General features: G+C 34.5%; 41 protein-coding genes and 4 tRNA genes (1 of these 45 running past the window's edge). 16 read left to right on the forward strand and 29 right to left on the reverse strand.

All coding sequences use genetic code 11. The features are described from left to right. Together ACHRV5_RS15250 and ACHRV5_RS15255 are read left to right on the forward strand one after the other, a co-directional pair. A protein-coding gene (locus ACHRV5_RS15250) for a TetR family transcriptional regulator C-terminal domain-containing protein (RefSeq protein ID WP_395427331.1) crosses the window boundary here: on the forward strand, window positions 1-516 show its 3' portion. 144 nt of this gene lie to the left of the window's left edge; 516 of the gene's 660 nt are visible here — the last part of the coding sequence; its start codon lies beyond the left edge, outside the window; it ends in the stop codon at window positions 514-516. Next, window positions 516-1820: an ABC1 kinase family protein gene (locus ACHRV5_RS15255; RefSeq protein WP_395427332.1), complete on the forward strand. Its 1305-nt coding sequence runs from the start codon at window positions 516-518 to the stop codon at window positions 1818-1820. Before ACHRV5_RS15250 ends, ACHRV5_RS15255 begins: the two co-directional genes overlap by 1 nt. 463 nt (window positions 1821-2283) lie before the next feature. Here the strand turns inward: ACHRV5_RS15255 and ACHRV5_RS15260 are convergent, their stop codons facing one another. From ACHRV5_RS15260 to ACHRV5_RS15315, 12 genes are all read right to left on the reverse strand, one after another. Beyond that, window positions 2284-3576 carry a cryptochrome/photolyase family protein gene (locus tag ACHRV5_RS15260; protein WP_395427333.1) on the reverse strand — a complete coding sequence of 431 codons (1293 nt, stop codon included), beginning with the start codon at window positions 3574-3576 and terminating at the stop codon, window positions 2284-2286. Next, window positions 3573-4040, reverse strand: coding sequence for an SRPBCC family protein (locus tag ACHRV5_RS15265; protein WP_230003037.1), 468 nt, complete (start codon window positions 4038-4040; stop codon window positions 3573-3575). Before ACHRV5_RS15265 ends, ACHRV5_RS15260 begins: the two co-directional genes overlap by 4 nt. A gap of 146 nt (window positions 4041-4186) precedes the next feature. Beyond that, the gene (locus ACHRV5_RS15270) at window positions 4187-4627 is read right to left on the reverse strand and encodes a sterol desaturase family protein (RefSeq protein WP_230003036.1); all 441 of its coding nucleotides are present in this window, start codon (window positions 4625-4627) and stop codon (window positions 4187-4189) included. 64 nt (window positions 4628-4691) lie between these two features. Beyond that, the gene (locus ACHRV5_RS15275; protein WP_395427334.1) at window positions 4692-5531 is read right to left on the reverse strand and encodes a phytoene/squalene synthase family protein; all 840 of its coding nucleotides are present in this window, start codon (window positions 5529-5531) and stop codon (window positions 4692-4694) included. Window positions 5532-5534: 3 nt separating this feature from the next. Further along, window positions 5535-7001, reverse strand: a complete 1467-nt coding sequence (locus ACHRV5_RS15280; RefSeq protein WP_395427335.1) for a phytoene desaturase family protein — start codon at window positions 6999-7001, stop codon at window positions 5535-5537. A gap of 36 nt (window positions 7002-7037) precedes the next feature. Continuing rightward, the gene (locus ACHRV5_RS15285) at window positions 7038-7937 is read right to left on the reverse strand and encodes a MerR family transcriptional regulator (protein WP_047773849.1); all 900 of its coding nucleotides are present in this window, start codon (window positions 7935-7937) and stop codon (window positions 7038-7040) included. Between the two features lie 72 nt (window positions 7938-8009). Next, window positions 8010-8972 (reverse strand): ion channel, encoded by a 963-nt coding sequence (locus tag ACHRV5_RS15290; RefSeq protein WP_230003033.1) that lies wholly within the window; start codon window positions 8970-8972, stop codon window positions 8010-8012. Between the two features lie 131 nt (window positions 8973-9103). Then, window positions 9104-9604, reverse strand: a complete 501-nt coding sequence (locus tag ACHRV5_RS15295; protein ID WP_240478063.1) for a tetratricopeptide repeat protein — start codon at window positions 9602-9604, stop codon at window positions 9104-9106. 692 nt (window positions 9605-10296) lie between these two features. Beyond that, a tRNA-Lys gene (locus ACHRV5_RS15300) sits at window positions 10297-10369 on the reverse strand. A 799-nt stretch (window positions 10370-11168) separates the two neighbouring features. After that, window positions 11169-11251, reverse strand: a tRNA-Leu gene (locus ACHRV5_RS15305). A gap of 38 nt (window positions 11252-11289) precedes the next feature. Next, a tRNA-Lys gene (locus ACHRV5_RS15310) sits at window positions 11290-11362 on the reverse strand. A gap of 40 nt (window positions 11363-11402) precedes the next feature. Next, window positions 11403-11475, reverse strand: a tRNA-Lys gene (locus ACHRV5_RS15315). A 126-nt stretch (window positions 11476-11601) separates the two neighbouring features. Between ACHRV5_RS15315 and ACHRV5_RS15320 the strand changes: the two genes are divergently transcribed. Beyond that, complete coding sequence (locus tag ACHRV5_RS15320; RefSeq protein WP_395427336.1) at window positions 11602-12120, forward strand: shikimate kinase; 519 nt, start codon at window positions 11602-11604, stop codon at window positions 12118-12120. Here the strand turns inward: ACHRV5_RS15320 and ACHRV5_RS15325 are convergent. Next, window positions 12112-12612 (reverse strand): phosphoribosyltransferase family protein, encoded by a 501-nt coding sequence (locus ACHRV5_RS15325; RefSeq protein ID WP_395427337.1) that lies wholly within the window; start codon window positions 12610-12612, stop codon window positions 12112-12114. The two genes, ACHRV5_RS15320 and ACHRV5_RS15325, sit on opposite strands and share 9 nt — an antisense overlap. A 244-nt stretch (window positions 12613-12856) precedes the next feature. Then, window positions 12857-13246, reverse strand: a complete 390-nt coding sequence (locus ACHRV5_RS15330; protein ID WP_395427338.1) for an RNA-binding S4 domain-containing protein — start codon at window positions 13244-13246, stop codon at window positions 12857-12859. Window positions 13247-13325: 79 nt separating this feature from the next. Between ACHRV5_RS15330 and ACHRV5_RS15335 the strand changes: the two genes are divergently transcribed. Next, window positions 13326-14441, forward strand: a complete 1116-nt coding sequence (locus ACHRV5_RS15335; RefSeq protein ID WP_047773837.1) for an FKBP-type peptidyl-prolyl cis-trans isomerase — start codon at window positions 13326-13328, stop codon at window positions 14439-14441. Between the two features lie 72 nt (window positions 14442-14513). Here ACHRV5_RS15335 and ACHRV5_RS15340 read toward each other — a convergent pair whose 3' ends face one another. The 4 genes from ACHRV5_RS15340 to ACHRV5_RS15355 all read right to left on the reverse strand — a co-directional run bounded on the left by ACHRV5_RS15340 (window position 14514) and on the right by ACHRV5_RS15355 (window position 18222). After that, window positions 14514-15467 carry a transketolase family protein gene (locus ACHRV5_RS15340; protein WP_047773835.1) on the reverse strand — a complete coding sequence of 318 codons (954 nt, stop codon included), beginning with the start codon at window positions 15465-15467 and terminating at the stop codon, window positions 14514-14516. A gap of 92 nt (window positions 15468-15559) precedes the next feature. Continuing rightward, entirely contained in the window at window positions 15560-16408 is an 849-nt protein-coding gene (locus ACHRV5_RS15345) for a transketolase (RefSeq protein WP_395427339.1), read from the reverse strand. 227 nt (window positions 16409-16635) lie between these two features. After that, window positions 16636-17319 (reverse strand): SGNH/GDSL hydrolase family protein, encoded by a 684-nt coding sequence (locus ACHRV5_RS15350; RefSeq protein WP_395427340.1) that lies wholly within the window; start codon window positions 17317-17319, stop codon window positions 16636-16638. A 39-nt stretch (window positions 17320-17358) separates the two neighbouring features. Continuing rightward, entirely contained in the window at window positions 17359-18222 is an 864-nt protein-coding gene (locus ACHRV5_RS15355) for a polysaccharide deacetylase family protein (protein WP_395427341.1), read from the reverse strand. Window positions 18223-18542: 320 nt separating this feature from the next. On the opposite strand from ACHRV5_RS15355, the gene tgt reads away from it, so the two are divergent. The 12 genes from tgt to ACHRV5_RS15415 all read left to right on the forward strand — a co-directional run bounded on the left by tgt (window position 18543) and on the right by ACHRV5_RS15415 (window position 31313). Further along, window positions 18543-19673, forward strand: coding sequence for a tRNA guanosine(34) transglycosylase Tgt (gene tgt, locus ACHRV5_RS15360; protein WP_047773828.1), 1131 nt, complete (start codon window positions 18543-18545; stop codon window positions 19671-19673). Between the two features lie 111 nt (window positions 19674-19784). After that, window positions 19785-20873 carry an LptF/LptG family permease gene (locus ACHRV5_RS15365; RefSeq protein ID WP_047773826.1) on the forward strand — a complete coding sequence of 363 codons (1089 nt, stop codon included), beginning with the start codon at window positions 19785-19787 and terminating at the stop codon, window positions 20871-20873. Beyond that, window positions 20860-21747: a DMT family transporter gene (locus tag ACHRV5_RS15370; protein ID WP_047773824.1), complete on the forward strand. Its 888-nt coding sequence runs from the start codon at window positions 20860-20862 to the stop codon at window positions 21745-21747. Before ACHRV5_RS15365 ends, ACHRV5_RS15370 begins: the two co-directional genes overlap by 14 nt. 112 nt (window positions 21748-21859) lie before the next feature. Beyond that, window positions 21860-22813, forward strand: a complete 954-nt coding sequence (locus ACHRV5_RS15375) for an acetyl-CoA carboxylase carboxyltransferase subunit alpha (protein ID WP_047773822.1) — start codon at window positions 21860-21862, stop codon at window positions 22811-22813. Between the two features lie 140 nt (window positions 22814-22953). Continuing rightward, on the forward strand, window positions 22954-24498 hold the full coding sequence (dnaB, locus tag ACHRV5_RS15380) for a replicative DNA helicase (RefSeq protein WP_047773821.1): 1545 nt from the start codon (window positions 22954-22956) through the stop codon (window positions 24496-24498). A 197-nt stretch (window positions 24499-24695) separates the two neighbouring features. Beyond that, window positions 24696-25049 (forward strand): hypothetical protein, encoded by a 354-nt coding sequence (locus ACHRV5_RS15385; protein WP_047773819.1) that lies wholly within the window; start codon window positions 24696-24698, stop codon window positions 25047-25049. Between the two features lie 164 nt (window positions 25050-25213). Beyond that, the gene (locus ACHRV5_RS15390) at window positions 25214-25711 is read left to right on the forward strand and encodes a hypothetical protein (RefSeq protein WP_047774439.1); all 498 of its coding nucleotides are present in this window, start codon (window positions 25214-25216) and stop codon (window positions 25709-25711) included. 656 nt (window positions 25712-26367) lie between these two features. Beyond that, window positions 26368-27135 carry a hypothetical protein gene (locus tag ACHRV5_RS15395; protein ID WP_395427342.1) on the forward strand — a complete coding sequence of 256 codons (768 nt, stop codon included), beginning with the start codon at window positions 26368-26370 and terminating at the stop codon, window positions 27133-27135. An 80-nt stretch (window positions 27136-27215) separates the two neighbouring features. Further along, window positions 27216-27980 (forward strand): hypothetical protein, encoded by a 765-nt coding sequence (locus ACHRV5_RS15400; protein ID WP_395427343.1) that lies wholly within the window; start codon window positions 27216-27218, stop codon window positions 27978-27980. A 151-nt stretch (window positions 27981-28131) separates the two neighbouring features. Next, window positions 28132-28941, forward strand: coding sequence for a sensor histidine kinase (locus tag ACHRV5_RS15405; protein ID WP_230003022.1), 810 nt, complete (start codon window positions 28132-28134; stop codon window positions 28939-28941). Between the two features lie 115 nt (window positions 28942-29056). Next, entirely contained in the window at window positions 29057-29722 is a 666-nt protein-coding gene (locus ACHRV5_RS15410) for a response regulator transcription factor (protein WP_047773813.1), read from the forward strand. A gap of 331 nt (window positions 29723-30053) precedes the next feature. Further along, the gene (locus ACHRV5_RS15415) at window positions 30054-31313 is read left to right on the forward strand and encodes a hypothetical protein (protein ID WP_047773811.1); all 1260 of its coding nucleotides are present in this window, start codon (window positions 30054-30056) and stop codon (window positions 31311-31313) included. Window positions 31314-31315: 2 nt separating this feature from the next. Here ACHRV5_RS15415 and ACHRV5_RS15420 read toward each other — a convergent pair whose 3' ends face one another. The 11 genes from ACHRV5_RS15420 to thrS all read right to left on the reverse strand — a co-directional run bounded on the left by ACHRV5_RS15420 (window position 31316) and on the right by thrS (window position 42284). Beyond that, the gene (locus tag ACHRV5_RS15420; RefSeq protein ID WP_395427344.1) at window positions 31316-32119 is read right to left on the reverse strand and encodes an endonuclease/exonuclease/phosphatase family protein; all 804 of its coding nucleotides are present in this window, start codon (window positions 32117-32119) and stop codon (window positions 31316-31318) included. A 418-nt stretch (window positions 32120-32537) separates the two neighbouring features. Beyond that, window positions 32538-33206: a DUF5932 domain-containing protein gene (locus ACHRV5_RS15425; protein WP_230003019.1), complete on the reverse strand. Its 669-nt coding sequence runs from the start codon at window positions 33204-33206 to the stop codon at window positions 32538-32540. A gap of 11 nt (window positions 33207-33217) precedes the next feature. Continuing rightward, a complete protein-coding gene (locus ACHRV5_RS15430) occupies window positions 33218-34978 on the reverse strand; it encodes a hypothetical protein (protein WP_395427345.1) in 1761 nt (586 codons plus the stop codon). A gap of 7 nt (window positions 34979-34985) precedes the next feature. After that, window positions 34986-36713 carry an ATP-binding protein gene (locus tag ACHRV5_RS15435; protein ID WP_395427346.1) on the reverse strand — a complete coding sequence of 576 codons (1728 nt, stop codon included), beginning with the start codon at window positions 36711-36713 and terminating at the stop codon, window positions 34986-34988. A 167-nt stretch (window positions 36714-36880) separates the two neighbouring features. After that, the gene (locus tag ACHRV5_RS15440) at window positions 36881-37315 is read right to left on the reverse strand and encodes a carboxymuconolactone decarboxylase family protein (RefSeq protein ID WP_047773803.1); all 435 of its coding nucleotides are present in this window, start codon (window positions 37313-37315) and stop codon (window positions 36881-36883) included. A 79-nt stretch (window positions 37316-37394) separates the two neighbouring features. Continuing rightward, window positions 37395-37967, reverse strand: coding sequence for a Crp/Fnr family transcriptional regulator (locus ACHRV5_RS15445; RefSeq protein WP_395427347.1), 573 nt, complete (start codon window positions 37965-37967; stop codon window positions 37395-37397). Window positions 37968-38081: 114 nt separating this feature from the next. Beyond that, on the reverse strand, window positions 38082-38897 hold the full coding sequence (locus tag ACHRV5_RS15450; RefSeq protein ID WP_395427348.1) for a hypothetical protein: 816 nt from the start codon (window positions 38895-38897) through the stop codon (window positions 38082-38084). Window positions 38898-39021: 124 nt separating this feature from the next. Further along, a complete protein-coding gene (gene rplT, locus ACHRV5_RS15455; RefSeq protein WP_047773802.1) occupies window positions 39022-39366 on the reverse strand; it encodes a 50S ribosomal protein L20 in 345 nt (114 codons plus the stop codon). Between the two features lie 100 nt (window positions 39367-39466). Further along, window positions 39467-39664, reverse strand: coding sequence for a 50S ribosomal protein L35 (gene rpmI, locus ACHRV5_RS15460; RefSeq protein ID WP_007810722.1), 198 nt, complete (start codon window positions 39662-39664; stop codon window positions 39467-39469). Between the two features lie 99 nt (window positions 39665-39763). Then, window positions 39764-40315: a translation initiation factor IF-3 gene (gene infC, locus ACHRV5_RS15465; RefSeq protein WP_082210583.1), complete on the reverse strand. Its 552-nt coding sequence runs from the start codon at window positions 40313-40315 to the stop codon at window positions 39764-39766. Window positions 40316-40337: 22 nt separating this feature from the next. Further along, complete coding sequence (gene thrS / locus ACHRV5_RS15470; RefSeq protein WP_395427349.1) at window positions 40338-42284, reverse strand: threonine--tRNA ligase; 1947 nt, start codon at window positions 42282-42284, stop codon at window positions 40338-40340. Window positions 42285-43250: the final 966 nt, after the last annotated feature.

Here is a 43250-nt window from a genome sequence, read left to right on the forward strand (position 1 = left end):
TTCGGAACACTTGAGAGTTTGGAAAAAGAAATATTTAGATTGTTTTTTGTGAACACCATAGACTTGTTAAATAAAAACACAGACTATTTGGAGTATGACATGAAAAATAAAATGCTGAGTTTTTACTTTACTTTTTTCGAAATTCTGACGGCAAACAGAAGTTATGTTTTGCAAACCTTAAAAGCAGATCTTAATCCGATCAAAAATTTGGTGCAGCTGACTTCGCTTCGGGAAGCTTTTAAAGAATACGTTGCTGAAATTTTGACGGATGATTATAGATTAGAACAAGAGAGATTTCAGAAATTTCAAGAGAAAACAATTCAGGAATCGGCTTGGTTGCAATTGATGTTAACGCTGAAATTCTGGATGAGTGATGCTTCTGCAGGTTTTGAGAAAACAGATATTTTTATCGAAAAATCAGTTAATGCGTCATTTGAGTTAATGAATGTAGCGCCAATGAATCACCTTTTGGATTTTGGAAAATTTTTATTCAAAGAAAAAATTTACAGCAGATAATGAAAACAATCGATTATATCCCAACCTCAAAAATAGAAAGAGCCGGTAAATTGGTTCAGACCGGTGCAAAAATAGGAGTTAACTACATTAAGCACTATGCCGAAAAAATGGTGAATTCCGATCTGACTCGTGACAAACTAAACGAAAATAATGCCGAAGATATTTACGATGGACTTAAAAGTCTAAAAGGTAGTGCGCTGAAAGTAGCGCAAATGCTGAGTATGGACAAGAATTTCCTGCCTCAGGCCTATGTGGAGAAATTCTCGTTGTCTCAGTTTTCTGTACCGCCGCTTTCTGCGCCCTTGGTGCTGAAAACATTTAAAACGAATTTTGGAAAAACACCTTATGAAATCTTTGATGAGTTTAATGCCAATTCTGTAAATGCTGCAAGTATTGGTCAGGTGCATTTGGCGTTGAAAAACAATAAAAAACTCGCTGTTAAAATTCAATATCCGGGAGTGGCCAATAGTATCTCTTCTGATTTGGCTTTGGTAAAACCCATTGCAATCAGAATGTTTAATTTGCAAGGGAAAGACTCTGACAAGTATTTTAAAGAAGTAGAAGATAAACTGATCGAAGAAACGAATTATTTACTGGAATTAAAACAAAGCCAGGAAGTAGTAGAAGCCTGCAGTAAAATCGAAAACATACTTTTTCCAAACTATTATCCTGAATTTTCGTCAGAGAAAATCATCACGATGGATTGGATGACCGGAATACACCTTTCTGAATTTACCGCCAAAAATACGGACCAAGTAGTTGGTGACGCAATTGGACAGGCACTTTGGGATTTTTATATGTATCAAATTCATGTTTTAAGAAAGGTACATGCAGATCCGCATCCCGGGAACTTTTTGGTAGACGATCAAAATCATTTGATTGCACTTGATTTTGGATGTATGAAACAAATTCCCGAAGAGTTTTATGTGCCTTATTTTGAATTGATCAATAAAAATGTCATTACAGACGAGACGCTTTTTAATCAGAAATTATTCGAATTAGAAATTCTTCGTCCGGATGATTCTCCTTCAGAAATTGAATATTTTACGGAGATGTTTCATGATTTGCTATCTCTTTTTACCAGACCTTTTCAAAATGAAACGTTCGATTTCGCCGATGAAACTTTTTTCGATAGCATCGCCAAACTGGGAGAGCGTTTCACAAACGATACGAATCTCAAAAAAATGAACGGAAACAGAGGTTCTAAGCACTTTATTTACATGAATCGAACTTTCTTCGGGCTGTATAATTTAATGTTTGATCTGAAGGCGAAAATTACGGTGGAGAATTATTTGAAGTATTAGGAGGTTTTTTTTGTTTCAAGTTTCAAGTTTCAAGTTTCAGGTTTTTGCTTCATGGAGATTGAGCAGATTTCTTTTTATGTTACACGCGCAACCTTGCCATTTCAAGGCATGAATAATAACAACAGAAACTCCATACAGTTTGTCATACTGAGGAACGAAGGATCTACGTTTGGCTGAATCCATACCGTTGAACTTCACTTTACGGATTATCTCATGAAGATACTTCGTTCCTCAGTATGACAATATTGCGGAAAATTGAAACGGAGCAGCTTGTGTGATTTCTCCTTCGTCGAAAGGACAAAAAACAAGAATAAATCTGCTCAATCTGCCAAATCTGCGTGAAGCAAAAACCTGAAACCTGAAACTTGAAACTTGAAACAAAAAAAACTCCCCAATCCCCCAAATCTACAAGAAATTACCCCTCCACAAAAATTGGAATTTGGAATTTAAAAAATTTGGAATTTCACTTAACAATCCCAGCCTTATAAGTAGCAATAGCGCGATCTCTTGCAAAACCATGATCGATCATAGGTTCATTATAACCCAAATCAAATTCGGGAATCCATTTGCGGATGTAGATTCCTTTGTCATCAAATTTCTTTAGTTGAATTTCGGGATTGAAGACTCTGAAATAGGGTGCTGCATCACAACCTGTTCCTGCGGCCCATTGCCAGTTGCCTACATTTGATGCCAGTTCAAAATCTAATAGTTTTTCGGCAAAATAGGCCTCTCCCCATTGCCAGTTGATGAGTAAATGTTTGCATAGAAAACTTGCCACCACCATACGTACCCGATTGTGCATGTATCCGGTTTCGTTAAGTTGACGCATTCCCGCATCGACCATAGGGTATCCGGTTGTGCCCGTACACCAACGTTTAAAGTCTTCTTCGTTATTGCGCCATTGAATGCCATCATAAGCCGATTTGAAATTATGATTGACAACATTAGGAAAACTAAAGAGGATTTGAATAAAAAATTCACGCCAAATCAATTCGCTCAAAAAAGTCTGATTTGTTTTGTTGGCCCAGTTCACTAATTTCCGAATACTAACCGTTCCAAAACGCAAATGAGGAGAAAGATACGAGGTGCTGTCCAGAGCCGGAAAGTCTCTGGTTTCTTTATAGCTTTTAATTTGGGTTAAGTTATGCGGAAGTACTTTTATCGTGCTTTTTTCAAAGCCTATTTGTGATAATTCCGGGAATTGAAATTGGTTTTTAGCAAAATTAGCAAACAAAGGTTTTGTGTCACATTCCGTCACAGTTCCGTTCAAGTGGTATTTCTCCAGCCATTTGTTTTTGTATGGAGTGTAAATCGTGTAAGGAAGTCCGTCTGACTTGGTGATTTCTTTCTCTTCAAAAATCACGTGATCTTTATATGATGAAAAAGCGACATTATTTTGTTGTAATAAATTGCAAATCTCTAAATCCCGTTGTATCGCATAAGGTTCGTAATCCTTATTGAATGCTACATTTTGGATATCATATTCCGTTAAAAGTGATTGCCAGACTTCAGTAGTTTTTCCTTTTTTAATTAAAAGGGAAGATCCTGTTAATTGAAGCTCTTCGTTTATTTTTTGAAGTGAATCGTATATAAAACTTACCCTTGCATCACTTTTTGGAAGGCTTTCCAGGATATCTTCGTCAAAAATAAATAATGGAACTACCGGGAACGAAGAATGTAATGCATGGAATAAACCCATATTATCATCTAATCGTAAATCACGTCGGAACCAGAAAATAGTCACTTTTTGTTTCATTGTACTTTTGTGTTAAAGTGCTCTTCGATTTTGCTATAGCGATAATTAAAAATGGCTTTTAGTTTGTTTGCTACAACCAGTTTATTCATGATACGTCCTAAATAGCCAAATGGCAAGGCATAATGCACAATATCGGTCATTTTTACACCCGTTTCCGTGGTTTCAAAAAAGTGTTTGTGATGCCACAATTTGTAAGGACCAGAAAGTTGTATGTCTACAAAATAGTGATTTTCTACTGAAACAGTAATTTCGGTTGCCCATGAGATTTTAATTCCCAGAAGCGGTTTCAGGGTATAAGTAATGATTTGACCGGGATACATGCGTTTGTTGTCGAAATCTAAAATTTCAAAACGCATAGTGTCTGGAGTAATAGTTTGAAGATTTTTTGGGCTGGAAAAGAAATCCCAACATTCTTCTATACTTGCATTTATATGTTGCGTGGTTTCTATTTTGTATAATTTCATAATGTGTAGTATTACTATAATTCTGAGTATTCGTAACGTCTGCGTCAGGAGTTCAAACAAAAACTATCTATGCAGGATGTTTTAAGTGGTAAAAGAAGTAAATGATAGAAACAAACACACTTATTCTGAGACTGGTATCAAAACAATTACATTTTATAATATTTAAAAGGAACGAACAACATTCCAAAACACTCTCCGTCTTCTTTGCCTAAATGTTTGTGGTGCATTTTATGTGCCTTTCGTAGTCCGATGAGGTATTTGTTTTTGGTGTTTTTAAACCATTTAAAACGCTGATGAATGAGTACGTCGTGTATTAAAAAATAACAAACACCATAAAGAGTAATACCGCAAGCGATAAAAAACAAATAATTAAACCCGCCTTCAACACCAAAATAAAAGAGAACAATACTTGGGGTAGCGAAAATGACAAAGAAGATGTCATTACGTTCAAAAGTATGTTCGTATTTGGGTTGGTGATGATCTGCGTGAAAGTACCACATTAAGCCGTGCATAATGTATTTGTGCGTAAGCCACGTTACACATTCCATAAATAGAAAAACACTTAGAAAAATTAAAAAAGAAATCATTTTATGTTTTTGTATAGTTGTCAGTAAAAAGGCTGAAAAATAACCCTGAAAAATAAAAATAAGATCAGACCAGTTTCAATTTATAAGTTACAAAAGACTGCGCCAAAAGCCCGGCTTTTGCATAATTTGAAACCCGGATTCTCGAATTTCCAATTTCGTAATAAGGCGTATTTTTGAGTTTCTGTAATAGTTTTTTATAATAAATAAAGGCGGTGTACACTCCGAATTTAGCTTCAATTGGTAGTTTTACGATGCCTTGATAGGCGATTTTGAAATCTTCTTCAATTTCGTTGATAATGGCATTTTTTGCATTTTCATCAAAAGAATTTAAATTGATCCCGGGGAAATAATTGCGGTTTAAAATCAGATTGTCCTCTTTTAGATCGCGTAGAAAATTTACTTTTTGAAAAGCAGAGCCCAATCGCATGGCCTCCCCTTTGAGTTGTTCGTATTTCTGATCTTTCCCGGCCACAAAAACTTTGAGACACATTAATCCAACAGCATCGGCAGAACCATAAATGTAATCTTCATATTCTGTTTGTGTGTTGTAAGTCGATTTTACGAGATCAAGTTTCATGCTTTTTAAAAAGGCCTGAATCAGATCGTCTGTAATATTGTATTGTTTTACCGTATGCTGGAATGCATTTAAAATAGGATTTAAGCTAATGCCCATTTCCATTGCCTTGTAGTATTCTTTTTCAAAATCATTTATTAGATATTCTTTATTGTAATCCTGAAAAGAATCGACAATTTCATCTGCAAAACGAACAAAACCATAGATGCTGTAAATGGCTTCTCTAATGCTTGGCGCCAACATGCGTACGGCGAGGGAGAAAGATGTGCTGTAGTTTTTGGTAACCAATTTGCTGCAGCTGTAAGAGACAGTGTCAAATAGTGATTTCATTTTTTACGATCTAATAGATTTATGAATTAACTCAGCTACTAATTTTCCTGATATTAAGGCGGGCGGTACACCTGGACCCGGAACAGTTAATTGCCCCGTGAAAAATAAATTTTTGACTTTTTTGCTTTTCAGCTTGGGTCTTAAAAAGGCGGTTTGCAATAGGGTATTCGCCATTCCGTAAGCATTTCCTTTGTAGGCATTGTAATCTGCTACAAAATCATTTTTGCAAAATGACTTCTTAAATATAATATTATTTTTGATTTTTTGCTGCGTGATCTGTTCAAATCGAGTGATTATTTTTTCAAAGTATTCTTCTCGAAGTGCTTCAGTATCTTTAATTCCGGGAGCTAATGGAATCAGGAAAAATGCACTTTCCATTCCCTTTGGTGCTGCAGTTTCATCTGTTTTTGATGGAAAATTAGCATAGAATAAGGGAGCTTCAGGCCATTGTGGCTGATCGTAAATATCAATTGCATGCTGATTAAAATCGACATCAAAAAACAGATTGTGATGTGTTGTATTTTCTATTTTTTTGTCGAAGCCCACAAAGAAGAGCAGGGAAGAGGGAGCAAAAGTTCGACTTTCCCAATAGGCTTCAGAATAAGAACGATGAGGTTTGTCAAGCAAAGTCTCGGTATGATGATAATCGGCACCGCTTAAAACAATATCGGCTTGAATATGTTTTCCGTCGATGAGTACTCCGGTTGTGATTTTATTGGTTACAACTATTTTTTCAATAACAGAATTGGTTTTAATAGTAACTCCAAGTTCAAGAGCCAATTTCTCAATTCCACGTACAACATCAAACATACCGGTTTTCGGATGCCAGGTTCCTAAGCCAAAATCGGCATAGTTCATGAAATTATAAAAGGATGGCGTTTTAGTTGGTTTTGCTCCAAGAAATAAAACCGGGAATTCTAGAATTTGAATCAAACGTTCGTTTTTAAAATTCTTTCTGACATCACGACTGACGGTGCTGAAGAACTGATTTAGTTTTAAAGCGGTCTGAGGGGTGATTAATTCCAAAGGCGAAACTCCGGGGCGGTAAACCAAATCTTTAATGGCAATGTCGTAATTGCTTTTTGCTTCTTTGATGAAAGTGGCTAATTTTTTACTGCTTCCGGTTTCGATGGTTTCAAAAGTAGTCTGTATGGCTTCAAGGTTGTCGCAAATACTTATAAAATCTTCCACTCCAAAATAAACCCTGTAGGCCGGATTGAGTTTAATAAGCTCGTAATAGTCGGAAGATTTTTTGTTGAAATCGTTAAAGAAACGTTCAAAAACATCGGGCATCCAATACCAACTTGGTCCCATATCAAAAGTAAAACCGTCTTTTTTAAACTGTCTGGCTCTACCACCAATCGTTTCATTTTTTTCATAAATGGTAACACTGTTCCCTTGCTGGGCAAGGTAACAAGAGGCTGCTAATGCAGAGAAGCCAGACCCTATTATGATGATGGTTTTCTTCATTTGTTTAACAAATGTACAAAAACTTTAAACAAAACTTTATATTCTTTCTATTGTTTCGTCCATAGAATCGAAAATACGGATTCTGTCCGGTAAATTTCTCTGGTCAATGTGTTCGACCATTTTGCCCATAAGCCAGATTTCGTTGTTTTTTAGAAGTAATTTTTGCCCCATTGATTTTACGTATTGATTGATAACACTACGATCCGGCTGAACAGTCATGAAGGATATAAAAGTGATATTGTCAAAATGTTTTGTGAGATCCTGCAGGTTTTCGACCGGCATGCTTTCTCCTAAATAGATGGTTTTGTAGCCTTTAGACAGAATTTCATATTGAAGATAAAGCAATCCGATTTGGTGAATTTCGTTTAAGGGTAAGGAAAGAACGAAAATACGATCGGTTTTGGTTGGCTTTTGTATTTGAAGGCTTTCGGTGTAAATGAGTATTTTCTGCTTGATTAAATGACTCATGAAATGCTCATTTGCAGGAGTTATGGTTTCCGATTGCCATAATAAGCCTAATTCTTTTAATAAGGGAAGAAAATGTTCTTTGAAGACTTCTTTGAATGTTTTTTCAGAAATCAACCAGTCAAAAGTATTGAAGAATATTTCCTGATCGAAATTCATCATGGCCATTTTAAATGAGGTAATGGCGAAGTTCTGCGAGTTCTTTTTTGAAATGATTTCACGAACCAGTTGTGGGATCTTTTCGTCAGGGTAAGTAGCGATTTTAGAAATCTTATAACCGTACTCGTGTAATAATGTTATGTTTAAAAGTTTCTGGAGATTTTGCAGATTATAAAGTCTGATATTGGTGTCCGTTCTCATAGGTTCAAGAATGTTATATCTTTTTTCCCAGATACGAATGGTATGTGCTTTTATTCCGGATAAGTTCTCAAGGTCTTTTATGCTGAAAACAGTTTTTATGTTGTTTACCATTTTTGGTGATTAAGTAAACAAAAATAAAATAAAATCCGAGATACCGTCTTAAAACAATCCTAAAATGATAGTTTAGGCAAGGTTTACGGGATCAAAACGGTTTAATTTGTCTAAATGCAGAATGGTTTTAGAGCCGTCATCACTTCTGTCGTACATAGTTTCGAATTTGGCGCCGTAAACAACTTCATCAAAAGTATACGAGGTGCTTGCTGCTACGGTATTGCTGAACATATCATCAAAAGTGGTAATGAAGACCAGGATTTCACCATGTATTTTCTTAAAATCGTCTTCAGTGAAATTATATAACGGACTGTCTTCGGTTATAGGGTGTACGAGTGTCCAGCTTAACGAAAGTGCGTTTATATGACTTAGTTCTAATGCTAAGGAATAAAACTTGTTGGTCATTTTGCCATCTTCTTCAATGCTCATTCCTAAAGTTACTTTTGCTGTTGCGTCTGTGAAATTGGTGTTTTTAAAAGGAACGAGACGGATCATTAAAGCTTTGTTTTGTCCGTAAGGTGAAATTAGTGCATTATGTGAAAATTTTAAAAAAGCGGTCGGTTTGCTGAATCTTCCAAAGAATAAACCCGTTGCAATCGCAAAACTCAATAGTCCAATTAAAGCTTCTGCTGCAGATAAGGCACTCGTTAGAAAGCCGGTTGGACTAATATGTCCGTAGCCTACCGTGGTAAAGGTTTGCGCACTAAAAAAATAAGCTTGCCCAAATTGGTCCAAAAGACCACCTGATGTTGTAATTCCGTCCAGGTGTTCTATGCCGATTGCGTAATAAAGAACGGCGAAAACAAAATTGATTGCGATATAAAAACTAAACAAAATAGACAGGAATCTCCAGTTTGGCATGTCGATCATGGTATGGTACCAGCTGATGCGACGCAATAAATGCATGCCTCTTTTTTCTATATTGGCAGTTCCATTTTTGTTTACGAATCTTCCGCCATAACTGTTTGCATTGGTTCCAAAACCGGAGTTTTGATCTGTTTTAGCTTTGTTGTTTATTTTTTTAAGAAGTACCATTGCTGTTTTGTTTGAGGACAAATGTAAGGATAACTTTTAGATGAAATTAAGAGCCCTGTAAAATGAAAAAGCAATCTGCGGTACTTGATGACCACAGATTGCTTAGTGTATTGTTAGAGTGCTGTTAGATACTATTTACAAAAAGTAGCTTTGTTTTTTATAGCGCTTTGGCTGCCTAGCTCAATCGCTTTTGAGAAATCTTTGCAGCAGTTCTTTTTATCTCCAATTTTATTATAAGCCAAACCTCTTAGGTTGTAAGCAATATAATCTTTAGGGTTTAAACCAAGAGAAGCTGTACAGTCCTCTATAGTGCCTTGATAATTTTGTAATTTGTAATTTACATTGGCTCTGCCTGTAAAGGCATCTGCATTCATGCTGTCTAAATCAATTGTTTTACTGAAATCGGCTGAAGCTCCTTTTAAGTCATTCAACTTTAGTTTCGCAACACCTCTGTTTTGGTAAGCTTCAACAAATTTGGAGTTCATACTAATTGCTTTGGTGTAATCTGCAATGGCACCTTTTGTGTTTCCGGTTTCTGCTTTCTTTAGGGCTTTGTCAAAATAACCGGTTGCAGATTGTGCAAAACTCGAAAACGTAATCATCATAAATGATAGAAAAAATAAATGTTTCATAAACTAATTTGGGATTAGTAGGTTAATTAATTAGGAACGAATTTAGGAAAGATTTATTTCTAACAGAAGTGCTTTTGTAAAATTATGGTTAGCAAATGAAAATTTTTTGTGCGTGTAGTTTGTGTGATCTGTTTTACAGTCTGTTCTGTTTCTTTGCCGTTTGTTTTAGAGTGGTGTTTTTTATGTTTTGATTTCTAAAATGGTATTTGCGAGTATAAAGAGTTAGACTTATGGGCAAGCTTGGGCAGTATTTGTTGTGAAAGTTTACTATATAGTATTGATGTAGCCGTAAAAGTGTATTTAAATCATATAAGTGATATAAGTTCATTTTAGACTACTTGCCGAAAAAAGATCAAATCCAAAAGTTGTGGGGAAGTAAAAATCTCGCAAAGACGCAAAATCGCAAAGTTTTAATGAAAAAGCAGAAAAAAAACTTGGCGGCTTGGCGTCTTTGCGAGATCATCAAAGCGAGAAGTTGGGAAATTAGAGACTTGAAAAGCTGTGGTAAAAAAGTATAAGATCTGCTATTTCTAACAAAAGGAAATTTCTAAAAATTATTCCACAACTTTTGAACTTGATTCTTGTCGTCGCAAAGTTGTTCTTATATGGTTTGGGATTTTAATAGTAAGAGTGTCTCTCCAAAATGCCAGAAATAAAAAAAGGTCAAGTAAAATAAATTACTTGACCTTTTGTGACCCGACTGGGGCTCGAACCCAGGACCCCATCATTAAAAGTGATGTGCTCTACCAACTGAGCTATCGAGTCATTCATTTGCTTTCTGAACGCGGGTGCAAATATAAGGACTTTTTATTGAAGTTTCCAAGTGTTTGCTGGTACTTAATTTGATATTATTTTATATCTTTTTTTATTTTTCTGAAAACGTGTGGTTTGGGGGTTTATTTTTTTTGCTTTTTTATTTTAAGATAGGTCCAGATGTAGTTCAATTCTTATTGTTTGATGGGGTTTAGGGGAATTAGCTTTGTAAGCTCGGGAGTTTATGAGCGAAGATTTCAATCTTAGAGTTTAAAAATGAAATTCCAGAGATCAGTTCAGAACTTATTTTCTGAAATCATTTAGCTTTAAAATGAAGACATGCTTTAAAAGGAATAAAAAGATTAAACCATATAAGTGATATAAGTTCATATCATTTTAATCGCTGAGACTTTAATGAGCTTATATTACTTATATGGTTTAAAAACGATAAGCGTGGAGTTGTATTTGGGGAGTAAGGAATCATATTACATAAGAGATGTAAAATTATCTTTGGTTTTTCCTTTGCATCCCTTACAGTTAAAAACGGTAGTGAAGCCAAAGCTGACAGGTTTCAAAAACCTGTCAGCTTTAAATTCGCAAAAGCGAAGGGAAATAATTTTGGAGTATAATGTTGTTTTCTGTCGAAAAGGAATTACGAGCGTCTGGCCTTTTTTTAAACTTTGTGACTTCGCGGCTTTGCGAGATTTTTCATCTCGACACAACTTTTACATCTTATTCGTTTTTTAATAGTACAAAAAAAAGCTAAACACCAACAATATTCTGGTGTTTAGCTTTTTCTAATTTAATAAAGTGACCACGGTGGGATTTGAACCCACACGCCCTTACGAGCACCACCCCCTCAAGATGGCAAGTCTACCGTTTCTCCACGTGGCCAAAAAAAAAGGTCAAGTAATTGAATTACTCGACCTTTGTGACCCGACTGGGGCTCGAACCCAGGACCCCATCATTAAAAGTGATGTGCTCTACCAACTGAGCTATCGAGTCATTGCTTTCAAGGAATTTAATTTGTTAATCACAAAATTTGTGACCCGACTGGGGCTCGAACCCAGGACCCCATCATTAAAAGTGATGTGCTCTACCAACTGAGCTATCGAGTCATTTAATTCCTTGAATGCGGGTGCAAATATAAGGAGTTATTTTCGAAGTTTCCAAGCATTTTTATTATAAATTTGTCTTTTTTTAAGAAAAATTCTCAACGTCTTAGTTTATAAGGTTTTATTAGTATGAAAAAAATTGTGTTATTAGGTTATATGGGGTGCGGAAAGTCAACAATTGCCCAAAATTTGTCAAAAATTACAAATATTCCGTTTTTGGATTTGGATAAATGTATCGAAAATAGAGTCAATTTATCAATAAATGAAATTTTTGAACAACATGGAGAGATCTATTTTAGAAAATTAGAGCACGAAATTTTTGTCGAATTGCTTCAATCTTCAGAAAATAGTATAATTGGTTTGGGTGGAGGAACGCCATGTTATGCAAATAACCATGAATTATTGAAGAACGATGGTGTTACTTCAATTTATTTAAAAGCCTCCATAGAGACATTATATAATAGGTTAGTTCATAACAAGAGCAAGCGTCCCTTGATTGCTGATATGAATGAAGAAGAAATGAGAGAGTTTATTGCGAAACATTTATTCGACCGAAGCTTTTATTACAACCAGGCACAACATAAAGTCACGGTTGATGGCAAATCAGTCGAAGAAACGGTTCAGGATATTATAAGGATACTAGCTTAAAAAAGCATAATCACCGCCATTTTCGTCGAAAACAACCTGAACATGCTCTAATAAAGAGGTGGAAAGAGAGATTCCTTTGAAATCAGCTTTCACGGGGTATTTTTTATGATTTCGGTCTACAAGTACTGCAGTTTTGAATTTCTTAAGCGGGACGTCTAAGAAATGACGAACTGCATATATTAAAGTAGTACCTGAGTTTAAGACATCATCAACAAGGACTAATCCTTTGTTAGCATATTCGCTGGCCGGTAAAGAAGTTTGTATAGGTGACTGCGGATTTTGCTTGTCAACTTTAACTTCGCAAAGAGAGACTTTCAGATTTGAGATGTTGCCTAAAGCTGCTGCCAGTTTTTGAGCAAAAACAGATCCGTTAGAGGCGATTCCGGCTATCACAACTTCGTCTTCGTCAACAAAAGTCTCGTAAATTTGATAAGCGATACGTTTTATTTTATGTTCGATTTCCTGATTCGTTAAGATGATGTTCTTATTCATGATTTATTTTTTTGCTAAAATACATATTTAGGGCATTAAATTCCAAGTTTTAAAAATTCCAAATTCCAATGTTGGGGTTTGGATTTGTGTTTACTTGGAACTCTTTTTGAAACAATTTATAGTTCCTAGTAATAGAGTTTGTTTGAATGGTTGGAATTTGGAATTTTATTTTGAAACAATTTACAATCTCTAACACTAAAGTTTATTAGATTGTTGGAATTTGGAATTTCAAATTTTTGAAATTTTACTCTTTCTCTTCATTATCAAAAATCTCATTACCATACTCATCAATATCTCTACGGTCCTTTTTAGTGGGTCTTCCGGTTCCACTTTTGCGATAGTGTTCTTTAGAAAGTTTTAGCAACTCCAGATGAGCATAAGCTTCGGCCGGTGTTTCGTTTTTGCGATAGATGTCAACAAGTTTTGCTCCAACACGACTTTCCGGTATGTCAAGTACGGTTATGATTTGCGTGATCTGGTCTTTTCTAAAGGTAATCCTGTCGGTCGGGAAAACCTCTTTTGATGGTTTCGCAACCTGCCCATTTACAGTGATGTGGTTCTTTTTACAGGCTTCAGTAACCATATTTCGGGTCTTGTAATAGCGTACGCACCACAGGTATTTATCTATTCTCATAATTTTTCTAAAATAGAAGTTAAAATCTTTACAAAAATAAATCAATATTGTATCTTGCGCACCTAAAAATATAAGAATAATGAATAAATTTAAATATTATTTTATTTTATTACTTGCCGGTATCGCTATCGTTTCGTGTAATAAAAATGATGACGATGATGTAGAAACGGTTCCTTTAAGAGATTACAAGGAACAGTACAAGGCTGACAGTGATTCGATTATGAAATATTTAAAGAGCAATTATATTAAAAGCGTCAGCGCTAATTTTGATATTGAAATAGAAAAAATTCCTGCAGGAGGAGCGCAAGTTTCTATTTGGGATCAGACCGTATATCCTTTACAAAATAGAGTGGTTTACAGTAATGATGTTAACTATACCGTTTATTATTTGTCTTTAAGAAAAGGTACAGGTGCTGCTCCTTGTAATTATGACAGAATTTCTGCCTCTTACTCTGGGAATACATTAAACAATAAAGTTTTTGATACTTCTTATGGATTGGCTAGAGATTTTAGTCTGGAGCCGTATTTGACAACATCTGTAATAGAAGGATGGCCGGAAATTTTCCCTCAGTTTAGGATGGGTACTGCTAAAATGGCAACAGATGGTAGTGGTGTTATAACCTATGAAAATTTCGGGGCTGGTGTTATGTTTTTGCCTTCCGGATTAGCGTACTATGGTTCTGGTCAGACTGATATCCCTGCTTATTCTTGTCTGGTGTTTAGTTTTAAATTATTGGGTGTTCAAAGATTGGATCATGACTTTGATGGGATTTATGATTTTGAGGAAGATTTAAATGGAGATGGTTATATGTATGATTTTAGAAATACAACAAAATATCCAAATCCTCCAGATGGAAAACTTTTAGATGATACAGATCATGATGGTTTGGCTGATTTTATAGACGTTGATGATGACGGGGATGGTTATACCACGCTTCTGGAAATTACTAAGCCTGCAGGGGTTAATTCTGGGGTGAGTAAATATTATCCTTTTAATCCGGTTGCGGATAATCCTAATACACCAAATGTAGATGAAACGGAGCTATGGGCTATTCCTAGAAAACCAACCGGAGCGCTTACAGATCCTAATAAGCCAGAGTCTGCTGCGAATCCACGAAAATTTGTTGATGAGGATTATAAAGCAGTAGGAAGAACAAGGATTCATTTAGATAATACGTATCCTTACAAAAATTAATAAAGTTTTTAAATACAAAAAAACCTCGAAATCACTTTCGAGGTTTTTTTGTATAAAGAAGAAAATCTAAAATTATTTTCTTTTGATAACTCTTTCTACAGCTTCAACAATCGCTTGATTGTTTAGTTTGTATTTCTCCATCAATTGTTCCGGAGTTCCTGATTCACCAAAACTATCGTTTACAGCTACAAATTCTTGTGGAGCCGGATTGTTTAAAGCAAGTACCCTGGAAACACTTTCTCCTAATCCTCCAAGAATGTTGTGCTCTTCTGCTGTTACCACACATTTTGTTTTGGCCAATGATTTTAGAATAGCTTCTTCGTCAAGTGGTTTAATAGTGTGAATGTTGATTACTTCAGCAGAAATTCCTTTTGCTTCTAAAGCTTCAGCAGCGATAAGAGCTTCCCAAACTAAGTGTCCGGTAGCTACAATAGTAACATCAGAACCTTCGTTTAATAGAATAGCTTTTCCAATTACGAAAGGCTCGTCAGCAGGAGTAAAGTTAGCTACTACAGGACGTCCAAAACGTAAATAAGCGGGACCATGGTGGTCTGCTAATGCAAGAGTGGCAGCTTTAGTCTGATTGTAATCACAAGTGTTAATTACAGTCATTCCCGGTAACATTTTCATTAAACCGATATCTTCAAGGATTTGGTGTGTTGCTCCATCTTCACCAAGTGTTAAACCAGCGTGAGAAGCACAGATTTTTACATTTTTATCAGAATAAGCAACAGATTGACGAATTTGATCGTAAACTCTTCCTGTTGAGAAATTGGCGAAAGTTCCTGTGAATGGAATTTTCCCTCCAATGGTTAAACCAGCTGCGATTCCAATCATATTCGCTTCTGCGATACCAATTTGGAAAAAACGCTCCGGGTGATTTTTCTTGAAATCATCAAATTTTAATGATCCAATTAAATCGGCACATAATGCCACAACATTTTCGTTTTTCTGACCTAATTCTGTCATTCCCGCTCCAAAACCCGAACGAGTATCTTTACTTCCTGTATTTGTATATTTTTTCATTTCTGTTTTTTCATTTTGAGGTTCTAAGAATTCAGTGACTAAGTTTCTGAGTTTTTTTTAACTGAAAACTAATTACTGAGACTGAACACTTTTTAATAGTCTGCTAAAGTTGATGTATTTTGAGCTAGAGCACTTGCCAATTGATCATTGTTTGGTGCTTTTCCGTGCCAAGCGTGCGTGTGCATCATAAAGTCAACTCCGTTACCCATTTCAGTGTGTAACAAAATACAAACCGGTTTTCCTTTTCCTGTTCTTGATTTTGCATCATTTAAACCGGCAAGGATAGCGTCGATATTGTTTCCTTCTTTGATGTCAAGAACGTCCCAGTCAAAAGCTTCAAATTTAGCGCGGATACTTCCCATTGCCAGAACTTCATCTGTTGTTCCGTCAATTTGTTTTCCGTTAAGGTCAATAGTAGCAATAACGTTGTCTACTTTTTTAGCAGAAGCATACATGATAGCTTCCCAGTTTTGACCCTCTTGTAATTCACCATCACCGTGTAGGCTGTAAATGATATGATTGTCGCCATTTAATTTTTTAGCCTGAGCTGCTCCAAGAGCTACAGATAAACCTTGTCCTAATGAACCGGAAGCGATACGAACACCAGGTAATCCTTCGTGTGTCGTAGGATGTCCTTGTAAGCGAGAATTTAAAAGTCTAAACGTAGCCAATTCCGAAACAGGGAAATAACCACTACGGGCTAAAACGCTATAAAAAACTGGAGAAATATGCCCGTTTGAAAGGAAGAAAAGATCTTCTCCAATTCCGTCCATATCAAAACCTTCTTTACGGTCCATAATATTTTGGTATAAAGTAACCAAAAATTCAGTACAACCTAGTGATCCGCCTGGATGACCAGAGTTGACAGCATGTACCATACGAAGAATATCTCTTCTTACTTGGATAGTTAAATCGCTTAATTGTTGTGTGTTAGGCTTCATTTTATATGTAAAAGTTAAACTGTTGCAAAAGTAATTGTTATTTTGCGGGGAGACAAATCATTTTTAAGGAAATGTGTTATATATATCGAGATGTTGAGTTATAAAGTTTCGTAGTTCTCCAATACGAAGATTTAAACCAATCAGAAGTTAAAAGTTTTCTTTAGAAGTAGTTAAAGTCAAGAAGTTTGATTCCCGAAAAAGATACAATCTAAGAAGTTATGATAACTCTATTTTAATGTCTCCTGAATAGCTTTCTCAATCAAAGGCTCCATAATTTTATATCCGGCTAATGTAGGGTGCACACCATCTAAAGTATATTTCCCATCCAAGCCTTTTTGATCGTCGCTCATTTTTGAAAAATAGTCTGTATAAATAATCTGGTTTTCTTTGCAATAGTTTTGAATCATTTCATTGAGTTTGATTATTTTTTCGGCAGGTTCCAATCCTTTCCGCCATTTAAAATCTAAAGCGGGCAGTACGGATGAAAGGATCACTTTAATGTTGTTTTGTTTGGCTAATTCTGCCATCGAAATAATGTTTCCGAGAATATCTTCGAGTTCAATCGGACCGTTATTTTGTGCAATATCATTGACTCCGGCAAGGATAATGACCAATTTTGGTTTTAAAGAAATTACATCTGCTCGAAATCGCACCAACATTTGCGAGGAAGTTTGGCCGCTGATTCCTCGATTGATATAATTTTTATTCGAAAAAAACTCAGGATCATAGGTTTTCCAGCCTTCAGTGATAGAGTTTCCCATAAAAACAATTCGGTTTTTGTTTTCCGGTTCTAGTTTTAAAGCTTGATTTTCTTTTGAATATTTAGAGATATTGGCCCAATCTGTTTTCATGTCTTGACTGAAAGTTTTTGTAGTGATAAAAAGCAATAGTATAATGAAAGTCTTTTTCATAACAAAAAATAGTTTTGATGTTTAGAATTGTTTCATTTTCTAATTGTTTAATCCTTTGATTTCTTTCCAGGTAATCAGCTGAATGTTATTCGCTTCAAGTTTTAATTTGCATTCCGGGCTGGTGAAAAATTCCAAGTCTATTTGTCTCCATTTTGAACCAAAATTGGGATGGTTTATAGTGACAGCTTTCATTTCATCGTCATCAAAAGCCGGATGTATCAAAATGGCATTCAATCCAGGAGCCATATTGTCCAGAACGCTGCTGTAATATTTTTTTTGTTCGTCTTTTACAAAATAATCGTAATGACCAATATGAAGGTGTTCGACCACAATATCATTTTCGAAGTCGAAACTTTCGTTCGTTAAATTAACAGATTCAATAAAAGCTTTATTCAGAAAAACAGCTAAGTTGTATTCTTTACCTAAGGATTTGTATATCTCTAAAAATTCAGGAGATACTCCTACGCTATACATATGGGAGTCTATATGAGTAGGTTGCAATCCAAAATACAGTGCTTTTTCGATTTGAGCCTGAAGCTCTTTTTTGACTTCTTCCGGTTTGGCATTGCTGAAGAAATCGGCTCTACTTTTGTAAAAGTGCCCGTTTTTATCTACTAATGAAGAAACTTCTGAAATTGGTGCAACCGGACCAAATTTATAGTTTTCCCATTCGCAGGTTAGGGTTAGGTGAACCCCGTGTTCGAATTGAGGGTTGTTTTTTGCGTAATTGACCATTTCAAAAGACCACGGGCAAGGCATCATTATGCTGTAAGAATTTACTAATCCTGCCTCAAGTGCTTGTATGGTAGCTCTGTTTTCAGAATGCGATAATCCGGCATCATCTGCATGTATGAGTAATAATTTAGTCTCTTCCGGATATCCTAGTTTTTGTGATAAATTCATTTTGTGTGTTGTGTTTAATTTTGTGATTCAAATTTAGTGGATTTTTCTCGCAGGATTGTTAATGAGAAAATTATAGTGAATTCCTGATTTTTTTAAGATGATTTGCTTTTGAAATTTAATTTCTTCTTCATGATTTTTGATTTTTTTCTCAATAAAATAATTATGTGATGCTGTTAGCTTCAATCTTGGGGATATTTATTGTCAGTATTTGCAGCAATTTTAAAGGTTTATATCTTTTGAAGCAATAGAAAAATGATATTCTATTTTGTCATTAAATTTTCCTCAAATTAGCCTATCTTTGCCGACTGAAAAACGCGTATATGAAGTTTGATTTATTACAAAAAGATCCGCAGTCGAAAGCAAGAGCGGGGAGTATTACTACAGATCACGGAGTTATTGAAACTCCTATTTTTATGCCTGTTGGGACTGTTGCATCGGTAAAAGGTGTGCACCAAAGAGAGCTGAAAGAAGATATTAATCCGGATATTATTCTCGGAAACACTTACCATTTATATTTACGTCCACAGACTGAAATCCTTGAAAAAGCAGGTGGATTGCATAAATTTATGAACTGGGATCGCAATATTTTGACTGATTCCGGAGGATATCAAGTGTATTCGCTTTCTAATAACAGAAAAATCAAAGAAGAAGGAGTAAAGTTTAAATCACATATTGACGGATCGTATCATTTCTTTACACCCGAAAATGTAATGGAAATTCAACGTACCATCGGAGCCGATATCATTATGGCTTTTGATGAATGTACACCTTATCCTTGCGATTACAGATACGCACAACGTTCGATGCACATGACACACCGTTGGTTGGATCGTTGTATCAATCATTTAGATAAAGTTCCTTATAAATATGGATACGAGCAAACTTTTTTCCCGATTGTTCAGGGAAGTACGTATAAAGATTTGCGTCGTCAATCTGCGGAGTATATTGCGAATGCAGGTCAGCAAGGAAATGCTATTGGCGGATTGTCAGTAGGAGAACCTGCTGAAGAAATGTATGCCATGACAGAAGTAGTATGTGAAATCCTGCCGGAAGATAAACCTCGTTATTTAATGGGTGTTGGAACTCCGATTAATATTCTGGAAAATATTGCGTTAGGAATTGATATGTTCGATTGTGTAATGCCAACGCGTAATGCAAGAAACGGAATGTTGTTTACAGCAAACGGAACGATCAATATCAAGAATAAAAAATGGGAAGCTGATTTCTCTCCAATCGATGAGATGGGACATACTTTCGTAGATACAGAATATACAAAAGCTTATTTACGTCACTTGTTTGCTGCGAACGAATATTTAGGAAAACAAATTGCAACGATTCATAATCTTGGTTTCTATATGTGGTTGGTTCGTGAAGCCAGAAAACATATCTTAGCTGGCGATTTCAGACCTTGGAAAGAAATGATGGTTAAAAATATGAGTCAAAGACTATAAGAAGTTTTAAGTTTCAGGTTTCAGGTTTCAAGTTTAAGGTTATTACAAGAAAACCTGAAACTTGAAACCTGAAACCCAAAACCCCAAACCTTTTCAAACTAAAAAATATATATGCTGACGATAATAGACAAGTATATTTTAAAAAGATATTTAGCCACTTTTTCGGTGATGATACTCTTATTTATCCCAATCGGAATCGTAATTGACGTTTCGGAGAAGGTAAATAAAATGTTAGAGAACAAAGTCCCATTTACGGATATTGCGATCTATTATTACAACTTTACAGTCTATTTTGCGAACTCATTATTCCCGATATTTTTGTTTTTATCGGTGATCTGGTTTACCTCAAAATTGGCAAACAATACCGAAATTATTGCCATTTTAAGTTCGGGAATTTCCTTTACTCGATTTCTGAGACCTTATATTATCGGTGCAAGTATTGTATCTGTTTTTGTGTTGTTAATGGGATTTTTTATTGTTCCTGCAGCCAGTGAGGGTTTTAATAATTTTAGATATACTTATCTGAAAGGAAACGGGAAACAGCTCATGCGGGGTGAAAACACCAACGTATTCAGACAAATTAACGACAATGATTTTATCTATGTCAATAGCTTTAATGAAGAGTCTAAAACAGCCTTTAATTTTACGTTAGAACATTTTGACAAGGACATGCTGACGTATAAAATCACAGCAAGTCGAATCAAATGGGATCCGAAAAAGAAAATTTACACGCTGTACGATTACACCAAAAGAACAGTCGGTGAATTAAATGATGTCATTGAAAAAGTTCCTGAAAAAAATGTAGCCTTTAAATTTGAATTGGAGGATTTAACGCCTGTAGTTTATATTGCCGAAACTTTAAGTTTAGGGAAACTGTATAAATTTATTGATAAAGAAAAAAAACGGGGTTCAGGAAATATAAATACTTATTTGGTAGTACTTTATAAAAAATACAGTGTTCCGGTATCCGCCTTTATTTTAACAATTATTGCCGTGGCAGTTTCTTCAATGAAACGTCGTGGAGGAATGGGGACCAATCTGGCGATTGGAATTGCAATTGCGTTTTCTTTTGTGTTTTTTGATAAAATATTCGGAACCCTTGCCGAAAAATCTACTTTCTCACCTTTATTTGCTGTTTGGTTTCCGAATATGGTTTTCGGAATTTTAGCAGTTTACCTATTACGTAATGCGAAACGATAATTTAAAAAGTTACTTAAATTTACACTTAATTGTTTTTATTTGGGGGTTTACAGCCGTCTTGGGCGCTTTAATTACTATTGATGCTGAGAATCTGGTTTGGTACAGAATGCTTCTTGCCGGTATTTTTTTAGGATGTTTTATTGTTTATAAAAAGCAATCTTTTCGGGTTCCGGTTAAAGAATTTTTCAAACTCATTTTTGTCGGGCTTTTGATTGCCTTACATTGGGTTTTCTTCTTTAAAGCGATTCATATTTCCAATGTTTCCATTACACTTTCTATATTTTCACTCGGAGCTTTTTTTGCCTCTTTATTGGAACCCATCTTTTTCGGGCGTAAGATATTATGGTATGAAGTTTTTTTCGGACTTATAATTATTGGCGGATTAGCTTTGATTTTACAGGTAGAAATTAAATATTTACAGGGCGTTTATTTTGCGTTGGCGTCTATAATTCTGGGCGTATTGTTTACGCTTATGAACGGAAAATTAATTAGCAATCATGAGCCTTCCGTAATTACTTTTTATGAGTTTGGAGCCGGTGTTTTTTTTATTTCCGTTTATTTTTTATTTAAAGGAAAATTTAATGCTGATTTCTTTACAATGTCAACAAACAACTGGATTCTGTTATTTGTTTTGGCCTCCGTATTTACAGCCTATGCTTTTACCGCTTCTGTAAAAGTGATGCAGCGATTAACGCCTTATACGGTGATGTTAACCACTAATTTGGAGCCTGTTTACGGAATTGTTCTGGCCTATTTTATTCTTGGAGGAAAAGAAAAAATGAGCACGGAATTTTATATTGGAGCGATAATAATTGTGATTACAGTTATCCTAAACGGCGTTTTTAAACATTATCAAAACAAGGAAAAAGTATAGTATTTTACTTATTTTAAAATTGCATTTTTACACATTAAACAATATTTAATTCTCCCAATGATATAATATTTTTATATTTGCGGTTCGATTTACAAACAAAATTCAAAAATCCATGGAATATTTAGATTTTGAGCTTCCAATAAAAGAACTTGAAGAACAGTTAGAAAAGTGCGTTATAATTGGAAAAGAATCTGACGTTGATGTTACGCCTACTTGTAAAGAAATCAACAAGAAACTAGAAGAAACCAAGAAAGAAATATATAAAAACCTTACGGCTTGGCAGCGTGTACAATTGTCAAGACACCCGAACAGGCCTTATACACTTGATTATATCAGAGCAATCTGTGGTGATACTTTTTTAGAACTTCATGGAGACAGAAGTTTCAAAGATGACAAAGCGATGGTTGGTGGTTTAGGAAAAGTTAACGGACAGTCTTTTATGATTGTAGGTCAACAAAAAGGATACAACACCAAAACTCGTCAATACCGTAATTTTGGTATGGCAAACCCTGAAGGATACCGTAAAGCTTTGCGTTTGATGAAAATGGCAGAGAAATTTGGTATTCCGGTTTTGACTTTAGTAGATACTCCCGGAGCCTATCCTGGTTTAGAAGCAGAAGAAAGAGGTCAAGGAGAAGCTATTGCCAGAAATATTTTCGAAATGGTTCGTTTAAAAGTGCCGATTATCACTATTATTGTAGGTGAAGGTGCTTCCGGTGGAGCTTTAGGAATAGGGGTTGGAGATAAAGTTTACATGTTAGAAAACACTTGGTATTCTGTAATTTCTCCGGAATCTTGCTCTTCTATTTTATGGAAAAGCTGGGAATACAAAGAGCGTGCAGCTGATGCTTTAAAATTGACTTCATCTGACATGAAAAGACAAAAATTAGTTGACGATGTGATTCCGGAACCATTAGGAGGAGCACACTACGATCGTGAAACTACTTTTAAAACAGTAGCAGAATATATTACTAAAGGATATAATGAATTGAAAGACTTATCAACAGCCGACTTAATTGCCCAAAGAATGGACAAATATAGTCAGATGGGGGAATACAAGGAGTAAATTCTTACAAAATTATTTAAAATCCGAAGCCTTGTCGTTTCGGATTTTTTTTTGGTTATCAACAAAAAAAACTTATTTATAAACAATTAATAGTTATAACTCGATAGCATTGTTTTTTTTAATTTTGCTACTTTCGCTATATGGAAAATTTCAAAAATGTATACCCTGCAAAGGCAGATAAATCCGCAGTCATTAATTTAGAGAAAGGAAAACTTCCTCCTCAAGTGCTTGATTTAGAGGAAGCTGTTCTTGGTGCGATGATGATTGACAAAAAAGGGGTGGATGATGTAATTGATATTTTACAGGCTGATGCTTTTTATAAAGATGCACATAAATTTATTTTTGAAGCAATTGTGCAACTCTTTACTGAAACACAACCAATTGACTTGTTAACCGTTTCGACTCAGCTGAAAAAGAATGGAAAATTAGATTTAGCAGGAGGAGATTTTTATTTAATTCAACTTACACAAAAAATTGCCTCTTCGGCGCATATTGAATTTCACTCTCGTATCATACTTCAAAAGTATATTCAGAGAAGTTTGATCCGAATTTCTTCTGAAATTATTGAAGAATCGTATGATGAAACAACCGACGTATTTGACTTATTGGATAAAGCAGAATCTAAATTATACGAAGTAACTCAGGGAAATATTAAACGAAGTTCAGAAACGGCTCAGAGTTTAGTTTTACAGGCAAAGAAACGTATTGAAGAAATTGCAGGTAAAGAAGGTTTGAGTGGTGTTGCAACAGGATTTGAAAAATTAGACCAGATCACCTCAGGATGGCAACCGAGTGATTTAATTATTATAGCCGCCCGTCCAGGTATGGGTAAAACCGCATTTGTACTTTCGATGGCACGTAACGTAGCTATTGATTATGGACATGCGGTGGCCGTTTTCTCTCTGGAGATGGCTTCTGTACAGTTGATTACGAGGCTTATTTCGTCAGAAACAGGATTGTCTTCTGAGAAATTAAGAACAGGAAAACTGGAGAAACACGAATGGGAACAACTAAGTACTAAAGTAAAAGATTTAGAGAAAGCGCCGCTGTTTATTGATGATTCACCTTCGCTTTCTATTTTCGATTTACGTGCAAAATGCCGTCGTTTGGCATCACAACACGGAATTAAATTAATCATTGTCGATTACTTGCAGTTGATGACAGCTGGAGGAAACGGAAAAGGAGGAGGAAGCCGTGAACAGGAGATTTCGACTATTTCCCGAAACTTAAAAGCATTAGCAAAAGAGTTAAACGTTCCGGTAATCGCACTTTCACAGTTGTCCCGTGCGGTTGAAACCCGTGGATCCAGTAAAAGACCTTTACTATCGGATCTTCGTGAATCCGGAGCAATTGAGCAGGATGCTGATATCGTTTCGTTTATCTACCGTCCTGAATATTATAAAATTGAAGAATGGGATGATGACGAACAATCACCTACAGCTGGTCAGGCTGAGTTTATTATAGCCAAACACCGTAACGGTAGTCTTGAGAACGTACGATTGAAATTCCTTGGACATTTAGGTAAGTTTGATAACCTCGAAGACTTTACAGGTGGTTATGACGATTTGCCTTCTAAGATGAATCACGACGATAATCCATTCGCTACTAAAAGTTTACCATCACCAAATGAAGCGTTCGGAAGCAATCTGAATGAAGACGATGACGACAGCGATGTTCCTTTTTAAATCGTTTAAAATCAATAAATTGTAAATAAAAATCCTTATAAGTTTAGTGACTTGTAAGGATTTTTTTTGAATTGATAATTAGCCAGTTCTCAGTAGTAATTTTACACGATTATATTTCTTATATAAAAATTAATTCGGTAGTTTAGCATAACCATTTAACAAATCTAATACTATTAACTAATTCTAATTTGTAAACTATGAATGAAGAAACTTTTCCGAATCCTATTCAAGTTCCATTAGCTACAGCCGAAGCATGGGAGAAAAGATACGAGGAGGACAAAACCATCGAAGAGAATGACAAAAAAGTAAAATCTTTTTTGATTCCAAGAGAAAGTTTAGAACTAGTTTTGCAACTTGATACCGAAGCCGTTCGTGCTTATATCGGGATCAATGATCAAAAAGAGAAAACTTTACTTTTTGTGGGAGCAAAACTAGATGAAAAAACTGGAAAATACATAGACGTTTACGGGCCACCACCTACAGCAAATAAAGGTCTGGACTCAGCCGGAGATGTTGTCTATGACGGCGTGCGTCCTAGTCCACCTTATTGATTTTAAATAGGATATGTAAAATTATGGATGATTTTTTAATATACTTAGTTTACGTACTTCTATTTTTAAATCTCATTTTTTACAGCATTAGCTTTTTTCGAAAGGAAAAAGCTAATGTTTTTTTTGTATGGTATATAGTATCTAGCTGCATTATGCAATTTTCAATGGAAGTCTTATACAGACTGGCGATTCATAATCTAATAGTAGTAAATACCTTTTTTATAATACAATTTATTTTACTGGGATTGTTTTTTAAATCACTTTTTACAAACAAAAAACAAATAATGTACGTGCAGTATAGTATGTACTTGGGTTTGTTTTTAATAGCTTGTCAATATGTGTATGATTACAATTTGTTGTTTGACTTTAACTTATTTGCAATTTCGCTGACCTCACTTTTATTGGTTTGTTATGCGTTGATGCATTTGTACAATCAACTGGCGACTGAAAAAGTATATTATTTTATAACAATAGGTATTATAATTTACATGCTACCAAGTACTGTTCTGTACTTAATAGGAAATTTGACTGAGAATTTAAGTGAGGATTTTAAATACATTTCGTGGCAATTGAATGCTTGCTTGGTTATTGTGCAGCAAGTATTGTACTTATACGAATGTAAAGTGAGCTTTTTGAAAAAAGAAGCAACTCTGAAAATTTAAAAATTTCTGTTATTCATTAAATAACAAAAGAAAATAATAAAAAAAAACAATTTAAGCGCTACCATCGTAGCGCTGTTTTTTATATCTACATGCCAGAAGTAAAAAGAATCAAGTCCAAAAGTTGTGAAGAAATAAAAATCTCGCGAAGGCGCAAAGTCGCGGAGTTAATAAATCAATACAAAAACTTGACGGCTCAGTGTATTTGCGAGAAATAAAGTCTGGAAAATCAACAACAAAACAACCATCAAGAGCTGTTAATGCTAATGCCATGGAGGTGATTTACACAAATTACTCCACAACTTTTTGACTTGATCCAATAATAGAGATTGAAGGGATCACGTTTTCGCTGCTTTAGTTCAAATCTATTATAGTTGATAAAGGATGTACAACACCCATTGATGTGTTTTTTAGGATTGAATTCAAAAGCTAAAATAACTACTGTTTTAACAGGTTTAGATAGTAACAATACCGTAAAAGAATGAACCGCAACGTCAAATAAATTGTCTGTGTTTAGGATACCCCGCCTATATCCTCCTTGAATAGTGATCCTGAAAATGAATAGTAAGATTGTCTAGTTGCTTTTAAATTAATGATATTTTAATAGAAAGTAAATGTTCTGTTAAACCGATTTTAACCCAATTTAAACTAAATCAACCATGAAAAAAATTACTTTATGCGCTACTTTGATAGCGCTGTTTTTTATGACATCATGTCAAAAAGAAAACACTCAGGAAGAAAGCAAGGCTATGTCTAAAGAAGAAAAAGAAAATTGGCAGACTGCAAATCTGGATGCTAAGTTTGCAACTTCTCAAAAGAAAGTTACGGCTTATTTGTTCTCGACCAGTGAAATGGCAACACTGGTTAAAACCCCCAATATTAAAGAAGTTCGTTTTCTTCTGGGGTATGCAGACAATACGATTCAGATTAGTATAATCGGTGTCGATAAGTCTGGAAAGGAATTAGGTATCGTCAATCCTACCATACTGAAAGAATCCAATTATCAAGAGAAACTAAGCAGGCTTAGTGCGTTGTCTATTAGCGAAACAGAGATGAGATCACCGGTCGTAGAAGAACATTTGTTGCTCCCAAAGGATGCTCTTGCAGGTATTGAAGCCTGGCAGGAAAAGCTAAAATCGGTTTCTGATCTGAACGAAATAACTTCTTATGAGGGATCACGTTTTTGCTACTTTAGTTTAGAAGCAGATGTTGTAGCCGCTATGGTGGATCATGAGGATATAGTAAACATTGGCTTGTTTTTAGGATTAAATCCAAAAGGCAAGGTTACTACGATCTTAATTGGATTGGACAAAAACAATGCAGTAAAAGAGTTTGCTCAGGGGATAACTGGGGGAATTAATATTGCTGTCAGTATTTTTGATGGTGTCCGCCCATGTCCGCCCTACGGAAGTTGTAAATCGCATTAATAATTTTGAGATTCAGAGGGAGTTTTAAAGACAAACAAACTCTGGATTTTTTTTAATTTAACCCTAACAAAGAATAAACTATGAAAAAAGCAATTTTAAGCGTTGCATTAGTGGCGCTGTTTTTTATGTCTTCCTGTCAAAAGGAAAGTGCTCAGGAAGAGAGCAAGGTTGTGACAACAGAACAAAAGGAAAACTGGCTTACGGCTACTTTGGATTCGAAATTTGCAAGTTCACAAAAACAGGTTACGGCCTATTTGTTTCCGGCAGATAAAATGGAGGCATTAGTAAAAACACCAAATGTTACAGCTGTACGTTTTGTGTTAGGTTATGCGGATCATACGATTCAAATTAGTGTGACAGGTGTTGACAAATCCGGCAAAAAACTAGGAACCGTAAGCGCAACAGTATTAAAAGAATCAAATTATAGCGGTAAGCTGAGTAAACTTAACCAGTTGACTGTTAGCAAAACCAACAAAAGAACGACGTTATTAAACGCACATTCATTGTTGCCTAAAGAGGCTTTCGCAGGTATTGAAGCCTGGCAACAGAAATTGAGTGCTGTTGCTGACTTAGAAGAGGTAACTTCTTATGAGGGAGTACGTTTTCGTTATTTTAGTTTAGAGTCGGAGGTGATTCTAGCGATGGTAGACAGCGGAAATGCAGCAAACATTGGTTTGTTTTTAGGACTGAATACAAAAGGAAAAGTAACCACTGTTCTGATCGGTTTAGACAAAAATAATGAGATCAAAAAAACAACACCGACATCAAAAGAGGCGGCAGCTGTTTATGATTTTTCACAACCATGCCCGCCTACAGGAGATCCGGCCGATTTCGGGGGTTTATAAGCCATAAAAAAGAGTGAACTGGAATAAATCTCTGTCAGGGGTAAAATTCTGACAGCGATTTTTATTTTAAGTTTTTTGTATGTTGCCTTTAAAATTAAGTAAAATACAATACATTTGGTTTTTAGAGTAATAACTGATAAAAAAGAATGGAATGTTAACGGTAGTTTCCACAAGTTTAATTTCAATTCCGGAAAAAGAGATTGTGGTAATCATATTGTACACCTCTCTTTTTTTAATGTTGATGGCAATCGCTTTGGTTGTATTTTTCTATTTTTCAAGGAAAAAAATTATTGAAGAAGAAGTAGAAAAGAAAAATTTAGAAATTCATTATCAGAAGGAACAGCTGCTGGCTGTAATACTTACTCAGGAAGAAGAGCGTAAAAGAATCGCTCAGGATTTGCATGATGACATTAGTTCTAAACTGAATATAGTATCTTTAAACAGTCATTTATTAAGTGCTCCTAACTTAACGGAAAAAGAAACGTTAGAAATTACGGAGAATATTATCAATCTAACTGCAAAAGCGTTAGAGAATTCAAGAAAGATTGCCCATAATTTATTACCCCCTGTTTTCGAAAAATTTGGACTTCATGCAGCAGTTGAAGAATTATGTGATGAGTTTGAAAGCTGTAAAGTTATCAAGGTGTCTTACAAAAATGAAATTGAGTTTGATCCTTTAGAAATGGACCGCCATTTACATGTTTTTAGAATTTTGCAGGAATTGATGAATAATTCCCTGCGACACGGAAAAGCCAATGCAATCAAAATTGGTTTTAAAAGTGAAAATCAGATGAATGTTTGCCATTACGAAGATAACGGAGTCGGTTTTGATGCCGGGAAATTAGAAAATCAGAAAGGACTTGGCATGAAAAATATTGACAGTCGGGTATCATTTCTGAACGGAACAATTAAAATAGACTCTCAAATTGGTAGTGGTATTGCGGTAATGTTTACTTTTTAAAGTCCATTTTGAAATAAAAAGCATTTTTTTTCCAATAAATACAGGCATTTCGCTGTTTTTCAATGCATATTTTGTAATTTCGGTATACTAAAAACGACCAAAACCTAGTAAAAAAATGAGTAACGCTATTAAAATTGCTTTAGTCGATGATGAAGTTTTATTCCGGAAAGGAATTTCTTTTTTACTGCAAAAAGAGGATAATATTGAAATTATTTTCGAAGCTTCAAATGGGGAAGACCTTATTTTTTGCTTAGAAGACTATGAAATAAAGCCGGACATTATAGTCATGGATTTAAAAATGCCTATTTTAAATGGGGTTGAAGCCACTAAAATTATTCGTAAATCCTATCCGGATATTAAAATAATCGCTTTAACCAGTTACGATACAAAATCGTTTATCGCTAATATGATACAGGTTGGTGCTGTTGCGTATTTAATAAAAAACACCACTCCAAAAGATCTAATCCATACCATTAATGAAGTATCACGAAAAGGATTTTACTACAGTCAGACTGTTTTAAGAACCATTCAGGATACCATTATTTCCTCAAAAAATAATAAGTCAAACTTAGAAACCGGTTTTCTGTCCCCTAGAGAAATAGAAATTCTTCAACTTATTTGCCTGCAAAAAACAACTTCTGAAATTGCAGATCAACTTTTTTTAAGTCCAAGAACTGTAGAAGGACATCGTAATAATTTATTGCTTAAAACAGAATCCAGAAATATTGCCGGATTAGTAGTATATGCAATTCAAAACGAAATTGCGGTTTTAAATATTTAAGTTTAGCTTGCTAAAAATTGAATCGATAAAACATAATACAGGATTATAGTCAGAACGAGTGCACAAACACCTATTCTTCGAATTATATTTATTTTTTTTTGTTTATTGTTGCCTTCATTGGATCTCATAGTTAAATTCTTCATCGATATAGTAAAAAATGGTTATTTTGGTCAACAAATTTAATTAGAAAGAGTTGTTAAAATACAGGTGTTTTTACGTGATTTTGTTATTCTTGTAGCAGTTTACTGATTTTATTGGGAAACGGAATAAATTGACGATGCAATTGTGTTTTTTACAGCTTCCTTTATATCTTTACTAAAATAATTTTCTGATGAATAAAAGCCTAGTTTATATTGTTGTACTTCTGTTTTCATTAACCGCTAAGGCTTCGTTTATTCTATTGCCGATGGATGAAACGACACAGCAAAATCATCTGAAAGCATATGGAATTACCTATTGGTGTTTGAGTAAAGATTACAAAGCCAGTTGGTTGCTGAATTATCGGGGAGGCTCCTTTTTATTGCCCGATGTAGAGGAAATCCGTAAAGAATGTAAAATCAGAGGCGTTAGTTTTGAAATAATTTCAGATGCAGAAGAAACTTCTATTTTAAACGAAATTTCCAGCCCTTCACAAAATATGGAATCGGTTGTTTTGGAAAAAGCGCCAAAGATTGCAGTATATACACCAAAAGGAAAACAACCTTGGGACGATGCTGTGACCTTAGTTTTAACGTATGCCGAAATCCCTTTTACCCCAATTTATGATGAGGAAGTTTTGAGTGATCAATTGCTTCTTTACGATTGGTTGCATTTACATCACGAAGATTTTACAGGTCAGTATGGTAAATTTTATGCCGCTTACAAAAATACTCCATGGTATATTGATCAAAAAAGTGATGCAGAAGCATTGGCTACTAAATTAGGTTATCCCAAAGTCTCTCAGGAAAAAGGAGCAGTGGCAAAAAAAATACGTGATTTTGTTATCGGTGGAGGATTTATGTTTGCCATGTGTTCTGCAACGGATAGTTTTGATATCGCACTTGCTGCAGATGGAGTTGATATTTGTGAAGCGATGTTTGATGGAGATGCCAGTGAACCTAATTATCAATCAAAACTGAATTATTCAAATTCGTTTGCCTTTAAAAATTTCACACTAGAAAGAAAACCTGAAGTATATGAGTTTTCAGATATTGACATGACTTCCAAACGTAGAATCCCGATGGAAAAAGATTACTTCTCATTGATGGAGTTTTCTGCAAAATGGGATCCGATTCCGAGTATGTTATGTCAGAATCATACGCAATTGGTAAAGGGTTTTATGGGACAAACCACCTCTTTTGATTCCTCTTTTATTAAATCCAATGTGTTGGTAATGGGAGTTTGCGAGCTAAATGGAGAGTCCAGATACATTCATGGTGAAAAAGGAAAAGGAATGTTTACCTTTTTTGGCGGACATGATCCCGAAGATTTTCAGCATCAGGTAGGAGATCCACCGACCGTTTTAGACTTACATCCTAATTCTCCGGGGTATCGATTAATTTTAAATAATGTATTGTTCCCTGCAGCGAGAAAGAAAAAATTGAAAACCTAATTCTATTTAACTGAAAATTCCAGCCAAACTGGAATGTGATCCGATATTTTTCGGGCTTCTTTTAAGGAATTAAATTTTTTATAAAACAAAATTACTCCCGAATTGAGGTGAGATAAGGAATTGGTGCTGTAAAAGATATTATCAAATTCTGATGCCAGGCAGGTTTCTCCTTTGCACTTTTGTTTTAAAGTGGTTTTTTGGTTTTGAAAAACGGGAGAGTACCCCATTTTTTTTAAGGGATTAAAAACAGTATGCGACTGTGGACAATTATAATCACCGGCAAAAATTAAGTTTAAATTAGGGTATTGTTGTGGTAGAAATTTAAAGTACTTTATTTCTGTTTCCGGTTGCTTGCTTTTGGTAATCGCATGAAAATTAACTACTGTAATCGTTTTTTTACCAATTTCGAAACTGGCAAAATAAGGCTCACGATCAATTTGAAGACCGTATTTTTTTTCAAGCCAGGTATTTCCTTTCAGTTGGACTTTATTGATTTTCCAAATAAAAGCATAACGCTCTTTTTTATAGCTGCTGCCACTGGTAGGATCACTGATGCGATAGTCCCATTTTGAACCTTTTTTATTCAGGACACCGGCCAATTTTGCTACTGCCTGAGCGCCACCATAACCCGCCACAACTTCCTGAACAACAATAATATCATAGTCGCGAACCGTATTGGCGATAAAATCTAATTGAGATTCTGTTTTTGATTTTCCAAAGTTCTCGATATTCCAGGATAGAATTTTTACCTGAGAAAAGGATTGAAAAGTTACAAGTAGAACAAAAAGGCAGAGAATGTTTTTCATGAAAAGGGGAAAGGATCAAATATAGCGTTCTAAAAGGGCTACTTTGTTAAAAAAGAGGAAAAACTTTAAAGACAAATTCTTTTAAATTCTCTTGTATCTGTTTTTTAATGCAGTTGTTATAATTAGTATTTGCAAAACTAAAAGAACAGGGATAAAAATGATATTCCAATTTACTTTTAGCCATCCTGCTTTCTCTGATAGAAAGGCAAAACAAATTACAAATACAAAGCCAAGTATCATACCTTTTATGGCAGTTTCATTTTTGGATGTACTAGTGTTTGAGATTAATTTTTGAATTTGATTTTTCTCTAAATTAGTAATACTGTATTTCGACTTCATTCGTAGTTTAATAGATTCTGCTGCAAATTTAAAATTATAAAAGCAGAATTCCTTACGTAAACCCGTAAAAATAATGCAACTATATCAAGCCAAGATCTTTTGCAATAGCGATCAAATGTACATTATTGTTCGCTTTAAAGAATGTCTTTAATTTATTGATTCTTTTTTCAATACTGCTGGTGCCGTTTGGTGTTATGGATACGTTTTTAAATTCACTTGAAATATTTTCTAAAGTATAACCCTTCGCCAGCAGTTTCAAAATTGAAATATCATACGACTCAATTTCAATTACAGCTTTGTCACTAAAAGTGGAAGAAAGATTAGAGGATACTATTTTTTCTTCATTTCTGAAAGTTCTTTCAATAGCCTTTTTTAGTTCATCGATACTATTTCTTCCTTTTGAAATATAAGCATTAATGGCTAAGTCATTAAAAAGAGATTGTATGCGATAGGACTTATCTTCTATGGAGAATATAATTTTTTTTATGGAAGGCTGTACTTTATTTATTGCAGCTATAAGTTCCTCTCCCGAAGATAATTTTACTTTCCTGTGATCAGATTTAAATGATAAGTCGCTAATTATTAAGTCATAGGGGTCTTTTTCGGCTATTCCCTTTTTTATTTTTAGCAGAGCATCATCGCAATATTTTACATGATCAATTATTGGAATATTTAAATCTTCCAAAACCTGAATAACAGTTATGCTTATGCTGTCTAAATCTTCTGCAACTAAAACTTTTTTAAACATATTTATATTTTTTATAAATGAAAAGTAAAACTTAATTTGAACCCACTTTGAGAGTAGGTGTCAAAAATAAGAGTTCCATTGATAGTTTTTATACGGCTTTCCACATTTTGTAGTCTATTTTTTAAGGCAGTGTTGTTTTTTGTAGTCCCAACGCTGTTATTTGCGTAAGTTACGATTATTTTTTTGTCTTTTATTTTAAAAGTTATACTTGCCAGAGTTGCTTTACTATGTGTTTTCATGTTGGTAAATAACTCTTGAAGTGCTCTGTAGAGAATTATTTTTTTGTTTTTATCGATTTGTTTCCACGGAATCGTATCTAAACCACTTGAAAAAATATTGATGTCCTGGGTTTTAAATTCAGAAATCATTTCTTTTAAAATCAAAGTATAATTTTCGTCGGTTAGTATACTGCTGTTTTCCTTTGAAATGTTTCTCGTTCGGGAATAGATGACCTCTAGATTATTTAGTAACTGCTCTTTGTTTTCCTCGCTTTCCAGATTTTCGGTGCTTGCAAATAGAATCAGGTTGTAAATGTTGTTAGAAAGCTCACTTTTTAGTTTTGCAGAGATGCGCATTTCACTCTCATAGATGGCGTCGTTTTTTTCTCTTCTTCCTTTTAATATTAAATAAGAGGAGAGAAATAGTAAAATAACCAGAATGAATAAGATCAGGATATACGAAATGATGTTCCGGTTTTTCTCTCGTTCCAGTTGTAGTTTATTTTCTGCCTTTTGAGTTTTGAGTTGTAAATTTTCCGCTTTATCTAGTTTTGAATCATATTTAATTTGAGAAAATTGATTTTTCGTTCGCAGTCTCACCTCTTTAATACTATCAGAAAGCTGTATATAGTCAAGAGCATACTTTTTTTGTTGAGGCCCGGTACTGCATTTTACAAGTGCACTTAAATATTGGATTCTTTTGGTTGTGTAATTATTGCGACAAGAGATGTCATAAGCCAATTTAACATGTTTCGATGCATATTTTGGATTGCTTTTTAAATAATAAAGATAGATAAACCAGTGATTGAACATGATCCCTTCCTGATTTTTAATTTGTTGATTGATTTTCAAACTCTCATTAAAACATTCCAATGCTTTAGGATTGTGCGTTTTGTAATAACAATGCCCCAGATCGTTTAGTACCATGGCATAATTGGTCTCGTCGATATTTAAATTTTCGGGGTCCGTAGTATGTTTCGCAAGAAGCGGTAAATAGATTTCTATTGCATCAATGTATTTTTCCTGATCACAATATACTAGTGCTATATTATGCAGTGTCTGGTTTCTTTGTAAGGTAGTGGATGTATAGTTTAATGCTTTTTGATGGTGCAAAAGAGCATTTTTTAGATCGTACGAAGTATGGTAATTATTGGCCATAATCGTATAAACCGTCCATTTGTATCCACGATTTGTTATTTTTTCCAGATAAGGCATAGTCTTGGTCAGATAAGACTCGCTTTTAATAGGGTTGCCCTTAAAATGTTGAATTTCTGCCATACACGTCAAAGTATAAACAAATTCTTCAGGATTTCTTTTCGGGTCAATCAAGGGTAGCACCTTATTAAAGTAATAGTAAGCACTATCTCTTTTTTTAAGATCGAGTAAAAGATCTGCAGTATCAATAATTTTCTTGATCTGAGTAGTAGTTTTTTCCTTTTTGCGATTGATCCAATTCTCTTTTTTACAGGAATGCAGAGATAAGATAATCAATAGTACAGTAATTATTTTAAATAGAAGAGGCAGTAGTGGCCGTCCTTTTGTAGAAATATCCATGTTTTTATTAGTGGTATAAAGGGAGTTTAATAAAAACTTTAAAGCCTTCTTTTGGATTGGAGTCAAAAGTAACGCCTCCTTTTATAGTAGCAATTCTATTTTCTATATTTTGTAGTCCATTTTTAAAACCTATTTTTTTAAGATCAATACCCTGTCCATTATCAGCGTAATTAATAAGGATAACATCTGTTGTCTTTTTTATTGTAATCCCGATTAAGGTTGCTTTACTGTGTTTTTTCATGTTTACAAGCAATTCTTGCAGGATTCTATAGATGTTTATTTTTTTTGTTTTTTCAATTTCATCCCACAATATGGTATCTAAACCACTTAGTACAATAGTGACATTTGAGGTGTTAAATCCGGAAATCATATCCTTTAAAGAAATGATGTAATTGATGTCGGTTATGATTGGACAGTTTTCTTTTGAAATATCTGTTGTTCGGGAATAAATATCAGTAAGACTATTTATTAAATTGTTTTTGTTTTCGATTATTGAAAGATCTCTGTTTTCAGCAAAAGCCATAGCATGATAAACATCATTGGCAAGTTCGTCGTGTAGTTTTTTTGAAATGCGGGTTTCGCTGTGATAAGTCGCTTTTAGTTTTTCTCGATTGGCTCTTGAATTTAGATAAAAATACAGAATCAGGATCAGGACTAGAGTCAGTAAAATAATGATGTATGAGATGTTATTTCTTGTTTCCTGTCCTTCTAGCTGTAGTTCATTTTTTATTTTTTGAGCTTTAAGTTTTAAGTTTTCGTCCTTTTCTTTTTTTGAATCGTATTTTATTCTTGCAAATAAATTTTTTGCTTTCTGTTTGACTTCAGAAATACTGTCTGTTAATTTTACATAGGTAATAGAATTTTTCTCTAATTCTTTACCGGAATCATTTTTTATAAGAAAAGCAAGAACTTTTAATGTCTGATCAATGCAATCTGAATTACGATGTTTTTCGTAACTCAATTTCGCGTATTTTATTGATAAAGGCAGGTGGCTTTTTTGATAGTATTCTGCAAGATGGTAATAGGTTTTACCCAATTGATAAGCGTCTTTTAGTTCAGATTTTATTTCCAAACTTTTAGTATAATACAAAAGAGCTTCTTTTTTTTCAAGTTTAAAATAGCAAAAACCGATATTGTCCAGTATTCTGGAGTATTGCTCACGATTTTCCTGAACACTTGTTGAACTGCTTAAAGGAAGTAAAAGTTGTAAGCAGGCATTGTATTTTTTTTGTTTTATAAAAATAGCTCCGATATTATTTTTTGTAGTTAACTTTTTAACGACGCCAGTGTTTAAATATAATGCTTTATAAAAGTAGGATAGTGCAGTGTCGTAGTTGTAAATGTTACTATAGTTAGTGCCTAGAATAGTATATATTTTCCATAAAGAATCCGGATTTTTCAGACTGCTTAAAAGTGGAAGGGCTTTGACTAGAGTAGTTTCACTGCCAAGGAAATCGCCCAAAGTTTGCTGTATGTCGGCCATATTCGTTACGCAATACGCATAATCACTAATGGGGTTATTAGGAGTACAGTTAATTTTAGCTTTATTATAATAATAGAAAGCACTGTCAAGTTGTTTGGTTGTTCTGAATTTATCAGCTGTCGCAATCAGCTGTCGAATTTCAGGATTAGGTTTCGTTTTTTGTGTGATAGCAACAGGCTTCTTTTGACAAGAAGAGAAAACAACGAGAGTAAGGAGTATAGAGAGGTAAGTGTGTATTCTTTGTGGTATCATTGCGCCAAAAGTAGAAAAATCTGTCAAATGACAATACGTATAAATACGGTATTTTAGATTTTTTTTTAAATGTATAATATCTATTTCTCATATACAGTTATATACAAACAAACCCTCACAGGTGAGGGTTCGCATTAGTATTTTTTTTGTAAAAATTATCTTTAAAATTATACGGCTCTTAAGCCTGTAGTAATTCCAATTCTATTCCAGGCATTGATGGTGATGATCATCATTATAATTTCGGCAAGGTATTTTTCGTCAAAAAAGCGAGCAGCATTTTGGTAAACTTCTTCAGAAACATGATTGCTTATCAAGGTGACTTCTTCTGTTAATGCTAAGATCGCTTGTTCTTCTTCGGTATAAACATCAGCCTCACGCCATGCGCTTAATAAATAAATGCGCTGTTCGCTTAAACCCAATTTGCGGGCGTCTGTCGTATGCATATTGATGCAATACGCACAACCATTAACTTGGGAGGCTCTAATTTTGATTAATTCCTTATGAATAGGACTTAATGATGTTGAAGCGATGTATTTTTCTAAGCCTAACATTGCTTGGTATGCTTCCGGAGCTACTTTTGGAATAACTATTCTTGGTTTCATTGTACTTGTCTTTTAAAGTTTGATACAAAGTTCAACAAAATCAGCTTTAGAAAACTTGAAGTAGTTCAAGAAATGAAGATTAAATTTTACCGGATCTGATTTTACTCATAAATTCAGCTGAAAAATCTAAGTAGGAGGCAAGCATATACTGAGGGATACGTTGTACGAATTCCGGAAACTGATTGTTAAAATGATGGTATCGTTCTTCTGCCGACATCGTAAATAAAAACTTGATGCGCATTTGAGCTGCTCCAAAAGACTTCTGAGATACAATTCTAAAGTAACGTTCCAGTTTAGGAATCTGAAGTAATAGTGATTCAAGTTCGTTTTTTTCAATAGCAATGACTTCACAATTCTCAACCGCCTGAATATAAAAATGCGAAGGAACATGATTGTGATAGCTTAAATAATCAGTAATCCACCAGTTTTCAATTCCAAATTGCAACGTTTGTTCAGTTCCTTTGGCGTTAATAATGTATTGTCTAATGCAGCCTTTTAGTATAAAGTACATTGTATTGCAAACTTGTCCTTCCTGTAATAGACACTCTTTCTTTTTTATTTTAGACAAACGTAAGCAAGACTCCAAAGTATTGATCTCAGAAGGTTCTAATGTGATATATTTTGCGATATGAGTAAGAAGAGGTTGGTACATGCTGCGTTTTACTTTTGTGTAAATATACTTTTTAAATTTAATCTCTTAGAGGTCGTTTTTTTTTTAGTTTGTATGAAAAAGGAGTATTCGTTCGGCTTTCTTTTAATAAATGATTTAGTTATAAAAAATCATTTCAAATTTACTGTTTACTTTAACGCCAGCGGCGGTAGCAGCTTTCCAGTCTGCATTTTCAATATAATTTTTTAGTTGACTATTTATGTAATCAGAGAATTTTTGGTTTTCTGGATTTGTAAATTTAATTTCTATTTCGATGTCTGAAATTTTATCGTCTCTCCTAATGATGAATTTTGTATGTGCTCTAAAATCTGGTTTATCGATGCTATGTATAAAATGCTTTGGGAATTTAAAAAGGGCAAAAAAATCTTTTTGTATTTCATTTTTTTGCTCAAGAAATTCTTTGGCTTTTGGATATATCAAGCAATAGTCATCTACGTCGTATGGGTATTCAAAAGTATCATTTAGTTTACTTATCACATATAAGCTATCGGCAGTTTTCTGGATTTTTTGAGTGAAGTTATGGCCATATTTTAGATTTAGTAATTCATTCGATGCTTTGCAATAGCAGTTGGTTACTAATTGAAATCTTTGGTTGTCATTCTCTCTCCAAAAGTTTGATAGTTCTTCTTCGTCAGAATCTAAAAAAGCGATGCCTTTTTTCTTGAGTAATTCGTTTAAAAAAGGATGATGGCGATTTGAATTCGAGTCGATGTATCCTTCGGGGGAGATGTGGTAAAAAGTTTCTCTTGATTTGAAATCTTTTTTAGCTCTCTCAATTTGAGCAATACAATTTAAATCTCGTTTATCAATTTGCCCAATTATTGTGTTGAGAGTATTTTTATTAGGCTTGTTCTCTTGTGCGTTGATGATAAAGACATGTGTTAGTAATAGTAGAAGTAAAGATTTTTTCATGGTGTAAGATAATCTTTTAATCTGTTTATAGTTTGGACTAAAATTTCTATACAAGCAAAAACCCAGTCAATTGACTGGGTTTTCTATGATAAGTAAGTAATCTTAAATTGAGTTTATAAAACGTTTATTTTACTTTATTAAGAATAGCTTTGAAAGCTTCAGGGTGGTTCATAGCTAAATCTGCAAGAACTTTACGGTTCAATTCGATTCCGTTAGCTTTAACTTTCCCCATGAATTGAGAATAAGAGATTCCTTCTAATCTAGCTCCAGCGTTAATACGTTGAATCCATAAAGCACGGAAATTTCTTTTGTTCTGTTTTCTGTCACGGTAAGCGTAGCACATTGCTTTCTCTACCGCATTCTTAGCAACTGTCCAAACGTTTTTACGTCTACCAAAGAAACCTTTGGCTTGCTTCATTATTTTTTTTCTTCTTGCTCTTTTAGCAACTGAATTTACCGATCTTGGCATAATTTTAATGTGTTTTTGTAGCAGGCGTCCTGAATTAAATCAAAGGAACTTAATGGCCATACTCCAAGGTTATATAAATAATTTTTAACCGAAAGAATTATTAGATAATTCTTAATTGTTGTTTAATGCTTTTCATATCTGTTGAGTGAACTAGCGCAGAGTGTGTCAAAGCTAATTTACGTTTTTTAGATTTTTTAGTCAAGATGTGACTTTTAAAAGCATGCTTTCTTTTAATCTTTCCAGAACCAGTAACTTTGAAACGTTTCTTGGCGCTAGATTTTGTTTTCATTTTAGGCATTTTTCCTAGTGTTTTAATTTATTCTTACTTACTTATATCTTTGTTTCATGTTTAAAGTTTCAGGTTGTAAAACTGAATACTGAAACTGTAAACTGAACACTATTTCTTTTTCTTCGGAGCAATGAACATAATCATTCTCTTTCCTTCTAACACAGGCATTGCTTCTACTTTACCGTGCTCTTCTAAATCGGTTGCCAAACGTAATAATAAAATCTGACCTTGATCTTTATAGATGATAGAACGACCTTTAAAGAAAACGAATGCTTTTAGTTTTGCTCCTTCTTTAAGGAATTTCTCAGCATTCTTTCTTTTAAATTCGTAATCATGCTCATCTGTCTGAGGACCAAATCTAATTTCTTTTACTACAACTTGCGTTGACTTAGCTTTTAAAACCTTGTCACGTTTCTTTTGTTCGTAAACAAATTTCTTGTAATCCATGATTTTACAAACCGGCGGCTCAGCGTTTGGCGAAATTTCAACCAAATCCAATTCGAATTGATCCGCTAAACGTAAAGCTTCAGCAAGCTTAAATACACCTGGTTCGATGTTCTCGCCTACTAGTCTTACTTCTTGTACACCACGAATATGATTATTTATTCTGTGTGCATCTTTTTTTTCTACTCGAGGTTGGTAACCTCTGTTGCTTCTTATTGCTATGACTTTATAATTTAAGTTAAACTGTAAAAACTTTTAATGTCTTTTTTATTTCTTCGTTTACAATAGCGACAAATTCATCAATTGTAACTGTAATATTCCCTTTTCCTTCTTGACCATGGCGACGAATAGAAATTGTTCCGTTTTTCTCCTCTTCCTCACCTACAATAAGCATAAACGGTATTTTTTGCATTTCTGCATCTCTAATTTTCTTACCAATAGTCTCACTTCGGTTGTCAATTAGGGCGCGAATTTCGTGATTTTCTAGCAAATCTAAAACTTTTTTAGCATATATTTCGTATTTCTCGCTCAAAGACAAGATAATAGCCTGCTCAGGTATTAACCATAGTGGGAAATTTCCTGCAGTATGCTCTAGCAAAATAGCGATAAAACGTTCCATAGATCCAAAAGGAGCTCTGTGAATCATTACAGGTCTATGTAATTCGTTATCAGCGCCTTTGTAAGTCAATTCAAAACGCTCTGGTAGGTTATAATCAACCTGAATTGTTCCTAATTGCCATTGTCTGCCTAAAGCATCTTTTACCATAAAGTCAAGCTTCGGACCGTAAAAAGCAGCCTCACCATATTCTATTACAGTGTTTAGCCCTTTGTCAGCTGCAGCGTTGATAATGGCATTTTCAGCTTTCTCCCAGTTTTCATCAGAACCTATGTATTTCTCTCTGTTTTCCTGGTCTCTTAAAGAAATTTGAGCTGTAAAGTTTTCGAAGCCTAATGAACCAAATACATATAATACTAGGTCAATTACCTTTTTAAACTCTTCGTCCAATTGCTCTGGAGTACAGAAAATGTGTGCATCATCCTGAGTAAAACCTCTTACACGAGTCAATCCATGTAATTCACCCGATTGCTCATATCGGTATACAGTACCAAATTCTGCATAACGCTTCGGTAAATCTTTATAAGACCAAGGTCTTACATTGTAAATTTCACAGTGATGAGGACAGTTCATAGGTTTCAATAAAAACTCTTCACCTTCGGCAGGAGTATTGATTGGCTGAAAACTATCTGCACCATATTTTGCGTAATGTCCAGAAGTAACATAAAGCTCTTTCTGTCCAATATGTGGAGTTACTACTTGTTCGTATCCGGCTTTCTTTTGAGCCTTCTTTAAAAATTGTTCTAAACGATCTCTAAGTGCTGCTCCTTTTGGTAACCATAAAGGTAAACCTTGTCCAACTTTCTGAGAGAAAGCAAACAATTCAAGTTCTTTACCAAGTTTACGGTGGTCACGACGTTTGGCTTCTTCAAGAAGTTCCAGGTATTCAGTTAAGTCTTTTTGTTTAGGGAAAGAAGTTCCGTAAACACGAGTCAGCTGTTTGTTTTTCTCGTCACCACGCCAATAAGCACCTGCAACACTCATGATTTTCATCGCTTTGATGATACCGGTATTTGGTATATGTCCACCACGACATAAATCAGTAAAAGTGGAATGATCACAAAATGTAATAGTTCCGTCTTCAAGGTTAGAAATCAATTCTGTCTTGTAAACGTTGTCTTTGTACATTGCTAAAGCATCTGCTTTGCTAACTGGACGCATTTTGAATTCATGTTTCTCTCTTGAAATTTCAAGAACACGATCCTCAATCTTTTTGAAGTCAGCATCAGTTATCTTTTGATCTTCGAAATCTACATCATAATAGAACCCGTTTGAAATTGCTGGCCCAAGAGTCAGTTTAATTCCAGGATAAAGTTCCTCAAGAGCTTGCGCCATTACGTGAGAAGTCGAATGCCAGAAAGCTTTTTTTCCTTCCGCATCATTCCAGGTATATAAAATAAGACTACCGTCGGTCGTCAATGGAGTTTCGGTTTCTATTGTTGTACCATTAAAAGACGCAGAAATCACGTTTCTTGCAAATCCTTCACTAATGCTTTTAGCAACCTCCATCGGAGTTACGCCTGAGGCAAACTCTCTAATTGACCCGTCGGGTAAAGTAATCTTAATCATTGTTTATAATTTTGTGAATGCAAATATAGCGCATTACAAAAACACTTACAATATGTAAGTAGAAGTTTATATGTATATATAATTAGTAAGGCTTTTGTCGTTCTAATGTATTGCTGGATAATTTAAGTTTTGAATCTCGAGGCTTTTTAATAGCTGTAGGTTTTTTATTTATGAATGGATTTGGTAGAGGAGGAGTGTTTGGTGGTAGGTTTGATTCTAATCTTTCTTTGCGTTTTTGATGTGGAATCAGGTTGTTGGTAGATTTTCTTTCTGGTTATGTAGGTGGTAATGGTTTGTATTCCACAACCCGACAGGTTTTTAAAACCTGTCGGGTTTGTTTGTTAAAGAGAGTAAGGTAGAGAATAACAGTTGTCCTTTATATATAGGTATAGTAAATAAGCTGATAAGTGAGTGTTCTGGTGAAGCCAGAGTTTATCATCTTCAAAGCTAAAATAAGAAAGCATCCAGCTTACAAAAGAAGTTATAGATTCCCTAAATCAGATACTATAATATATTAGGAGTAATCATATCCTTAATAATACACCCTCAACCCGACAGGTTTTCAAAACCTGTCGGGTTTGTTGTTTAAAGATCCTAAAATTAAAAAGCACCCAGCTTACAAAAGAAGTTATTGGTTCCCTAAATCAGATACTATAATATATAGGTGTAATTAGATCCTTAATTATACACCCTCAACCCGACAGGTTTTTAAAACCTGTCGGGTTTGTTGTTTAAAGATCCTAAAATTAAAAAGCACCCAGCGTACAAAAGAAGTTATAGGTTCCCTAAATCAGATACTATAATATATAGGAGCAATCATATCCTTAATTATACACCCTCAACCCGACAGGTTTTTAAAACCTGTCGGGTTTATTATTCTAAATCCACAAGCCCCAACATCAAAAAAAAGAAGAAACTTAGCGTCTTTGCGTCTTTGCGAGACTATCCAGAGTAAAGAGAGAGCCC

It is taken from the genome of Flavobacterium sp. FlaQc-52 (assembly GCF_044007495.1).
GTDB classification, from domain to species: Bacteria; Bacteroidota; Bacteroidia; order Flavobacteriales; family Flavobacteriaceae; genus Flavobacterium; species Flavobacterium cupriresistens.

Coding starts and splice junctions, on each gene's coding strand:
- ACHRV5_RS15255 (WP_395427332.1), top strand. CDS start 516: ATGAAAACAATCGATTATATCCCAACCTCAAAAATAGAAAGAGCCGGT.
- ACHRV5_RS15260 (WP_395427333.1), bottom strand. CDS start 3,576: ATGAAACAAAAAGTGACTATTTTCTGGTTCCGACGTGATTTACGATTA.
- ACHRV5_RS15265 (WP_230003037.1), bottom strand. CDS start 4,040: ATGAAATTATACAAAATAGAAACCACGCAACATATAAATGCAAGTATA.
- ACHRV5_RS15270 (WP_230003036.1), bottom strand. CDS start 4,627: ATGATTTCTTTTTTAATTTTTCTAAGTGTTTTTCTATTTATGGAATGT.
- ACHRV5_RS15275 (WP_395427334.1), bottom strand. CDS start 5,531: ATGAAATCACTATTTGACACTGTCTCTTACAGCTGCAGCAAATTGGTT.
- ACHRV5_RS15280 (WP_395427335.1), bottom strand. CDS start 7,001: ATGAAGAAAACCATCATCATAATAGGGTCTGGCTTCTCTGCATTAGCA.
- ACHRV5_RS15285 (WP_047773849.1), bottom strand. CDS start 7,937: ATGGTAAACAACATAAAAACTGTTTTCAGCATAAAAGACCTTGAGAAC.
- ACHRV5_RS15290 (WP_230003033.1), bottom strand. CDS start 8,972: ATGGTACTTCTTAAAAAAATAAACAACAAAGCTAAAACAGATCAAAAC.
- ACHRV5_RS15295 (WP_240478063.1), bottom strand. CDS start 9,604: ATGAAACATTTATTTTTTCTATCATTTATGATGATTACGTTTTCGAGT.
- ACHRV5_RS15320 (WP_395427336.1), top strand. CDS start 11,602: ATGAAAAAAATTGTGTTATTAGGTTATATGGGGTGCGGAAAGTCAACA.
- ACHRV5_RS15325 (WP_395427337.1), bottom strand. CDS start 12,612: ATGAATAAGAACATCATCTTAACGAATCAGGAAATCGAACATAAAATA.
- ACHRV5_RS15330 (WP_395427338.1), bottom strand. CDS start 13,246: ATGAGAATAGATAAATACCTGTGGTGCGTACGCTATTACAAGACCCGA.
- ACHRV5_RS15335 (WP_047773837.1), top strand. CDS start 13,326: ATGAATAAATTTAAATATTATTTTATTTTATTACTTGCCGGTATCGCT.
- ACHRV5_RS15340 (WP_047773835.1), bottom strand. CDS start 15,467: ATGAAAAAATATACAAATACAGGAAGTAAAGATACTCGTTCGGGTTTT.
- ACHRV5_RS15345 (WP_395427339.1), bottom strand. CDS start 16,408: ATGAAGCCTAACACACAACAATTAAGCGATTTAACTATCCAAGTAAGA.
- ACHRV5_RS15350 (WP_395427340.1), bottom strand. CDS start 17,319: ATGAAAAAGACTTTCATTATACTATTGCTTTTTATCACTACAAAAACT.
- ACHRV5_RS15355 (WP_395427341.1), bottom strand. CDS start 18,222: ATGAATTTATCACAAAAACTAGGATATCCGGAAGAGACTAAATTATTA.
- tgt (WP_047773828.1), top strand. CDS start 18,543: ATGAAGTTTGATTTATTACAAAAAGATCCGCAGTCGAAAGCAAGAGCG.
- ACHRV5_RS15365 (WP_047773826.1), top strand. CDS start 19,785: ATGCTGACGATAATAGACAAGTATATTTTAAAAAGATATTTAGCCACT.
- ACHRV5_RS15370 (WP_047773824.1), top strand. CDS start 20,860: ATGCGAAACGATAATTTAAAAAGTTACTTAAATTTACACTTAATTGTT.
- ACHRV5_RS15375 (WP_047773822.1), top strand. CDS start 21,860: ATGGAATATTTAGATTTTGAGCTTCCAATAAAAGAACTTGAAGAACAG.
- dnaB (WP_047773821.1), top strand. CDS start 22,954: ATGGAAAATTTCAAAAATGTATACCCTGCAAAGGCAGATAAATCCGCA.
- ACHRV5_RS15385 (WP_047773819.1), top strand. CDS start 24,696: ATGAATGAAGAAACTTTTCCGAATCCTATTCAAGTTCCATTAGCTACA.
- ACHRV5_RS15390 (WP_047774439.1), top strand. CDS start 25,214: ATGGAAGTCTTATACAGACTGGCGATTCATAATCTAATAGTAGTAAAT.
- ACHRV5_RS15395 (WP_395427342.1), top strand. CDS start 26,368: ATGAAAAAAATTACTTTATGCGCTACTTTGATAGCGCTGTTTTTTATG.
- ACHRV5_RS15400 (WP_395427343.1), top strand. CDS start 27,216: ATGAAAAAAGCAATTTTAAGCGTTGCATTAGTGGCGCTGTTTTTTATG.
- ACHRV5_RS15405 (WP_230003022.1), top strand. CDS start 28,132: ATGTTAACGGTAGTTTCCACAAGTTTAATTTCAATTCCGGAAAAAGAG.
- ACHRV5_RS15410 (WP_047773813.1), top strand. CDS start 29,057: ATGAGTAACGCTATTAAAATTGCTTTAGTCGATGATGAAGTTTTATTC.
- ACHRV5_RS15415 (WP_047773811.1), top strand. CDS start 30,054: ATGAATAAAAGCCTAGTTTATATTGTTGTACTTCTGTTTTCATTAACC.
- ACHRV5_RS15420 (WP_395427344.1), bottom strand. CDS start 32,119: ATGAAAAACATTCTCTGCCTTTTTGTTCTACTTGTAACTTTTCAATCC.
- ACHRV5_RS15425 (WP_230003019.1), bottom strand. CDS start 33,206: ATGTTTAAAAAAGTTTTAGTTGCAGAAGATTTAGACAGCATAAGCATA.
- ACHRV5_RS15430 (WP_395427345.1), bottom strand. CDS start 34,978: ATGGATATTTCTACAAAAGGACGGCCACTACTGCCTCTTCTATTTAAA.
- ACHRV5_RS15435 (WP_395427346.1), bottom strand. CDS start 36,713: ATGATACCACAAAGAATACACACTTACCTCTCTATACTCCTTACTCTC.
- ACHRV5_RS15440 (WP_047773803.1), bottom strand. CDS start 37,315: ATGAAACCAAGAATAGTTATTCCAAAAGTAGCTCCGGAAGCATACCAA.
- ACHRV5_RS15445 (WP_395427347.1), bottom strand. CDS start 37,967: ATGTACCAACCTCTTCTTACTCATATCGCAAAATATATCACATTAGAA.
- ACHRV5_RS15450 (WP_395427348.1), bottom strand. CDS start 38,897: ATGAAAAAATCTTTACTTCTACTATTACTAACACATGTCTTTATCATC.
- rplT (WP_047773802.1), bottom strand. CDS start 39,366: ATGCCAAGATCGGTAAATTCAGTTGCTAAAAGAGCAAGAAGAAAAAAA.
- rpmI (WP_007810722.1), bottom strand. CDS start 39,664: ATGCCTAAAATGAAAACAAAATCTAGCGCCAAGAAACGTTTCAAAGTT.
- thrS (WP_395427349.1), bottom strand. CDS start 42,284: ATGATTAAGATTACTTTACCCGACGGGTCAATTAGAGAGTTTGCCTCA.